The organism is Flavobacterium lacus (assembly GCF_003268815.1).
GTDB lineage: Bacteria > Bacteroidota > Bacteroidia > Flavobacteriales > Flavobacteriaceae > Flavobacterium > Flavobacterium lacus.
Genome location: NZ_QLSV01000014.1, coordinates 57672 through 114673 on the forward strand (window position 1 = coordinate 57672; position 57002 = coordinate 114673).

Annotated in this window: 60 protein-coding genes, 1 tRNA gene and 1 pseudogene; 21 read left to right on the forward strand and 41 right to left on the reverse strand. The window is 35.4% G+C overall.

Going from position 1 to position 57002, the window contains the following annotated elements; translation table 11 throughout:
* Positions 1 to 19: 19 nt before the first annotated feature.
* The 7 genes from lipA to recF form a co-directional block, all read right to left on the reverse strand.
* Positions 20 to 892, reverse strand: a complete 873-nt coding sequence (gene lipA / locus B0I10_RS12980) for a lipoyl synthase (protein WP_112086941.1) — start codon at positions 890 to 892, stop codon at positions 20 to 22.
* Between the two features lie 117 nt (positions 893 to 1009).
* Entirely contained in the window at positions 1010 to 1558 is a 549-nt protein-coding gene (locus B0I10_RS12985; RefSeq protein ID WP_112086942.1) for an RNA polymerase sigma factor, read from the reverse strand.
* On the reverse strand, positions 1549 to 2655 hold the full coding sequence (locus tag B0I10_RS12990; RefSeq protein ID WP_112086943.1) for a glycosyltransferase: 1107 nt from the start codon (positions 2653 to 2655) through the stop codon (positions 1549 to 1551). The genes B0I10_RS12985 and B0I10_RS12990 overlap by 10 nt, the downstream gene beginning before the upstream one ends.
* A gap of 15 nt (positions 2656 to 2670) precedes the next feature.
* Positions 2671 to 2874: a membrane or secreted protein gene (locus tag B0I10_RS12995; RefSeq protein WP_112086944.1), complete on the reverse strand. Its 204-nt coding sequence runs from the start codon at positions 2872 to 2874 to the stop codon at positions 2671 to 2673.
* Positions 2875 to 2947: 73 nt separating this feature from the next.
* Positions 2948 to 3961, reverse strand: coding sequence for a UDP-N-acetylmuramate dehydrogenase (murB, locus tag B0I10_RS13000; RefSeq protein ID WP_112086945.1), 1014 nt, complete (start codon positions 3959 to 3961; stop codon positions 2948 to 2950).
* A 9-nt stretch (positions 3962 to 3970) separates the two neighbouring features.
* Positions 3971 to 4645, reverse strand: a complete 675-nt coding sequence (locus B0I10_RS13005) for a DUF2461 domain-containing protein (protein WP_112086946.1) — start codon at positions 4643 to 4645, stop codon at positions 3971 to 3973.
* 56 nt (positions 4646 to 4701) lie between these two features.
* A complete protein-coding gene (gene recF / locus B0I10_RS13010; RefSeq protein WP_112086947.1) occupies positions 4702 to 5781 on the reverse strand; it encodes a DNA replication/repair protein RecF in 1080 nt (359 codons plus the stop codon).
* A 178-nt stretch (positions 5782 to 5959) separates the two neighbouring features.
* On the opposite strand from recF, the gene B0I10_RS13015 reads away from it, so the two are divergent.
* From B0I10_RS13015 to B0I10_RS13045, 7 genes are all read left to right on the forward strand, one after another.
* The gene (locus tag B0I10_RS13015) at positions 5960 to 6736 is read left to right on the forward strand and encodes a tetratricopeptide repeat protein (RefSeq protein WP_112086948.1); all 777 of its coding nucleotides are present in this window, start codon (positions 5960 to 5962) and stop codon (positions 6734 to 6736) included.
* 3 nt (positions 6737 to 6739) lie between these two features.
* The gene (gene ribH / locus B0I10_RS13020) at positions 6740 to 7219 is read left to right on the forward strand and encodes a 6,7-dimethyl-8-ribityllumazine synthase (protein WP_112086949.1); all 480 of its coding nucleotides are present in this window, start codon (positions 6740 to 6742) and stop codon (positions 7217 to 7219) included.
* 214 nt (positions 7220 to 7433) lie between these two features.
* Positions 7434 to 7727, forward strand: a complete 294-nt coding sequence (locus B0I10_RS13025; protein WP_112086950.1) for a hypothetical protein — start codon at positions 7434 to 7436, stop codon at positions 7725 to 7727.
* Entirely contained in the window at positions 7727 to 9577 is a 1851-nt protein-coding gene (gene mutL / locus B0I10_RS13030; RefSeq protein WP_112086951.1) for a DNA mismatch repair endonuclease MutL, read from the forward strand. Before B0I10_RS13025 ends, mutL begins: the two co-directional genes overlap by 1 nt.
* Entirely contained in the window at positions 9574 to 10395 is an 822-nt protein-coding gene (locus B0I10_RS13035) for a rhomboid family intramembrane serine protease (RefSeq protein ID WP_112086952.1), read from the forward strand. The genes mutL and B0I10_RS13035 overlap by 4 nt, the downstream gene beginning before the upstream one ends.
* A gap of 41 nt (positions 10396 to 10436) precedes the next feature.
* Positions 10437 to 11309, forward strand: coding sequence for a rhomboid family protein (locus B0I10_RS13040; protein WP_112086953.1), 873 nt, complete (start codon positions 10437 to 10439; stop codon positions 11307 to 11309).
* A gap of 237 nt (positions 11310 to 11546) precedes the next feature.
* Entirely contained in the window at positions 11547 to 12599 is a 1053-nt protein-coding gene (locus B0I10_RS13045) for an endonuclease/exonuclease/phosphatase family protein (protein ID WP_112086954.1), read from the forward strand.
* Between the two features lies 1 nt (position 12600).
* On the opposite strand, the gene B0I10_RS13050 is transcribed toward B0I10_RS13045, so the two are convergent.
* From B0I10_RS13050 to B0I10_RS13130, 18 genes are all read right to left on the reverse strand, one after another.
* Positions 12601 to 13212 carry a WbqC family protein gene (locus B0I10_RS13050; protein ID WP_112086955.1) on the reverse strand — a complete coding sequence of 204 codons (612 nt, stop codon included), beginning with the start codon at positions 13210 to 13212 and terminating at the stop codon, positions 12601 to 12603.
* Positions 13213 to 13215: 3 nt separating this feature from the next.
* Complete coding sequence (gene lepB, locus B0I10_RS13055) at positions 13216 to 14769, reverse strand: signal peptidase I (protein ID WP_112086956.1); 1554 nt, start codon at positions 14767 to 14769, stop codon at positions 13216 to 13218.
* 116 nt (positions 14770 to 14885) lie between these two features.
* Complete coding sequence (gene dapB, locus B0I10_RS13060) at positions 14886 to 15587, reverse strand: 4-hydroxy-tetrahydrodipicolinate reductase (protein WP_112086957.1); 702 nt, start codon at positions 15585 to 15587, stop codon at positions 14886 to 14888.
* Entirely contained in the window at positions 15587 to 16150 is a 564-nt protein-coding gene (locus B0I10_RS13065; protein ID WP_112086958.1) for a DUF5683 domain-containing protein, read from the reverse strand. The genes dapB and B0I10_RS13065 overlap by 1 nt, the downstream gene beginning before the upstream one ends.
* Positions 16150 to 17052, reverse strand: coding sequence for a ParB/RepB/Spo0J family partition protein (locus B0I10_RS13070; RefSeq protein ID WP_112086959.1), 903 nt, complete (start codon positions 17050 to 17052; stop codon positions 16150 to 16152). Before B0I10_RS13070 ends, B0I10_RS13065 begins: the two co-directional genes overlap by 1 nt.
* 5 nt (positions 17053 to 17057) lie before the next feature.
* Positions 17058 to 17822 carry a ParA family protein gene (locus tag B0I10_RS13075; RefSeq protein WP_112086960.1) on the reverse strand — a complete coding sequence of 255 codons (765 nt, stop codon included), beginning with the start codon at positions 17820 to 17822 and terminating at the stop codon, positions 17058 to 17060.
* 114 nt (positions 17823 to 17936) lie between these two features.
* Positions 17937 to 18818: an SDR family oxidoreductase gene (locus tag B0I10_RS13080; protein WP_112086961.1), complete on the reverse strand. Its 882-nt coding sequence runs from the start codon at positions 18816 to 18818 to the stop codon at positions 17937 to 17939.
* 102 nt (positions 18819 to 18920) lie between these two features.
* Positions 18921 to 20051: a methionine aminotransferase gene (locus B0I10_RS13085; protein ID WP_112086999.1), complete on the reverse strand. Its 1131-nt coding sequence runs from the start codon at positions 20049 to 20051 to the stop codon at positions 18921 to 18923.
* An 83-nt stretch (positions 20052 to 20134) separates the two neighbouring features.
* Entirely contained in the window at positions 20135 to 21334 is a 1200-nt protein-coding gene (locus tag B0I10_RS13090) for a hypothetical protein (protein WP_112086962.1), read from the reverse strand.
* An 83-nt stretch (positions 21335 to 21417) separates the two neighbouring features.
* A complete protein-coding gene (locus B0I10_RS13095) occupies positions 21418 to 21984 on the reverse strand; it encodes a GNAT family N-acetyltransferase (RefSeq protein ID WP_112086963.1) in 567 nt (188 codons plus the stop codon).
* 73 nt (positions 21985 to 22057) lie between these two features.
* Positions 22058 to 24214, reverse strand: coding sequence for a methylmalonyl-CoA mutase (gene scpA, locus B0I10_RS13100; protein WP_112086964.1), 2157 nt, complete (start codon positions 24212 to 24214; stop codon positions 22058 to 22060).
* Entirely contained in the window at positions 24211 to 25275 is a 1065-nt protein-coding gene (locus tag B0I10_RS13105) for a PDDEXK nuclease domain-containing protein (RefSeq protein ID WP_112086965.1), read from the reverse strand. Before B0I10_RS13105 ends, scpA begins: the two co-directional genes overlap by 4 nt.
* A gap of 51 nt (positions 25276 to 25326) precedes the next feature.
* Positions 25327 to 25971: a hypothetical protein gene (locus tag B0I10_RS13110; RefSeq protein WP_112086966.1), complete on the reverse strand. Its 645-nt coding sequence runs from the start codon at positions 25969 to 25971 to the stop codon at positions 25327 to 25329.
* Entirely contained in the window at positions 25964 to 27325 is a 1362-nt protein-coding gene (locus tag B0I10_RS13115; RefSeq protein WP_181456953.1) for a methylmalonyl-CoA mutase subunit beta, read from the reverse strand. Before B0I10_RS13115 ends, B0I10_RS13110 begins: the two co-directional genes overlap by 8 nt.
* A 3-nt stretch (positions 27326 to 27328) precedes the next feature.
* Entirely contained in the window at positions 27329 to 27676 is a 348-nt protein-coding gene (locus tag B0I10_RS15700; RefSeq protein WP_181456954.1) for an FtsB family cell division protein, read from the reverse strand.
* 2 nt (positions 27677 to 27678) lie between these two features.
* Entirely contained in the window at positions 27679 to 28287 is a 609-nt protein-coding gene (gene udk, locus B0I10_RS13120; RefSeq protein WP_112086967.1) for a uridine kinase, read from the reverse strand.
* A gap of 78 nt (positions 28288 to 28365) precedes the next feature.
* The gene (locus tag B0I10_RS13125) at positions 28366 to 28563 is read right to left on the reverse strand and encodes a hypothetical protein (RefSeq protein ID WP_112086968.1); all 198 of its coding nucleotides are present in this window, start codon (positions 28561 to 28563) and stop codon (positions 28366 to 28368) included.
* 672 nt (positions 28564 to 29235) lie between these two features.
* Positions 29236 to 29313 (reverse strand) — tRNA-Pro (locus B0I10_RS13130).
* 174 nt (positions 29314 to 29487) lie between these two features.
* On the opposite strand from B0I10_RS13130, the gene trxB reads away from it, so the two are divergent.
* Positions 29488 to 30435, forward strand: coding sequence for a thioredoxin-disulfide reductase (trxB, locus tag B0I10_RS13135; protein WP_112086969.1), 948 nt, complete (start codon positions 29488 to 29490; stop codon positions 30433 to 30435).
* A 119-nt stretch (positions 30436 to 30554) separates the two neighbouring features.
* Here trxB and B0I10_RS13140 read toward each other — a convergent pair whose 3' ends face one another.
* The 5 genes from B0I10_RS13140 to B0I10_RS13160 form a co-directional block, all read right to left on the reverse strand.
* The gene (locus B0I10_RS13140) at positions 30555 to 31391 is read right to left on the reverse strand and encodes a GIN domain-containing protein (RefSeq protein WP_181456955.1); all 837 of its coding nucleotides are present in this window, start codon (positions 31389 to 31391) and stop codon (positions 30555 to 30557) included.
* A 202-nt stretch (positions 31392 to 31593) separates the two neighbouring features.
* Entirely contained in the window at positions 31594 to 32334 is a 741-nt protein-coding gene (locus tag B0I10_RS13145) for a head GIN domain-containing protein (protein ID WP_112086971.1), read from the reverse strand.
* A gap of 2 nt (positions 32335 to 32336) precedes the next feature.
* Positions 32337 to 34070, reverse strand: coding sequence for a PspC domain-containing protein (locus tag B0I10_RS13150; RefSeq protein WP_112086972.1), 1734 nt, complete (start codon positions 34068 to 34070; stop codon positions 32337 to 32339).
* A 5-nt stretch (positions 34071 to 34075) separates the two neighbouring features.
* Positions 34076 to 34405, reverse strand: coding sequence for a PadR family transcriptional regulator (locus B0I10_RS13155; protein ID WP_112086973.1), 330 nt, complete (start codon positions 34403 to 34405; stop codon positions 34076 to 34078).
* Between the two features lie 91 nt (positions 34406 to 34496).
* Positions 34497 to 34922, reverse strand: a complete 426-nt coding sequence (locus tag B0I10_RS13160) for a DUF4870 domain-containing protein (RefSeq protein WP_112086974.1) — start codon at positions 34920 to 34922, stop codon at positions 34497 to 34499.
* A 142-nt stretch (positions 34923 to 35064) separates the two neighbouring features.
* On the opposite strand from B0I10_RS13160, the gene B0I10_RS13165 reads away from it, so the two are divergent.
* A complete protein-coding gene (locus B0I10_RS13165; protein WP_112086975.1) occupies positions 35065 to 35520 on the forward strand; it encodes a DUF4442 domain-containing protein in 456 nt (151 codons plus the stop codon).
* 94 nt (positions 35521 to 35614) lie between these two features.
* Positions 35615 to 36520 carry a TIGR01777 family oxidoreductase gene (locus B0I10_RS13170; RefSeq protein ID WP_112086976.1) on the forward strand — a complete coding sequence of 302 codons (906 nt, stop codon included), beginning with the start codon at positions 35615 to 35617 and terminating at the stop codon, positions 36518 to 36520.
* Between the two features lie 53 nt (positions 36521 to 36573).
* Here B0I10_RS13170 and B0I10_RS13175 read toward each other — a convergent pair whose 3' ends face one another.
* Entirely contained in the window at positions 36574 to 37233 is a 660-nt protein-coding gene (locus tag B0I10_RS13175; protein ID WP_112086977.1) for a YceI family protein, read from the reverse strand.
* A gap of 179 nt (positions 37234 to 37412) precedes the next feature.
* Here B0I10_RS13175 and B0I10_RS13180 point away from each other — a divergent pair, with 179 nt between their 5' ends.
* Positions 37413 to 37988 (forward strand): nucleotide exchange factor GrpE, encoded by a 576-nt coding sequence (locus B0I10_RS13180; RefSeq protein ID WP_112086978.1) that lies wholly within the window; start codon positions 37413 to 37415, stop codon positions 37986 to 37988.
* 55 nt (positions 37989 to 38043) lie between these two features.
* Positions 38044 to 39156, forward strand: coding sequence for a molecular chaperone DnaJ (dnaJ, locus tag B0I10_RS13185; protein WP_112086979.1), 1113 nt, complete (start codon positions 38044 to 38046; stop codon positions 39154 to 39156).
* 169 nt (positions 39157 to 39325) lie between these two features.
* On the opposite strand, the gene B0I10_RS15870 is transcribed toward dnaJ, so the two are convergent.
* The 6 genes and pseudogenes from B0I10_RS15870 to B0I10_RS15825 all read right to left on the reverse strand — a co-directional run bounded on the left by B0I10_RS15870 (position 39326) and on the right by B0I10_RS15825 (position 42621).
* Positions 39326 to 40597, reverse strand: a complete 1272-nt coding sequence (locus B0I10_RS15870; protein WP_112086980.1) for a PKD domain-containing protein — start codon at positions 40595 to 40597, stop codon at positions 39326 to 39328.
* A gap of 121 nt (positions 40598 to 40718) precedes the next feature.
* Positions 40719 to 41204 (reverse strand): hypothetical protein, encoded by a 486-nt coding sequence (locus B0I10_RS13195; RefSeq protein WP_112086981.1) that lies wholly within the window; start codon positions 41202 to 41204, stop codon positions 40719 to 40721.
* An 88-nt stretch (positions 41205 to 41292) separates the two neighbouring features.
* Positions 41293 to 41733, reverse strand: a complete 441-nt coding sequence (locus B0I10_RS13200) for a hypothetical protein (RefSeq protein ID WP_112086982.1) — start codon at positions 41731 to 41733, stop codon at positions 41293 to 41295.
* Positions 41734 to 41779: 46 nt separating this feature from the next.
* Entirely contained in the window at positions 41780 to 42238 is a 459-nt protein-coding gene (locus B0I10_RS13205) for a toxin-antitoxin system YwqK family antitoxin (RefSeq protein ID WP_112086983.1), read from the reverse strand.
* A 54-nt stretch (positions 42239 to 42292) separates the two neighbouring features.
* Positions 42293 to 42403, reverse strand: a pseudogene (locus B0I10_RS15915) (hypothetical protein); the annotation flags it as partial.
* Positions 42367 to 42621 carry a hypothetical protein gene (locus B0I10_RS15825; RefSeq protein ID WP_245942999.1) on the reverse strand — a complete coding sequence of 85 codons (255 nt, stop codon included), beginning with the start codon at positions 42619 to 42621 and terminating at the stop codon, positions 42367 to 42369. The gene B0I10_RS15825 and the pseudogene B0I10_RS15915, both read right to left, overlap by 37 nt.
* A 327-nt stretch (positions 42622 to 42948) precedes the next feature.
* Here B0I10_RS15825 and B0I10_RS13220 point away from each other — a divergent pair, with 327 nt between their 5' ends.
* The 8 genes from B0I10_RS13220 (at position 42949) to B0I10_RS13255 (ending at position 48744) form a co-directional block, all read left to right on the forward strand.
* Positions 42949 to 43872, forward strand: coding sequence for an ABC transporter ATP-binding protein (locus B0I10_RS13220; protein ID WP_112086985.1), 924 nt, complete (start codon positions 42949 to 42951; stop codon positions 43870 to 43872).
* The gene (locus B0I10_RS13225; RefSeq protein WP_112086986.1) at positions 43872 to 45179 is read left to right on the forward strand and encodes an ABC transporter permease; all 1308 of its coding nucleotides are present in this window, start codon (positions 43872 to 43874) and stop codon (positions 45177 to 45179) included. The genes B0I10_RS13220 and B0I10_RS13225 overlap by 1 nt, the downstream gene beginning before the upstream one ends.
* 1 nt (position 45180) lies before the next feature.
* Complete coding sequence (locus B0I10_RS13230) at positions 45181 to 46026, forward strand: mechanosensitive ion channel family protein (RefSeq protein ID WP_112086987.1); 846 nt, start codon at positions 45181 to 45183, stop codon at positions 46024 to 46026.
* An 8-nt stretch (positions 46027 to 46034) separates the two neighbouring features.
* Complete coding sequence (locus B0I10_RS13235; protein ID WP_112086988.1) at positions 46035 to 47198, forward strand: sigma-54-dependent transcriptional regulator; 1164 nt, start codon at positions 46035 to 46037, stop codon at positions 47196 to 47198.
* Between the two features lie 86 nt (positions 47199 to 47284).
* Entirely contained in the window at positions 47285 to 47896 is a 612-nt protein-coding gene (locus B0I10_RS13240) for a DEAD/DEAH box helicase (protein ID WP_112086989.1), read from the forward strand.
* A gap of 40 nt (positions 47897 to 47936) precedes the next feature.
* Entirely contained in the window at positions 47937 to 48155 is a 219-nt protein-coding gene (locus B0I10_RS13245) for a putative signal transducing protein (protein WP_112086990.1), read from the forward strand.
* 30 nt (positions 48156 to 48185) lie between these two features.
* Entirely contained in the window at positions 48186 to 48431 is a 246-nt protein-coding gene (locus B0I10_RS13250; protein WP_112086991.1) for a hypothetical protein, read from the forward strand.
* Between the two features lie 7 nt (positions 48432 to 48438).
* The gene (locus tag B0I10_RS13255; protein ID WP_112086992.1) at positions 48439 to 48744 is read left to right on the forward strand and encodes a type II toxin-antitoxin system RelE/ParE family toxin; all 306 of its coding nucleotides are present in this window, start codon (positions 48439 to 48441) and stop codon (positions 48742 to 48744) included.
* On the opposite strand, the gene B0I10_RS13260 is transcribed toward B0I10_RS13255, so the two are convergent.
* Positions 48745 to 49968, reverse strand: coding sequence for an MFS transporter (locus B0I10_RS13260; RefSeq protein ID WP_112086993.1), 1224 nt, complete (start codon positions 49966 to 49968; stop codon positions 48745 to 48747).
* 252 nt (positions 49969 to 50220) lie between these two features.
* On the opposite strand from B0I10_RS13260, the gene B0I10_RS13265 reads away from it, so the two are divergent.
* Positions 50221 to 51855 (forward strand): ABC-F family ATP-binding cassette domain-containing protein, encoded by a 1635-nt coding sequence (locus B0I10_RS13265; RefSeq protein ID WP_112086994.1) that lies wholly within the window; start codon positions 50221 to 50223, stop codon positions 51853 to 51855.
* A gap of 383 nt (positions 51856 to 52238) precedes the next feature.
* Here B0I10_RS13265 and B0I10_RS13270 read toward each other — a convergent pair whose 3' ends face one another.
* The 3 genes from B0I10_RS13270 to B0I10_RS13280 form a co-directional block, all read right to left on the reverse strand.
* Entirely contained in the window at positions 52239 to 54179 is a 1941-nt protein-coding gene (locus B0I10_RS13270; protein ID WP_112087000.1) for an OmpA family protein, read from the reverse strand.
* A 13-nt stretch (positions 54180 to 54192) separates the two neighbouring features.
* Complete coding sequence (locus tag B0I10_RS13275) at positions 54193 to 55107, reverse strand: PorP/SprF family type IX secretion system membrane protein (RefSeq protein ID WP_112086995.1); 915 nt, start codon at positions 55105 to 55107, stop codon at positions 54193 to 54195.
* Positions 55108 to 55160: 53 nt separating this feature from the next.
* Positions 55161 to 57002, reverse strand: a 1842-nt coding sequence (locus tag B0I10_RS13280) for a gliding motility-associated C-terminal domain-containing protein (RefSeq protein WP_146740360.1), incomplete at its 5' end; no start/stop codon positions are given.

The window sequence follows — 57002 nt, forward strand, 5'->3', positions numbered from 1 at the left end:
CTGAAACTTGAAACAATTTTTAAAGAATATGTTTTTGAGCATGATAAGAAGATCTTACCAACGCACCACTTTCAACATGACGGAAACCCAGTTCTTTTCCGATGTCTTCGTATTTTTTAAACTGATCCGGTGTGATGAATTCTTTTACGGGTAAGTGTTTTTTGCTCGGTTGCAAGTATTGTCCAATTGTAACGATATCCACATTTACTGAGCGAAGGTCTTTCATGGTTTGAATTACTTCTTCTTCCGTTTCACCCAATCCTAACATAATTCCCGATTTTGTTCTGCGGATACCTTTTTCTTTTAGGTAACGTAAAACTTCCAAACTTCGGTCATATTTCGCCTGAATTCGCACTTCTCGTGTTAATCTGCGAACTGTTTCCATATTATGTGAAACAACTTCGGGATTGGCTGCAATAATTCGGTCGATGTTTCTTTCTACACCTTGAAAATCAGGAATCAGTGTTTCTAAAGTAGTTTCGGGATTCATTCTTCGGATAGCCAGAATCGTCTCATACCAAATTATTGAACCCATATCTTTAATATCATCACGATCTACACTGGTAATGACCGCGTGTTTAATGTTCATAATTTTGATAGAACGAGCTACTTTTTCCGGTTCATCCCAATCCACGGTTTCGGGTCTTCCAGTTTTTACACCGCAAAATCCGCACGAACGTGTGCATATATTTCCGAGAATCATAAAAGTAGCAGTACCCTCGCCCCAACACTCACCCATGTTCGGGCAACTACCTGAAGTACAAATAGTGTTTAGTTTATATTTGTCAACTAACCCGCGAAGTTCGGAATATTTTTGTCCCGTTGGTAGCTTAACCCTTAACCATTTGGGCTTTCCTATTGGTGGTTGTACACTATCTAGAACACTCTCCATGTTGCATTTTTTTAATTAACAAAGATAGAAAAGATTAAGGAATTTGGTAATGATTTAACTAAAATTGAACAATTGTATAATACGAAATCTTTCAATCAAAGAACTGAATTAAATCGGTTACCTTCCTTGAATGATTTCTGCTAGCAATTTTTTTGCTCTCAGAAGTTTGACTTTTACGTTGCTCAACGGTTCGTTTAGTTGTTCTGCAATTTCCTGATAACTTAATTCTTGAAAATAGCGAAGCTGTATAACTTCTTGATAATGAGGCTTTAATTGTTTGATGTATTCTAATAAACGTGATAAATTTTGTTCAGTTATCAATTTGTCTTCTGCCGATGGCGTAGTGTCTGCCACATTATACGCTTGATGGTCTTCTTCATCTGTCATATCTACAAAAAGCGAAATTTTCTTTTTGCGAAGCATATCTATATGTACATTTTTGGCAATCGCAATTAACCAGGTATTAAATTGAAATTCAGGATTATAATTAGCTATTTTATCGAAAGCTTTTGAAAAGGTTTCGATGGTAATGTCTTCGGCATCCGTTTCATTTTCTGTTCTTTTGAGCATAAAACCATAGACTTCATTCCAATACATATCCAAAAGGGAAGTAAAGGCAACTTGATCGCCATTCGTGGCTTTTTCTATGATTTTTTTTATTTCCAATGGACAGTTTTTGAAAAAATATTCGCAAAAAACACATTCAAATGCGTAAAAATCAACGCAATTTCCATAATTGGAAACCAATAGATAACGTCTTTTTCATTCAATTTACCGGCTGCGTAACCCAATGATGTCCATGTAAATATATAGCGAAATAAAACAATTGGCAATACAATCATCCATTGGTGTTGAAAAGCCAACAAAATGACAGCAAGAATTAAAAATGAGAATTGTGAAAAGAAAAATAATGCCAATTGAAAACGGTCAAATGATTTGTAGTACGTTGCCGTAGAAACATGCCTGCGTTTTTGATCAAACCATTCTTTGAAGCTGGTTTTTGGTTTGGAATACGTAAAACTTTCCTTAGAAAAACAAACCGTTGTATTTTCTGCATTTGATGCTTGATTCACAAACAAATCATCGTCACCGGAACGGAGTTTCATGTGGTCAATAAATCCGTTTACTCGGAAGAATTCGTCTCTCTTGTAGGCTAAATTACGCCCAACTCCCATATATGGTTTCCCGATTTTTGCCCAACCAAAAAACTGTGTAGCTGTTAGTATTGTTTCAAAACGGATGAGTTTGTTTAGGAATGAATTCGGAATTTTTTCATATGCTCCATAACCCAAAACAATTGTTTTTTTGAGTGTAAAATTGGAACTCATTTCTTTAATCCATTCTTTGGAAGTTGGATAACAATCGGCATCAGTAAATAGTAAATATTCGTTTTTAGCAGCTTTTATTCCCAACGTAAGTGCAAATTTTTTGTTACCCCAAAAGGCTTCGTTGTTTTGCACTTTTACCAATTTTACATTGGAATATTGCTTTTCAAATTCTTCAAAAAGATCCAAGGTATCATCGGAAGAAGAGTCATCAATCAATACAATTTCAAAATCAGGATAGTTTTGTTCTGCTAACAACGGAATGAATTTTATAACATTTTCACCTTCGTTTTTAGCACAAACGATAACTGATAGCGGTATGCGTTTTGGATTTCCTTTTTGAGCTTTAGCAAACGAGAATCTTCCAAAAATCACTATGTAATATAGTAATTGTATGACCGTTATACCAATCAAACTATACAACAATATGTCAAGCATAATGTGTTTTTGAATTTAGGAATGAGAGGGTTCTGAACAGTCTTTCATTTGTTCGGGTGTTTTGCCGCAAAAGCCACAATTTTCACCGTCTTTGTTTAAAAACGGACTTTGGCTTGCACAAGTTCCAGCGAATTTACCATCTTTTTTTGCCCAAATTTTAATGGCTATTCCAGCAAAAGCTATAGCTAGTAATCCGATAGTGATTAATATCAATTTCATTGTTCAATTGAATTTTTTTGAACCACAAAGGTACAAAAAAGAGTTTATTTAACAGATTGATATGTTTATAATTTTAAATAATATTAACCTCTGCTTCAATTGAAATTCCGTAGGATTCAAAAATCGTTTTTTGAATGTTTTTAGAAACTTCTAAAATCTCTTGTCCGGTTGCATTGCCGTAGTTCACTAATACCAACGCTTGATTTTTATGAATTCCGGCATCACCAAAACGTTTTCCTTTAAATCCGGCTTGCTCGATTAGCCATCCGGCGGGAACTTTTACTTCGGTTTCAGAAACGACATAATGTGGCATATCGGGAAATTTCTGCTGAATTTTTTCAAAATCACTTTTCAAAATCACAGGATTTTTAAAGAAACTACCACTATTTCCTAGTTCTTTTGGATTGGGTAATTTACTTTCTCTGATGGCAATCACCGCATTGCTCACGTCTTTCAAACTTGGATTTTTGATATGTTGTTTTTCCAATTCAGCTTCAATTGCTCCGTAAGAAGTGTTGAGTTTGTGGTTGCGTTTGGTTAGTTTAAAAACAACAGATGTGATAATAAATTCATCTTTTATTTCATTTTTAAAAATGCTTTCGCGATAACCAAATTTGCATTTTTCAATGGTAAACACCAATAATTCTTGTGTTTCAATATGAATGGCTTCGCATAAAACGAATGTATCTTTAATTTCTACTCCATATGCTCCAATATTCTGAATAGGCGTTGTGCCAACATTTCCGGGAATGAGCGAAAGATTTTCTAAACCACCAAAATTTTGATCAATGGTCCACAACACAAATTCATGCCAATTTTCGCCGGCTTGACTTTCAACCCACACAAAATCTTCATCTTCATCGATTACTTTTTTACCTTTCAAGTCTAAATGAATCACCAAAGCGTCAATGTCTTGCGTAAGCAGCATGTTGCTTCCGCCACCTAAAATAAATTTTTTGGAAGTAGGATATTGTTGTAGAATTTCAATCAATTCATCAGTAGAATGAACGGAAACAAATTCTTTTGCTTTGGCTTCGATACCAAAAGTATTATAATTTTTTAGGGAAAAGTTGGTGTGGATTTGCATAATGGAAAGTTATTCAACAGTTTCTATAGCCCTGTTTAAAAATTCATTTAAAGGTTTTAAGGCAATGAGTTTTTGCGTGATTTTTTTAGCAAAATCGATATCGGTAAACAAATCATCGCTTATTTTTTGAGTGGCGGTAAAACTTTTTAATTTCAAGAATTCGATGGCGGGATGATTTGGATCGTAATCTTTAGGAGCTTTTTTTAATACATTGGCTTCATCTCGATCTAAAGCTCCAAATTCTTTTTTAAAGGTTGAATTCGACGAAATTTTTTCCAAATCTTCATAAAAAAAAGCAATTTCTTTTCGTACTTTTTTCAACTCTTCCGCTTCCGGACAATACAATCCGCCGGCAATAAAACTGCTTCCTTTTTCGTAATGAATATAGTATCCGGGAGAATTTTTGTGATTTTTATTTGTCGAAAGCCAAATGCCCATGTTGCTTTTATAAGGCGATTTATCTTTGGAAAAACGAATGTCACGATTGATTCTAAAAGTACAATTTTTTACTTCTAAATTGGCAAGCGAAGCATCCAAAGGTTTCATTTCTTGAAGAATTTCGGCGATTAAATTTTGGTATTCTTTTTTAAAAAGTTCGTATCGCTTTTTATTTTCGTGAAACCATTCTTTGTTGTTATTGTTTTTTAAATCTTCTATAAAAAGGAGTGCATCTTTTGTTGCCATCTAATTTCTAATTAAATTGGTAAATTTTAAATTATTGGGTTTGTAAAGATATTAATTTACAAGTGAAAAAGTTTATAACTTTGAAGAGTAGATTTCACGATTTTTTCAGTTCGTTCAGGATGTGTGTCTGAAATAAACAATTGTCCGAACTCATCATCATTAACCATTTCTACAATTTTACCCACTCTGGTTTCATCTAATTTGTCGAAAATATCATCTAATAATAAAATTGGTTTCTGGCCGCTTTGTTTTTTTAAGAATTCAAATTGAGCTAATTTCAAAGCAATTAAAAATGATTTTTGCTGACCTTGTGAACCAAATTTTTTGATAGGATGACCAGAAATTTCAAAGGACAAATCATCTTTGTGAATACCAACACTAGTGTATTGTAACGCTCTGTCTTTTGCTAAATTTTCATCTAAAAGTGTTTGAAGATTCTTTTCAAAAAGATGACTTTCATAAACCAATTGAACTTCTTCTACCGAATTGGTAATGGTTTGATGATGTTTGTTGAAAATTGGCAAAAACTCTTCGATAAATTCTTTTCTTTTTTCAAAAATGGATTGACCTAAATCATTCAATTGCTCGTTGTAAATCTGTAAAGTATCTTTTTCAAAAACATGATTCAATGCAAAATATTTCAACAAAGCATTGCGTTGCAAAATAATTTTTTGATAGTGAATTAGCTGATTCAAATAAACTGAATTTAATTGCGAAATCACGCTATCCATGAATTTTCGTCTGGTTTCGCTTCCCTCAATAATCAAATCCGTGTCTGCCGGAGAAATAATGACTAACGGAATAAAACCAAGATGTTCTGAAAATTTATCATAGATCTTGCCGTTTCTTTTCAAAACTTTCTTCAATCCTTTTTTTACACTGCAAACAATTTGTTCGGTTCGTTCGTTTTTGTCAAATTCACCATCAATCACAAAAAACTCTTCTCCATGCTTAATGTTTTGAATCGACGTGGGATTAAAATAGCTTTTTCCGTAGGCTAAATGATAAATTGCATCTAAAACATTGGTTTTTCCTACACCGTTTTTTCCCACAAAACAATTAATTTTGCTGTCGAACTCAAATTGAGCCTCAGAAAAATTTTTATAATTAAAAAGCGAAATTTGTTTTAAAAACAAGGTGAATGGGTTTAAAAGTTTAGAAAAATATCAATTTTGAACTGCAAAAATAAACTGTTTTAAAGGAATTAATGCTGTTTAAATACCAAGTCGTGAAAATTATTCAAAAATATCCAAAAAAATGACTTTTATATATCAATAAAAATTTTATTTTTGCGGCTCATTAAATTAAATATAAATGGCAACTTACAATAAGAGAGGTTTTAAATCACCTAAAGCAAAAGAAGTAGACGATAGTGAAGAGAATGTTGACATTGATGCAAAAGACAGTACCACTGCGGAGGTTTTCAATACATTAGACGTTGGAGCTTCCAAAGCAGAAGAATGGGTTGTTAAAAATCAAAAATATATTTTTGGTGTAGTAGGTACAATCGCTTTTGTTACAGTTGCATTTCTTTTATACCAGAAATTTATCGTAGAGCCAAAACAATTGGAAGCAGCAGACGAAATGTTCGTAGCACAACAAAATTTTCAAAAGGCTGTTGACGCAACTACCGGTCAAGATAGTTTGTTTAATTTGGCTTTAAATGGTGCGGAAGGAAAATTTGGTTTCATCAAAATTGCCGAAGAATATTCTGGAACTGATGCCGGAAACTTAGCCAATTACTATGCCGGAATTGCTTATTTGAATACAGGAAAAAATACAGAAGCGATTGCGTATTTGGACAAATTTTCTTCTGACGACATGATTTTAAGTACTTTAGCTCAAGGAGCTATTGGCGATGCTTTTGCTCAAAAAAATCAGTTAAAAGAAGCATTGGATTATTATAAGAAGGCTGCTGAAATGAATGTAAACGATTTAACAACGCCACGATTTTTGTTAAAAGCTGGTCAAACAGCTTATACTTTAGGACAAAAAGCAGATGCGTTGAAATATTTTACAGAGATTAAAGAAAAATATGAATCGGCTCCAGAGGCGAGAAACATCGATGGTTTAATCGGAATGGCTCAGTAAATTATGGCAACCGAAAATAAAAATTTATCACAATACGATAAAAACACACTCCCAAACGTTAGTCAACTTTCGTTTGGGATTGTTGTTTCAGAGTGGAATGAAAAAATAACCGAAGGACTTTTTCAAGGAGCTTTGGATACCTTGTTAGATTGCAATGTAAACCCTGAAAACATCATTCGGTGGAATGTTCCCGGAAGTTTTGAACTAATCTACGGCTGTAAAAAAATGATGGATAAACATCCAGATTTAGCCGGAATTATTGCTATTGGAAGTGTAATTCAAGGCGAAACCAAGCATTTTGATTTTGTGTGCGAAGGCGTAACACAAGGCATAAAAGACTTGAATATTTTAGGAAAAATGCCGGTTATTTTTTGTGTTCTCACCGATAATACTATGCAACAATCGCTTGACAGAAGTGGTGGAAAGCATGGAAATAAAGGTGTTGAAGCTGCTGTAGCGGCGATTAAAATGACTGCTTTATAGAAAAATATAATTTATTTATAAATTAAAGCCAAAGTCGTTTGATTTTGGCTTTTTTAGGTATAAATCGCATCAATTAATGCTTTTATACCTGACAGGTTTTAAAAACCTGTCAGGTATAAGAACAACATTCATATAAAAACTAACAAAACTTTCACACGGTTAAATTTTCTAGTCATTTCAGAATTCATTAACTTTGAATGATAATATTTAAAACATGCTGAAAAGATCATTATTCAAATTGCCCAAAAACAAAAGTTTTAATTACACTCCCCGTTATTACGAAGGAAAGGAGCAGGGTAATATTTATGATTTTGAATCTAAATTCTACAAAAACCGTGAAACCGTAAATTACAATGATTATCGTTCGCACTGGAATGATGCTCGTAATGAAAGTCGCCACCGCGGAAACAGAGAAATTAATTATCGTCTTATTGCTATTGTTTTGGTATTAGTGTTATTATTTTTATTCGTAATCGATTTCGATTTATCCATATTTAGACAAAGATAATGTCGAGTATCATTCAATTACTTCCCGATCACGTAGCTAATCAAATTGCCGCCGGTGAGGTCGTTCAGCGACCCGCTTCTGTGGTAAAAGAATTATTGGAAAATGCCGTGGATGCCAAAGCAACCGACATCAAGTTGATTGTAAAAGATGCCGGAAGATCTTTAGTTCAGGTTATCGATAACGGACTCGGAATGAGTTTAACCGATGCCAGAATGTGTTTTGAACGACATGCTACTTCCAAAATTCGTCATGCGGAAGATTTATTTTCGCTTTATACGAAAGGATTTAGGGGAGAAGCATTGGCTTCTATTGCTGCGATTGCTCATGTGGAACTCAAAACCAAACAAGAGCAAGACGAGTTAGGAACACATATTATCATTGAAGGAAGTAAATTTATCTCGCAAGATCCATCCGTCTTACCAAAGGGAACTTCGTTTGCGGTGAAGAATTTATTTTTCAATATTCCGGCCCGACGAAATTTTCTTAAATCGGACACGGTGGAACATCGTCATATTGTAGATGAATTTCAGCGGGTTGCATTAGCTCATCCTAACATACATTTTACGTTTATTCATAATGGTGGCGAATTGTTCAATTTGCCTTCTTCCAATTTAAGGCAACGGATTGTGGCCATGTTTTCCGGCAAAACCAATGAAAAATTAGTGCCGATTTCGGAAGAAACAGAGATTGTAAAAGCACAAGGATTTGTTTCTAAACCCGAGTTTTCTAAAAAAAATCGAAGCGAACAATTCTTTTTTGTCAATAATCGTTTCATTAAAAGTGGTTATTTGCATCATGCCGTCATGGTAGCTTATGAAGGTTTGCTGAAAGACGGAATGCAACCCGGCTATTTTATTTATTTGGATGTGCCGCCAAATACCATCGATATCAATATTCATCCAACCAAAACGGAGATCAAATTTGATGACGAACATGCGTTGTATGCCATTTTACGTTCTACTGTTAAACATAGTTTAGGTCAGTTTAATGTGGCTCCGGTGTTGGATTTTGAACGCGATCCTAATTTGGACACACCGTATCATTATCAAGAAAAAGGTGCTTCAATGCCATTGATTCAGGTGAATGCCAATTTTAATCCGTTTGCAGAAGATAAACCCACTAAAGCTTTTTCAGGATCAGGTTACCGAGAGAGAAAAACGGAAACAGCCAATTGGGAAAGTTTATATGTTGGTTTAAAAAACGACACACAAGAAATCGAGAATATCACGTTTGAACAAGATGCGGTGACGAGTTCGTTATTTAATGATAATGAGATTGAAGAAAACAAAAACCGAACGTATCAAATTCATAAAAAATACATTGTAAGTTCTATCAAGTCCGGAATGATGGTCATCGATCAGCAACGGGCACACCAGCGGATTTTGTATGAACAATATTTAAAAAATATAACGGTGCAACAAGCTTCGAGTCAGCATTTGCTGTTTCCAATTGAGTTGTATTTTTCGGTGAATGAAATTGAATTAATTAACGATTTAAAAATGTCTCTGGAGAACACCGGATTTGTTTTTGATTCGATTGAAAGCGATAAATTAACCATTTCAGGAATTCCTATTTTGGTTACCGAGAGTGAAGTAGCTATTGTTTTGGAAGAACTGATGAACGATTTACAAAACGGCATTCCGGATAGCAGTTTTAGTTTAAACGACAGTATTGCTAAATCAATGGCCAGAAGTTTGGCCGTGCGAACCGGAACGTATTTAACCGAAAGAGAACAAGAAAACATCGTAAACGGACTTTTTGCATGCAAAGAACCGGATGTTTCGCCTTTTAATAAACCCACTTTCATCACCATTAGTGTAGATGATTTAGATAAAAAATTTGCGATATGATGCGAATGACCGAAACAGTAAAGCAGTTAGTGATTATCAATGTACTTTTTTACATTGGTGCAAATACGATTGCTCCTGCAGCAAATGATTTGTTGGCAATTCATTTTCCACTAAGTAACGAATTTGGTTGGTGGCAACCTATCACACACATGTTTATGCACGCAGAAATGCCTAATCTAATGCATATTTTCTTTAATATGTTTGGGTTGGTGATGTTCGGTTCAGCCTTAGAACATTTTTGGGGATGGAAAAAATTTCTATTTTTTTATATTTCCTGTGGATTAGGTGCCGCTTTGATTCATTTGGGAATGGAGTATTATCAATTTCAAAAAGTTTTGGAATCGGCAGCTGATTTACAGTTGTCTTCCGAAACTATTCATCAGATAATTAATGTTCCGTTTAGAGAGGGAAATGTTTATAAAGGCGAATTATTAGCCGAAAATATTAAACCAATTTTAGAACCGCTTGGCAAATATCAATTGTTGAATGAAGAAAACTTTAAAGCACTATTTGATGCTTCTATGATTGCCGATGGAAGAGCAGTAGGAGCTTCCGGTGCACTTTACGGAATTTTAGTTGCGTTTGCATTTATGTTTCCAAATGCAGAATTAATGATGATTTTTATACCAATTCCAATCAAAGCAAAGTATTTTGTGCCGGTATTGGTTTTAGGTGATTTGTTTATGGGAATTAGCGGAAACTCTATTTTTGGCGGTGGCGGAATTGCCCATTTTGCTCACGTAGGCGGTGCTTTAACTGGATTTTTGATGATGTGGTTGTGGAAGAAAAATCAGTTTAATGATAAGCGGTGGGATTAGATAGGAAAAAGGTGAAAGGTAATGGATAAAAGGTAATTGAAATGAGTATTTTAAAAGATTTAAAGCAGCAGTATTTGATGGGTGGCGTAACTGAAAAGTTAATCTACTGGAATATTGGTTTATTTGCAGTTCCAATGATTTTTAGTGGAATTTTATCATTGTTTGGGATAACTTTTAATTATGTTCATTATGTAAGTCTATCATCAAATCCATCGGATTTATTATGGAAACCTTGGTCAATTATTTCATATGCTTTTTTTCATGCCGGCATTTTTCATATTTTATTTAATTTGATAATTCTGAACTTTGTTGGACGATTATTTATGACTTTTTTCACTCAAAAGCAACTGTTGAGTTTGTATTTGATGGGAGCCATTTTCGCCGGATTGATTTACATCGTTAGCTATTTGATTTTTCCGGCTTTAATTAACCAAAACGCACAAATGGTTGGTGCTTCGGGAGCAATTATGGCGGTTTTATTTGCCACGGCCACTTATGCTCCATATATGCAAGTGCGACTTTTGTTGATTGGAAATGTTAAAATGTGGCATATCGCTTTTTTTTATTTAGTAGTAGATTTAATCAGTCTTCCTTTTTCGAATGTAGGCGGTCATATTGCTCATTTAGGAGGTGCTTTGTTCGGGTATTTATATAGCTCACAGCTTAAAAATGGGACAGATATCACAAAACCGTTTACTTCTTTTGTAGATGGTTTGGTGAATTTAGTTAGAGGAAGAAAATCGGCTCCGTTTAAAAAAGTGCATAAAAATGAAACGTATGCTAAGCCTAAGCGTGCAGCGAAAGATAAAACTCAGCAACAAATTGACGAGATTTTGGATAAAATCAGTAAATCGGGTTATGATAGTTTGACGAAAGAAGAGAAAGAGTTTTTGTTTAAGGCGGGGAAGAGTTAGGAAGGTTGCGGGTTGCGGGTTGAAAGTTGTTGGGACTTGCGAAGTAGCACGGATTTTGCCCCCGATTGAAGCGGAAAGCATTTTGCAGGATTGGCGGACATTTTTCTTGCCAAAAAATTGCGACCTTAGGAGCACATTTTTGGGCTTATAAAATGCCGACAAGACAAAAAATCTTGTAGTGAAAAGCGGGATTAGGCACATAATTATTTTTGATTATTGAATGTTTAATATAACGGAATGAAAAACCTAGGATGGTTTAATAAAGTGATTTTGTTTTTTAATATAGTGCTTACTATATTAACCTTTGTTGCTTATATTTTACCTTTTTTGGCACCTAGACTTTTTCCGATTCTTTCGGTTTTGACGCTTTTTTTACCGTTGATGTTGATTCTCAATTTATTGTTTTTTGGCTATTGGCTCATTCAGTTTAAACGGCAAATGCTGTTGTCGGGGATTGTTTTGTTGTTGGGAATTACGTTTATAAACAAATTTTATAAATTTTCTGAGACGAATTTACCCATTGAGGAAGAGGATTTTATTGTGATGAGTTACAACGTTCGCCTTTTTAATTTGTATGATTGGATTGAGCGGGATGTGAGTTTGTCAATTTCAGATTTTGTAAAAGAACAAACTCCCGATATTTTGTGTATTCAAGAATTTTCGAAACGGAATGAGGTTGATTTTCGGGTGTACAAGCATAAATATGTTTTTATTGAAGGAAAGAATACGAAACTCGGCCAAGCTATTTTTTCTAAATATCCGATTGTGAATGAGGGTGTTATTCCGTTTCCGAATTCAACGAACAATGCAATTTATGCCGATATTAAACGAGGAAAAGATACGATTCGTGTGTATAGTATGCATTTACAGTCGATCAAAATCACGCCCGACGTGCATGAAATTGATGAAAATATTCAAGGGGTTTCGCAAGATCAGTCAAAACGGATGCTTCGCCGAATGAGTACATCATTTAAATCGCAGCAAAATCAGGCAGAGATTATTAAGAAACACAAAGCAGATTGTAACTATCCGATTGTTATTTGTGGCGATATGAACAATAGTCCTTTTTCGTTTGTTTACCGCAGTATCAAAGGTGATTTGAACGATGCGTTTGAAGAAGCCGGTTCCGGTTTTGGCACAACGTATAGTTTTAAGTACTATCCCGCTCGAATTGATTATATTTTTACGGATAAAAAATTTGTAGTGAAACAGTTTAGTTCTTTTCCTAATTTTAGGAATTCAGATCACTTTCCGATTGTTACACGATTGTCTTTTGAAACAGAAAAGTAAGTTATAATTGCTGTTTTTTTAAGTAATCTAAAGCGTATCGCCCTTCGTTAAAAAGTAAGTCTAAAACGCTTAAATTATTAAGAAATCCGTGTTTTTCGCCGAAAACTTGCGTGTAAGGTTCGCATTGAGTTTGGTCTTTTTTTCCGTTGGCTAAAAAACGAAAATCTTTTACCTCATTCACTTCGTGAAAATATTCAATTGTTTTTTCGGGTGAAATGGAAATGCCAAGACATTGATTAAGTAGTTCAAAAACTTTCAAATTCAAATCCATTAAAAAAGTATGTTTTTTTTGAAAAATAGGAGCGATGTCATCTTCAAAATATTCGAAAAAAGGAGATGTTCTGTACGCAGCTTCTAATGATTTGAAATGCTGTTTTTGCCAATTGAAATCCGGTTCAATTTTTATATTTTTGCACTTTTGATGTGCTGTTTTACTGTGCTTTATTGGAATATTGAGTAGCTGAATTCCATTCGGACTATAAATGTACATTCTGTTTCGGTTGGTTTGTTTCTGGAAATTGTCTTCCATTTCAAACACAACTTTCTCAGCCTGGACTATAGCCGCATAATGACTAATTGATGGAAAATAAGTGGGATGAATAAGCGTTTTCATTCGTTATGATTCAGCATTCTTTTTCTTTCTTTTTCTGTAATAGTCAAAGCCAAACCAGCCAGCTAAGAGAATAACAAAGTAGATGAAATAAGATACCGGTTCACCACTTCCGCCAACGGTTGTGAACAATCTGTTCCAACGAATTTTATCGAATGCTTTGCTCCAAGGAATATTCTGGTCTAGACTCATCCAGATTAATACCGGCTTCCCTACAATGTGATCAGCGGGAACATAACCCCAATAACGACTATCTTCCGAGTTGTGACGGTTGTCGCCCATCATCCAGTAATAATCCATTTTAAAGGTATAGTCTTTAACAACTTTTCCGTTAATACGAATCTCATCCCCATTTACTTGTAAATCATTCTTCTCATAATCGGTAATGATCATTTTGTAAAATGGTATAGTTTCCTTGTTTAACGCTACTGTTTTTCCGGCTTGTGGAATATAGATTGGGCCGTAATTATCAGTATTCCAATTTTTTGTATGCGGAAAAACACTGGTTGTTCCATCGGTATCGATTCGTTTTGTGACTGATTTTACGATTGGATTATTTCTTAATCGCACAGCATTTTCATCGGTAACTGCAAAAAAGGTATAGGAATTTTGAGAATTAACCCGTACGCCATCCGTTATTTGTAAATCATTGTAAACATATTCCGGATTAAATTGCGTTCCATCCGTTACAACGTCATAGGAAAATTGCACTTTTTGACGGTCGTGCATCGGGAGCATTTTCCCATTTACATACACATCTCCATTTTTAATTTGAAGACTATCTCCCGGAATTCCCAAGCAACGTTTTACGTAATTTGATTTTTTATCAAGTGGTTTATCCACTCTTCTGCCTGATTGATCTCTGAATTTATAAACCGTATCAATTGGCCAATTAAATACCACAATGTCATTTGTTTCAATGCTTTCAATTCCGGGAAAACGAAAAGAAGGTAATTGAGGCCAACTTAAATAAGATTTTGTTCTCACAATGGGAATCGAATCGTGCACCATTGGAAGACCAACTGCTGTGGTTGGAGTTCTGGCACCATAATGAAATTTGCTTACAAACAGAAAATCACCTACGAGCAATGATTTTTCTAAGGAAGAAGTCGGAATGACAAACGGTTGCATTACATACGTATGAACAGTAGTTGCCACCACAATTGCAAATAATATAGAGCTTACAAAATCAGCCGCAGCATTTTTTGGATGAAGCGAACGCTCTTTAATGTGCGTTACATCTTGCGTATAATTGACATAATAAATGTACAAACCTAACGTAGCAACACCGAGAATCGTATCTAATTGCGAATTTTTTCCGAAACTTCTCAAGGTTTCCACCCAAACAACAGGAAACATGATTAGGTTTACAATTGGAATGAAAAGTAAAAATGTGTACCACCATGGTCTGTTAATAATTCTCATTAAAACAATGGCATTGTAAATAGGAACTGCTGCTTCCCACGACTTTCTGCCCGCTTTTTGATATAATTTCCAAGTTCCCAAATAGTGTACAATTTGTATCACTAAAAAGAATATAAACCATTGATATAATGTCATTTTTATTATTTTTTATTTTCGTTTTTACTTGTAAACGAAAGTATAGTTCTTAATTAGTTCCCAAATATAGAAAACGTTACCAATTTAACGTTTATTTATCGTGTTTTTGCTATGATTTATTTTAAATCTAATACATCTTTCATGGTAAAAACACCTTTTTTACCTACAATCCATTCGGCGGCAATTATGGCACCAAATGCAAAACCATCACGGCTGTGTGCGGTATGTTTGATTTCGATGGTGTCAACTTCCGATTGATAAAAAATGCTGTGTGTTCCGGGAACATTGTCTTCTCTTTTTACATCAATAAACAAATCATCTGATTTTGGATTTTCGATGTTCCAGTTATTTTTGCTTGTATGATTGATGATAGAATTGGCTAATGAAATTGCTGTTCCGCTGGGTTTGTCTACTTTTTGGGTGTGATGAATTTCTTCCATCGAAACATTATATTGATTGAATTTTGACATCATTTTAGCCAAATAATCGTTCAATTCAAAAAATAAATTTACGCCTAAACTAAAATTAGAACCATAAATAAAAGCGGCATTTTTTTCTTTGCAAAGGTTCACCATTTTATGATAATCTGCTAACCAACCGGTTGTTCCGGAAACTACAGGAATTCCATTTTCAAGGCAAGTGGAGATATTGTTTACGGCAGAATCAGGTACGCTGAAATCAATTGCTACGTCTGTGTTTTCTAATCCTTCAAAGGAATCAGAACTTCCTTTTCGCAACACAATTTCATGACCGCGTTCCAAGGCAATTCGTTCAATTACCTTTCCCATTTTTCCGTATCCTAAAAGTGCAATTTTCATTAAAATCTGTAATTCAAAGTTAATCCAACGTTGTATTTGTAGTCAATTTCATTTTGTCGAACATCCGGCGTCAGCGATAAATTATCGTTTACATTAAATTGCATGAGATGAGCACCAACATTGGCATCAATTATATTTAAGACATAAAAACCAATCATCACGGCGGTTGAAATGTCTCTGTTTCGTTCAAAAGTTCGTTGAGCATTAATTAAAACAGCATCAGTGTAAATTCCTTGATACTTGTCGTTGGTATAACCTTCTAACCGTCGTTTATAAATGTCTCGAAATTCGTTATACTTTTTATTGTTATCGTTATAAAAATAATATCCGATTGCTAAACCACCATAAACAATGGGAACTTTCCAATATTGTTTGTTATAAACTTGTCCTAGTCCCGGAATAACGGTCGAATAAAAAGCAGCTTTTGCAGGTGTCAATGGATCAATAGGTTTGTAGGAGGTAGAGTCTTTTGTAATTTTGACTTCTTCAAACTGAACTTGTGCAATAGCCGAATTGATTCCAAAAAGGAAAAAAGAAAAAAGTATGATTCGAAAAACAACCACTATCCTTTAATTAAAGCAATAATTCGTTGAAAATCGGCTTCCGATTTAAACGGAATAGTTATTTTACCTTTTCCGTTGGTATCAATTTTTACGTCTACTTTTGTACCTAAAACCGTTGCAATTTCTTTTTTATCAGCTTCTGCAACTACAAATGCAGAGGTAGATTTTGTTGGTTTTCCGGATTTTGGTTTTAAACCTTCTTGGTGATTTTTTACTAAAGTTTCGGTATCACGCACAGAAAGATTCTGACTGATGATTTTATGATAAATGTCGGATTGAGCATCTTCATCTTCAATGTTAATCAACGCACGGCCATGTCCCATCGAAATAAAACCATCACGAATTCCGGTTTGAATAATTGGGTCTAATTTTAATAAACGAAGATAATTGGCAATCGTAGAACGTTTTTTACCTACTTTATCGCTCATTTGTTCTTGCGTTAACTGAATTTCATCAATCAAACGTTGGTAAGAAAGTGCAATTTCAATCGGATCTAAATCGTGGCGTTGGATGTTTTCTACCAAAGCCATTACTAGCGATTCATTGTCATTTGCAATTCGAATATAAGAGGGAATAACAGTCAATCCGGCTATTTTTGAAGCACGAAGTCTTCGTTCACCCGAAATTAACTGGTATTTATTAAAGTCTAATTTTCTAACAGTAATCGGCTGAATTACACCCAATTCTTTGATGGATGTTGCTAATTCCTGAAGCGTTTCTTCGTTAAAATTGCTTCTGGGCTGAAACGGATTTATTTCAATTGCCTCAATTTCAAGCTCAATAATATTCCCAACCACTTTATCGGCATTTTTATCATTTACCGATTTGATGTCGTTTTCCGGGTCTTTCAATAAAGCCGATAATCCTCTTCCTAAGGCTTGTTTTTTAGTGGCTTGTGTCATAAAACCTAGCTATTTTTTTTAATAATTTCTTCTGCTAAACTCAAATAATTGTTAGCTCCTTTACTGGTTGCATCAAAATTAATAATGCTTTCGCCAAAACTAGGAGCTTCACTTAATTTCACATTTCGTTGAATGATGGTTTTAAAAACCATATCGTTAAAATGTTTTTGTACTTCTTCCACCACTTGGTTGGATAAACGCAAACGGGAATCATACATGGTTAACAATAATCCTTCGATATCCAAATCCGGATTATGTAATTTTTGAACACTTTTAATGGTGTTCAATAATTTTCCTAAACCTTCTAATGCAAAATATTCGCATTGAATTGGAATTACCACACTGTCGGCGGCGGTTAAGGCATTTAACGTTAACAATCCCAATGAAGGAGCACAGTCGATTAAAATATAATCATAATCATCTTTAATTGAAGCTAATGCTTCTTTGAGCATGTATTCTCGATTTTCTTTGTCAACCAATTCAATTTCAATAGCAACCAAATCAATATGTGCCGGAATGATATCAACATTGGGAGCAGAACATTTCATTACCGCTTGCTGCGGGGTATTGCTGTGTTCTAAAACCTGATACGATCCTATCGCAACACTATCTACATCAATGCCTAAGCCTGAACTGGCATTGGCCTGTGGATCAGCATCAATTAGTAATACTTTTTTTTCTAAAACACCTAGTGAGGCCGCTAAATTTACGGTTGTTGTAGTTTTGCCAACGCCTCCTTTTTGATTCGCAATTGCAATAATTTTGCCCATTGATTCGATTAAATTTGAGTCGTAAAATTACGATTATTTATGGGTTTTTCAAGTTCAAGTTGTTAACAAATGTTAACTGTTTTATGCACAATTAATTAGCTTTAAACAAATGATTTACTTGCTTTTTTTCGCTTTAATCATGGCTTCCAGCATATCCCACATTTGCTCGGGAATTTCTTCTAACAAATTGAATTGTCCTGCTCCTTTTAACCATTCTCCGCCATCAATCGTAATCACATCTCCATTAATGTAGGCTGAAAAATCAGAAACCAAATAAGCAGCCAAATTGGCTAACTCTTGATGGTCGCCAACGCGTTTTAAAGGAACTTTTTTAGCCATATCAAATTTTTCTGCCAAATCACCTGGTAACAGTCTATCCCAAGCACCTTTGGTTGGAAAAGGTCCGGGAGCAATGGCATTGCTTCTAATACCATATTTTGCCCATTCTACCGCTAAACTTCTGGTCATCGCCAAAACACCTGCTTTTGCTGTGGCACTTGGTACCACATAGGCAGAACCGGTCCAAGCATAGGTTGTGACAATATTTAAAATTACTGAACTTTCTTGCTTGGAATCAATCCAATGTTTTCCGAAAGCTAAGGTGCAGTTTTTGGTTCCCTTAAGAACAATATCGATAATGGTATCAAACGCATTGGCGGATAATCGTTCAGTAGGAGAAATGAAATTTCCGGCAGCATTATTCAATAAAACATCCACTTTTCCGAAGTTTTTTAAAACTTCTTGAAGCATAGCTTCCACTTGCTCATAAAAACGAACATCGCATTGCAAAGGCAAACATGTTCCTCCGGTTTCTTTTTCTAATTCGGCTGCGGTGGTTTTTAATTTATCTAAATCTCTGGAAGTAATGGCAACTTTGGCACCCAATTCTAAAAAGTATTTGGTCATTGCTTTTCCGAGTCCGCTACCACCTCCGGTTACTACTATTACTTTGCCTTCTAAGGCGTTATCACGGAGCATTTTTGCTGAAAAATTCATAGTAAAATTGTTTTTTGTAAAGATACTATTTCGGAATTATTATTCTAAAGTTTTAGCAATAAACTAACAAAATTGTAACTAACAAGTCTGTTACATTATTTACTACTTGATTTTTAACAAACGCTCTGCTGCTTGTAGCAATAGTTCATCATTTTTTGCAAAACAGAAACGGATGCGATTTAAATCAGTTTGATCACCATAAAATACCGAAAGCGGAATGGTTGAAACACCAAATTCGGTTACTAATCGTTTGGTAAAATCAACATCCTTTTCATCCGAAATGCTCTGATAAGATGCGGTTTGAAAATAGGTTCCTTCGCAAGGCAACAAATCAAAAGCAGTTTCTTTCAAAAGATGTTTAAAGAAATTTCTTTTTTCAGAGTAGAGTTGAGCAACTTCATTCACATCGAAAACAGTTAAGTATTCATTGATGGAAGCCTGAGCCAAACTATTCACGCTAAAAACCAAGTATTGATGTACTTTTTTGACTTCTTCTAATAAATTTTCAGGAGCGATTAAATAGCCGATTTTCCAACCGGTTAAGTGAAGTGTTTTTCCGAAAGAGGAAACAATCAAACTTCGGTCTTTTAATTTTTCTCTGGTGTTGATGGAAATGTGTTTGTTTTCAAACGTAATAAATTCATACACTTCATCCGATAAAATCAATAAATCAGGATAATTTTCAATAATTTTTTCGAGCTGAATGAAATCATTTTCTGTCCAAATTTTTCCGGAAGGATTGTGCGGATTATTCAAAATCAGCATTCTAGTTTTCGTCGATAAATGCTGACTAATAGCTTCAAAATTGGGTGAATAATCTTCTTTTAACGCAATCCGAATGGGTTTTGCATTACTCAAAATGATTGGCATTTCATAACAATCATAACTCGGATCCAGAATGATGACTTCGTCTTGCGGTTGCACAAAAGCTTGAATAGAGGCAAAAATCGCTTCGGTTGCTCCGGCGGTGATTAAAATTTCGGTTGACGGATTCACTTTTCGTTGATAATGATCCAAAGTCAATTGAGCAATTTTTTCCAATAGCGGAGGATAACCAGCCATCGGTGCATATTGATGAATGTCGGTTTTGGCCAATCGAGCTAAAATTTCCGTCATTCGCACATCAATCGGGAAATTAGGAAAACCTTGCGAGAGATTGATGGCTTGATAATCGGTTGCCATTTTAGACATTACTGTAAAAATACTAGTGCCGATATGCGGAAGTTTAGACATAGCTTTGATTTTTGTAAAGATAAAAAAAGCACTTAAATCATTAGTTGGTGATTTGTAATAAGAAATTGAAATTTCAAAAATTATTACTGCCAAATACAGTTTTGATTCATAATGATAATACTACGAACATAATTATCGTCTTTGACAATTATTTCCACTTTTATCTCATTAGCATACATTGAAATAGTTAATTCTTTTATGTTGTTGACTTTAAAATTATTTAATGCTCTTTGGTTGTTTTCGAGAAACGGATGTTTATTAAGAATGATCTCGTTTAATGCTGTAAATGAATTGGGATTGTTTGGTGGAGCAAGCGTTAAGGTGAATCGAACGCATTTTTCATTTGTGGTATTGATCGTTTGCATGGCTATTCGGGTTGGCCTTACTTCAATATTGTTTTCTGTTTTTGTTTCAATTTTGGAAGAGTCATCAACCGTTACTTCTTCAAGAATTTCCTTGGGAATTAGTAGACTGATTTCCGATCTCGGGATAGCGAGTGTAGCTTCATAACTGACAACTTCATCAATATAATCTGAGGCGTTATAACTTGTATGGCTTCTGAAAAAACTCAAAAAATTGTGGTATTCTTTTTTGGAATCTTTGGTTTTGATGTAAATGTCATACAATACACTCGAACAATATTTGTTGGTTTGTTGGTAAACTTGCTTAACGATATCGGTAAGTAAACCTCTGTCTTTATTCTCGTCAACGGTTATTTTGACTTTGGCTTCTTTACGCAAATCGTTTACCAGTTGTTGAATGGCGGTTGTTTTTTTGTTGCTTTTGTCTGAGATGTAACGATTAATGAAATCGGCTAAAACCTGTTCTTCTGATAGATTAAAAATCATTAAACCCAATTCATATTTCTGTTTGAAGTCATTTGGATTATATTTATTTGTGTCGAAACTACGAAAGTAAGCCAATATTCGAAATTTTTGTTCCATTTGGATATTGAACGGCGTAGTAAAATCAGGTTTATCTTTATTTACCACAATTTCTAATCCTGAATTGCCTATTTTGAACTGGTTTAATCTTTTAAAAATCAAACCCATACTCATAAAGGAAGCATCGCCTCTCGGATTGGCACTTTGTTGTAGGTCTTTATAGAACACCGCTTGTGTTAGGTTTTTTATCCAAGTATCGTAGTAATTAAAATCGTTAGGCATTTGTTTGTCAAAACTTTCGGAATATAGATTTTTAAGCGATGGATAATACCTTGGCGTATTTTGAGCCAAAAGCGAGTAGGATAGGAGTAATAGTGTAATGTATATGATTTTTTTCATTTATTTTTCAGATTTGAATGATCCAAACTCCAAATCAGAGAGGAGAATTGATTTTTTAAAATTAGAATTAAAAAACTACAGGATTAAAATTTTTTAACAAAATTTCGTTTTAAAAGCGAATACACCACTGAATCCCAAAACTTGCCATCCCAATATTCATTTTCCAGAAAATGAGCTTCTTTCACAAAGCCATTTTTTTCTAACACTTTGGCAGAAACATAATTTTCCGGATCAACCACCGCTTCCACAGAATGGAAATTCAGCACATTGAATCCATAATCTAAGACGGTATTAATGGCTTCACTCACGATACCTTGACTTTGATATTGCGGCAACAACATATACCCAATTTCCGAACGGTAATTTTCAGGTTGAATGCGATAATGACCAATAACGCCCAACAATTTCGGATTTCCTTTTAACGTAATTGCCCAATTGATTCCGGTGTTGTTTTCAATTTTTTCGATAATCATAGCAATGTGTTCCAATGCCATTTCGGGTGAAGTTACTAATGGTCTTGGAATGAATTTCATCGTTTCCGGATTGCCGCGAAGTTCCATTACTTCGTTTACATCATCAACAGTAACCGCTCGTAAGAACAAACGCTGGGATTCTAGGATTGGGAAAGGGGCGAAGGAGAGGGTGAGCATTTTGTTTTGTTTTTGTAAATATAAAAAAAACACCAACCTCTCAGTCAGTGTTTTTCACTATATTTTTTAGATATTAATCTTCAAGTAAAACCTCCAAAATACTAATCGCCGCCTCACTAATTTTCGTCCCAGGACCAAAAACGGCAACTGCTCCGGCATCAAACAAAAATTGGTAGTCTTGGTGCGGAATTACGCCACCTACAATGACCATAATATCTTCGCGACCGTATTTTTTGAGTTCTTCAATCACTTGTGGCACCAAGGTTTTGTGTCCGGCAGCCAAGGAAGAAACGCCTAAAATATGCACGTCATTTTCCACGGCTTGTTTGGCAGCTTCGGCAGGAGTTTGAAAAAGAGGACCAATGTCCACATCAAAACCAACATCGGCATAACCGGTGGCGACTACTTTTGCTCCGCGATCATGACCGTCTTGCCCCATTTTCGCAATCATAATCCGCGGGCGACGACCTTCTTTCTTGGCAAAGGCATCGGCTAATAGTTTCGCTTTTTCAAAGCTTTCGTCGTTTTTAATTTCTTTACTATACACGCCGCTAAAAGTTCTAATTTGTGCTTTATAACGTCCGAAAACGGCTTCTAAGGCATCACTGATTTCGCCTAGAGTTGCTCGGTTTCGGGCTGCTTCTACGGCTAAAGATAATAAATTTTTATTCTGATGACTATCAGAATCTTTTGAATTTTCCATTCCAGCTTTTGCCGCTTCCGTCAATTTGGCTAAACTGGCTTTTACTTTTTCCGTATCACGAGACGCTTTTATTTCTGCCAATCGTTCCAATTGTTGTTTGCGAACCATTTGGTTATCTACATCCAAAATCATCAACGGATCTTCTTTCTCCAGACGGTATTTGTTTACGCCAACAATAATGTCTTGACTACTGTCAATTCGGGCTTGTTTTCTGGCGGCTGCTTCTTCAATTCTTAGTTTCGGAATTCCGGCTTCAATGGCTTTCGTCATACCGCCTAATTCTTCCACTTCTTCCATTAAAGCCCAAGCTTTTTGAGCAATTTCATTTGTCAAACTTTCCACATAATAACTTCCCGCCCAAGGATCAACCGTTTTACAGATTTTCGTTTCTTCTTGTAAAAAGATTTGTGTATTTCGAGCAATTCGAGCAGAGAAATCGGTCGGCAAAGCAATCGCTTCATCCAATGCATTGGTGTGCAACGATTGTGTTCCGCCAAAGGCAGCTGCAGCTGCTTCAATACACGTTCGAGCCACATTGTTAAACGGATCTTGTTCGGTTAAACTCCAACCCGAAGTCTGACAATGCGTTCGCAAAGCCAATGATTTTTCATCTTTCGGATTGAATTGTTTGAGCAATTTTGCCCATAACATTCGACCCGCACGCATTTTGGCAATTTCCATAAAATGATTCATGCCAATCGCCCAGAAAAAAGATAGGCGAGGAGCGAAGGTATCAATATCCATTCCGGCAGCTAATCCGGTTCGGATGTATTCTAAACCATCGGCTAACGTGTAAGCTAATTCAATATCAGCAGTAGCTCCGGCTTCTTGCATGTGGTAACCCGAAATCGAAATAGAATTGAATTTCGGCATATTTTTACTTGAATATTCAAAAATATCGGCAATGATTTTCATCGAAGGAGTAGGTGGGTAGATGTACGTATTTCGCACCATAAATTCTTTCAAAATATCATTCTGAATCGTTCCCGAAAGTAAATTCGGAGGCACACCTTGTTCTTCAGCTGCGACAATATAAAACGCCATAATCGGCAAAACCGCTCCGTTCATAGTCATCGAAACCGACATTTCGCCTAGCGGAATTTGGTCAAATAACACTTTCATGTCTTCCACCGAATCGATGGCGACACCGGCTTTTCCCACATCACCCACTACACGTTCGTGATCGGAATCATATCCTCGGTGTGTGGCTAAATCAAACGCCACTGAAAGTCCTTTTTGACCGGCAGCTAAATTTCTACGGTAAAACGCATTACTTTCTTCGGCCGTTGAAAATCCGGCATATTGACGAACAGTCCACGGTCGGCGAACATACATTGTGGCATAGGGACCACGAAGATTGGGAGCAAATCCGGCACCAAAATCAAGATGTTCCAAATCTTTCATATCTTCTTTTGAATAGAGTGATTTGAGTTCGATGTTTTCGGCTGTTAGAAAATTATCAATTTCAGAATTTTCTATTTTCTGACTTTCATTTTCTAATTTTATATGTTGGATGTTTTTTCTCATGAATTTTCTTTTAAAATTTTTTCAAATTCATTCACAGTAGGTATGTTTTTTTCGTAAATTTTAGGTAATTTTTCAGTGAAGATATATTCACTTACACCTATTGGTTTGTTTATGTCTTTCAAAGCATATTCTACTTCAATTCCATCTTTACCATTGCATAATAAAATGCCGATCGAAGGGTTTTCGTCTTCGGTTTTCAGTTTATCGTCAACAGCAGATAAGTAAAAATTTAACTTCCCAGCAAATTCTGGTTCAAATTCTACTGTTTTTAATTCAATAACGATATAGCATTTTAAAGTAATATGATAGAAGAGTAAATCCAAAGAGTATGATTTTTTGCCTATTTCTATAGGATATTGTCTTCCCACAAAAGCAAAACCTTTTCCAAGTTCTAATAAAAACTTAGTGATATTTTCGGTTAGCTGTTTTTCTATTTCTAATTCGTGAACTTGTGCTTCTAAAGTTAAAAAATCAAAATTATAAGGATCTTTTAATAATTGATTGGCTAGTGCTGCTTGATTAGTTTTTAGTGTTTTATCGAAATTATTTATAGATTTTCCTTGTCTTTCAAAGAGGTTTTGTTTCAGTTGTAAAGCTAAAATTGCTCTACTCCAATTGTTTTTTATTGTTTCATTTATATAAAAACAAGCCTCATCTTTTGTTTTCGTTTTTTCTAATATCAATACATGATGTCCCCACGGAATCAAAATCAATTCTTCCAGTCCAATAAGTTGTTGGATTGAATCAAGTAATTCTAGTCCAACAACTTGTTGGACTGAATTTTCAGAATAAAATATGTAAAATTTTCTTATATTGAATAGATTTGTTCTTGAAAAGCCTGAAATTCCAGGAAATTCAGACTTAATGTCTTTAGCGAGTTGGTCAATATAGTTATTTCTGCCTTCAAGTAATGACTGGTTTTCAAAAATCATTTTACCAATATTCCAATACAGTAAAATCAACTCTTTATTGATAGATAGAGCTGCTTTTTGCTGAGAACTTAAAATTTGATTTTTAATTTCAACAATTAAATCTTGGTATTTTGAAAACTGTAGATTCATTATTCTAATTTCTACCCTTTATTTTATATGTTGGATGTTTTTTCTTTTTCATCATAAAATGCGTATTTTTTCCAAATAAGGATCAAAATCTACCACAAATGGAGTTTCTAATGTTAATGCAAAACTTTTTTTATTGAAGCTCACAAAATAAACTTGTTTATGAAACTCAAATTCATTTTTTGGCACAATCACTTTATAAATTGCCTTGAATATCTGAGCTTCTTTTGTTTCAAAAAATCGAGCCTCTTGTTTATTAAATAGCATTCCTGTTTGAGCATTTACTTGATCGTGACTATACCGAATTTGATTCAATAACATTTGAGCATCTGCTTTATTAAACTTAAAATATTCAGTAGGAACAAGGCTCAAAATTGAACCTGATGTGGTGTGTTGAAACAAAAATATATCGTGACCGGATTGGTATAGTTTTGCCAGTCTTTCCTTCTCTATATCAACATTTAAACTATCTTCAGTTTCATCAACGAGTTCAAGGTATTCTGCTTTGGTAAGTTTTTTAAATTCTTTTGGTAAAAATAATCTGATGCCCTGACTTTCAATAGGGAAAAATTTTCCTTCTAAAGCCGGTTTCTGACTTTCTAAAATTACTTTTTGAGATTCCTTTACAGCTTCCAAACAAGAAAAAAGTGTAGAAGTGGAAATTAAAAGCACAATTAAGAAATATATTTTTTTATACATTTTCCTCAAGTTTTAACCGTTCCTGCTCCAATTTTTCCGCCAATCTCCTTTCAATAATTGGTGTTATCAATGTCTTTCTCGGATTGTTTTTTACAAACGGAAATAGTTCCAAGTCATTGGCCATTTTGTCGTTTTTGTTAGGATATTTATTAGTTCCCAATAAAATTTCTTTTCCGCTATCAAATAAATCTTGCTCTTTTTGAGCACTTTCATCAATTTTTCGCTGAATTGTTCCTTCAATCAATTGCGTAATCAATCCACCGTTTGCTTCAATGTCTTTGAATAATCCTAGTGCTTTTTCAGCTAATTGTTCCGTTAAACTTTCAATATAATAAGCTCCATCTGCCGGATTATGCACTTGATTAAAATAGCTTTCGTGTTTTAAAACCAATAATTGATTCCGTGCAATTCGGTCTCCAAATTCATTGTCTTTGTGATAAATGGCATCATATGCCAAATTTGAAATACCGTCCGCTCCACCCAAAATCGCACTCATGCATTCGGTGGTGGTGCGAAGCATATTCACATTATAATCGTATAAGGTTTTGTTGCGTTTGGTTGGAGTGACAACCATATGGCAATCTACAGAGTGATTGTATTCCTTTGCCAATGTGTTAAAAAGTAATCGCAACGCCCTCAATTTTGCAATTTCAAAAAAGTAATTGGTGCCCACTGAAACTTCAAATGTAATGGGCGTCGAAATGTTTTCAATTCGATTAAAATATTCATTCACGTGAGCCAGTGAATAAGCCAATTGCTGCACAATATTCGCTCCCGCATTTTGATATAAGTCGGTTTTACAACTTAAAAAAGGAATTTTTAAATCTGAAATTAATTTCAGTTCGCTAAAATCTTTTTCTAACGAAGCAAACCAATTTCCGTCTCTGGCCAATTGACCAACCGCATCTTGTAAAATGATGATTTTAAATTGATTTTGAGCTGAAAAAGCAACCACTTTTTTGACAAATTCAGCAGAAAGAAATAACAGATTAAAGTAATAAGTCACATTCTCTTTCGGAAGATTCCTCATTAATTCATCCAAAGAAATCGCTTCAATTTCAACCGTAAACCGAACAGATTCTGCACCTCTTTTCATGGAATCGATCGCTCTTTCATTCGATTTTTTCACATCATGAACATAAATGTTTTGGATGATTTTAAATCCATTTGAACCCGATGATTCGTAATTAAAATCACGTTCATCACTGTGATAAAAAGGTTTTACTTTAATTCCTTCCGGACTTTCCCAAACTAATGTTTCGTTGTAGTCTGCTCCTTTGAGTTCGAACTGAATTTGCTGTTTCCATTGTTTCGATGAAATTGGTTCAAACTCGTTGAATAAATTATCTGCCATAGTTTATAGCGATTTATTGTTTACTTCTTCCAACATTTCCTCTTCAAATTCAATAATATAAATGTCTTCGCTGTCGCGTTTCATATAATATTTTTCGCGAGCATATTTTTCAATTTGATCCGGATTGTTGAGTCGTTTAATGTCAAGACAGTCTTTTTTAATTTCGTCTTGATAATAGTTCTTGTTTGTTTCTAGTTCATCCAGTTCTTTGTTCAAAACCCGATGTTCCAAATAAGAATAATTGTCTAAAAAAAGCATCCACACCGCAAAGAAGATAAGCACTAAAACATATCGATTTCCGACATATTTAAACCAAGAATATTTTTCTTCTAAGCGTTGAAAAAACTTCATAATTAAAGAATTCGTTGATTAATTACGGCACGAACCACATCAATGGCAACCGTATTATATTTATCATTCGGAATAATAATATCTGCAAAAGCTTTTGTTGGTTCAATAAATTGTTCGTGCATAGGCTTCAAGGTGTTTTGATATCGATTAATTACTTCATCCATATCTCGATCTCTTTCAGCGATGTCACGTTTTAAACGTCTAATTAAACGTTCATCCGAATCGGCATGAACATAAATTTTAATATCAAACATGTCGCGAAGTTCAGGATTCGCTAAAATCAAAATTCCTTCCACCAACATCACTTTTCTAGGATGTGTTACAATCGTATCATCTGTTCGATTGTGTGTTACAAACGAATAAACGGGTTGCTGAATTACATTATTGACTTTTAATTCCTTCAAGTGAGCGACAAGTAATTCAAAATCTATTGCACGCGGATGATCAAAATTAATTTTTGTTCGTTCGTCATAACTCAAATTATTCGTCTCTTTGTAGTACGAATCTTGAGAAATAATTCCAACTTCGGTTTCCGGAAGTTCATTCATAATCTGATGTACAACCGTCGTTTTTCCACTTCCGGTACCACCTGCAATGCCAATAATCAACATGTTTTTTTTTGTTTATTTAAGTATAACAAAAGTAGAAATTATAATCGCAGAAAAATACTTTTTTGAACTAAAATTTTATTATTCAGAACCATTCTTTTTTTGTTTCTTCCAAATAAAGTAGAGGATAACCACCACCGCCGGAATCACGATATAAAGCACAACATCACTCGTTTCAGATAAATCAACTTTACCCGTGTCGCTTGGAATCCCACTTGGTTTTTGAGCAAAAATCAAACCCGAAACAAATACTAAAAATAGGCCTATTATTTTTTTCATCTTTTTTTGTTTACAATTTACAAAATAATAAGCACAAAACCAACAAGTTGTTAAACTAAGAATAGGTTTTTGGGCGTGTCCTTCCGCAAGGTACAGGTCGGGCTTTTCGCTACAATCCCGCACGCGGTTCAGTGGCAACACAGTTTTTCAAGTCGATTTATTTCTGCTTCAAGTTTGAGGTTTCAAGTTTTCCCTCAATCTCGGCATTTCAAAAGAATATAATGTTTTGAACTTTTAAAAAAGCTATTTCTCTTGTTAAAGAAAATCTTCGCCTAAGGAATCCGTGAAAATCCATTATAGCGAAGCTATTAAAATCCGTGAAAACCCGCGTTTAGCGCAGCTAATCCGTCAAATCTGTGTTCCATTTTTAAGTTTCGACTCGCAGTCTCCGTTTTCACCCTATTTTGTCATTCCGAAGGAATCTATTACAATCTTCCGAATCTTTGTGTCTTTTTTTCTTCGTAGCAAAAAAAATCCCCTTCATAAAATGGAAAGAATGAATTAAAGTAGTCGGGTTGGCGGGATTATTCCATGAACCTGAAGATAGGAATTGTTGCTCACCAAAATCCTTTTGAGCTTTGCGCTGAGTTATTTTTTGTTTTCAAACCTTACAAGCAAGTTGGACGGTTCAGAAAACAAAAAATCCCTCCCACGAAGTGGAAAGGATTTTGGTGGTCGGGGTGGCAGGATTCGAACCTGCGGCCTCCTGCTCCCAAAGCAGGCGCGATAACCGGGCTACGCTACACCCCGCAAAAGAAAATAAATTTCTCTTTTGGAGGGTGCAAATATACTATTAAAATTAGTTTTACCAAACCTAATTTTAAATAAAATTATACTATTCATAAATTATTAAAACTAATCAACAATTAAGGAATAATTTTTATTTAAGACTTACATTTGCATCGAAAATTAGAAAATAAAATTATGTCTGATACAATAGAAAAAATTAAGTGCTTAATTATAGGTTCCGGTCCTGCAGGTTATACTGCTGCGATTTATGCTGCCAGAGCCAATATGTTTCCGGTTTTGTACCAAGGAACACAACCAGGTGGTCAATTAACAACAACCAACGAAGTTGAAAATTTTCCTGGTTATCCTGATGGAGTAACCGGACCCGAAATGATGATTCAGTTGCAGGAACAAGCCAAACGTTTTGGAACGGATATTCGTGACGGATGGGCAACCAAAGTTGATTTTTCAGGACCAATTCATAAAGTTTGGGTAAATGATACGAAAGAAATTCACTGTGAAACAGTAATTATTTCAACCGGAGCTTCGGCAAAATATTTAGGATTACCATCGGAACAACATTATTTGCAAATGGGTGGCGGTGTTTCTGCTTGTGCGGTTTGCGACGGATTTTTCTACAGAGGACAAGAAGTTGTAATTGTTGGAGCTGGTGATTCAGCGTGTGAAGAAGCACATTATTTATCAAAATTGTGTAAAAAAGTAACGATGTTAGTGCGTAGCGAAAAATTCCGTGCCTCAAAAATCATGGAAGCAAGAGTTCGCAAAACCGAAAATATTGAGATTTTATTAAACACTGAAACGGTTGAAGTAAAAGGTGACGGCCAAGTGGTAAGTTCTGTTTTAGTAAAAGAAAGAACAACTGGTGTGGAAACAGAAATTCCAGCCACAGGGTTTTTCGTAGCAATTGGTCATAAACCAAATACGGATATTTTTGTTGATTATTTACACTTAGACGAAACCGGATATATCATCAACGTTCCCGGAAGAGCATTAACCAATGTTGAAGGTGTTTTTGTTGCCGGCGATGCTGCCGATCATGTGTACAGACAAGCGATTACTGCTGCCGGAACAGGCTGTATGGCTGCGTTGGATGCTGAGCGTTATTTAGCTAGTAAAGAATAATTAGAATTTAAAGAGATATAAAACAACCATGAATTCCACTAATTTACACGATTTAATTTGTGTACATTAGTGGAATTCGTAATTTATAATATAGATATTTATATTTAGAGGAAAAGATGTTATTTAAGCGGTTTTTTGTTTAACGAAGATTCATCTGCAAAGCGTTTGATTTCTATGGTTGCGTTGCCGTAGAGATTTGTTTCTGATTTGCCGGAAGATTCTAAAACGAGTTTGCTAGCGACTTGAACACTGCTTTTTGAACTTCCTTCTGTAATAACTGAAGCCGTTTGAGCTATCAAGTTTTTTCCGGTAAAATTGGAGGTGTTATCCATTCTTAGTTTTAAATCATTAACGTCGCCCTCGATGTTAGCTGATGCTTTTTGGTACATGTCGCATTTGAAATTGGAGGAACGAACCAAAGCTTTGACGTTGGTGTTTTTACTTAATTCAAAAACAACATCATCCGATTTAAGATTGAGCTCAATTTTACTTTTATCATTGGCAATTAATGTGAAATTGGCACAATCTGCATTTAAAAACAATCGTGAATCATCATAACATTTGAATGTAACTTGGCTAAGTTTTACATCGGCTAGTGCGGTTACGTTAGCATCGCCTTTGGCAACAAGCATTTTGAAATCATCGGTGTACGTTATGCGAATGCTGGTTTTTTTGGCACCTGAAATAGAGTGTATTAATCCAATCCGTAGCGTTGTTCCGTTTAGTTTTATGTCAAATGATTCGTGTGTGTTATCGTCTGCTTCAATTTCTAGGGAAGATTGATCGCCTTTAACGATAAAGACATCAATAGCATCTTCTAGTTCGAGGCTATCGAAATTACCTATTTCTTTTTGCGTGATGGTTACAATTTTCGAGGCTTTGAGTTTTTCTTTTTTTTGACTCCATGTTACGGTGGAAAAAAGAATGGCTACGAATAGGATTAGAAATTTTTTCATTTTGATGTGGTTTATAAAGCAAATATAAAAAAACATCCCGATTATTGGTCGGGATGTTTGTTAAGATATGCTATTTTGCACACTTTTAGATGCCTAAAGTTCACTTTCTAGCCCTGAATGACTGACTATCCCACGCTTTCGCGGGGATAATAGGTAGGGCAGGAACATGGATGGCATAGAAGTCCGAGCCACTCGCTCCTAATTAATTTGAACGAACCGAACCGCCTGATGAGGTTATTTTGGTCACCGTTTTAGGAGTGTTGTGGTATTTGATATCGCCTCCGCTGGATGCTTTTGCGTCTAAACTCAGGATTGGATGCACATCGATGGAGCTTCCGCTGGATGATTTGGCTGTCACGTCGTTGGTGAGCAATTGATCGGCTTCGATGTCACTTCCACTGGACGATTCTGCTTCGAGTTTTAGGGCTTTTCCTTTTACTTCAATTTCGCTTCCGCTACTGGAATCGCAGGTTATTTTTTCGGCTTCAACGCTTAGTTTTATCTCGCTTCCGCTGGATGCTTTTGTTTCGAGTGAGCTTACAACGAGCGTATTGCTGCTTTTTAGCGACGCACCGCTGGAAGTTCTGAGCGATTCGATGTTTGGCAACGACACAAAAACGGTTTTGGATTTGGTATTTTTGACACTTTTTTCCAATGCTATTTTTAATGTTCCGTCTGTAATATCGGTTGTAATTAAGTCGATGATGTTGTCGTCTGCTTTTACTTCGATGGATTTTGAGTCGCTTTGAGTGACTTCTACATCAATTCCGTGTGATACATCGATGTTGGTAAATTCACCGGATACGGGTCGGCTTACGGTTGTAACATTTCCGCTTCCTTTAACAGCATCGCCCAAATCAATGGAATATTGACAAGAACTGAACAGTAAAGCGGTTATTAACGTTACGATGGTTTTGGTAAGGTAAACGATAAACTTGATCATGGTTAGTTTGTTTTTATGATTACACCTTCTTTATTGATTTCTAAACCTTTGAACTTTCTTTTTTCTTCTGCTTTATTGGTTTCTTTAATATGTATGCCATCGGTGCTGATTGTTACAGTGGACGTTACAGAATCTTCTGTTGCATCTGTTTCAACATCGTTGTATTCGTTTTCTGCAATCGGACAGTTCAGACATTTAATTTGCTCTTTGGTCACTTTATAGATGTAATCCTCTGAGCTGTAATGCAAATTAAAAAAGCCATTGTTAGATGAATCAAAACTTTGCACGTTGCTATCCGGTCTTAGAATTGTTCCTTGAGGCAGGTATAAATACAATTCAACTTCTTGATTTCTATACTTGTTTTTTAAATCGGTAATGAAATAATTGTCTAAAATTAATTTATTTCCTTCAAATTTGAAAGCATAATTTATTTTTTCAGCTCTTTTTTTGGCTTCTGTAATTGATTTTCCTTCTGCTCTTTTTTCAATCTGTAAATAAGGCTGAGCTTCATCGGTATAAATCAATTCAATACTTATTTGATTAGAATAGATGATGTCGTTACCATTTTCGTCTTGTGTTACTTCAAAATCATTGTAATGAAAATCTTTAGCATAATAATCGTTGAATTTAAATTGAATGTCCAACGTGTCATTTGGCATTAGGTTCAGTGTTTCTTTTTGGACAGTTTTTCCATTGTAAGCAATTTCAGTAGCTTGTTTTATTCCGAAGGAAATTAAAATTCCAACTGCAATTAACCACAAAGCCAGTAATGTATATTTCGCAACGTTTCCGATTGATTTCATGTTGGTTATCAGCAGTTTTAATCCTAAAATAAGTAGGAAGAAAAACGGAATTCCGATAGCAAGAACACTCAAAATAACCACTAACCAAATTGGAAATTCGCTCACAATTACCGCATCATAATAACTTTGCCATGGCATATCCACAAATGTAGTTGAACCGAAGGTAAATCCCCCAATTAAAACAGCTCCTAGCATGAATATTGAAAGCATTAAGATAATTGCTCCAATAAATTTAGCAAAAATGGTGAAAATGGTCATAAATACCTCGCCAATGGCGGAAGCTACTTTTTCAGCTCCCGATTTTGTTTCGTTTCCCATTTTTTCATAATTTGCATTTTCTACCCTTTCTGAAAAAGAGGCAAATTCTTCACGAACTTTTTTTTCGATATTACTCAAGTTTACCGGTTCTCCGGTCATTTGAAGTTTTTCTGTTGTAGTTTGTGCTTTTGGGATTAAAATCCATAACAAAATGTAAAGCAAGATTGGAAATCCAACACCGGCAATTACGATTAACACTAGTGCTAAACGAATCCACAACGCATCAATACCAAAATAATGACCCAAGCCTGCAGAAACTCCACCTAAGATATTTTTATCGATATCACGGTATAGTTTTTTTGAAGTTTTGGTTGAGCTATTGTAGTTTGTTTGAGTAGCTTCGCCTTCTTCTTCAATTCTGTAATCTTCCGGTTGACCCATTACGGCGATCATAGCATCAACATCTTTCAGATTGATAACTTGTTTGTCTGCTTCTTTGTTTTCGGTAAAAATTTCCGAAATTCTCATTTCGATGTCTTTCATAATTTCATCTTGACCGGATGAGTTAGAAAGCGAACGTTTTATAGCATCGAAATAACGATTTAATTTTTGAAAGGCATCTTCATCAATATGAAAAAATAAACCTCCTAAATTTATATTTACTGTTTTGTTCATGACGATTATTTTTGATTGGTTATGGTGTTCACAGCGTTTGATAGTTCTCCCCAAGTGCTGTTTAGTTCGGTTAAAAATTGTTTTCCTATTTCGGTTAGAGCATAATATTTTCTTGGTGGTCCCGAAGTAGATTCCTCCCAACGGTAGTTGAGTAATCCGTCATTTTTTAGTCTGGTTAGGAGCGGATAAACCGTACCCTCCACAACCAACAATTTAGCGTTTTTCAAGGTGTCTAAAATTTCAGAGGTATAGGCTTCCTTTTCCTTTAAAACTGAAAGTATACAGAACTCTAAAACACCTTTCCGCATCTGGGCTTTTGTGTTTTCAATATTCATAATTCATGATTTGATTTTTAGTTTAACTAATTCGTTTTTTTGATTTGATTGCTTTGCCTTTCGGCGTTGATTGATTGGATGATTGAAACTCTTATTTGATAAAATTAATGGTAAACGGATATTTGTAAACCGATCCTTCGTTAGCTCTCACGGTTCCTAAAATAACCAAAATGAATTCTGCAATGGTCCAAATTCCTAAAACGGATAATGAAATAATTCCGACTGTGATTAAATCAATTGGAATTACATCGCCGCCTGCATTTTCGATTTCGATGTAGTTGACAATCGAGCCAATAAAAAATATTCCTCCTACAATGGCAATAACAATACTGTAGGCCAAAACACTTAAATGAAAATTGACAACCGATTTTCCGTTTTCATCAATATATTCAGATTGATGTTTTTTTGTTTGCCAAATAATCAAGGGAACTACTATTCCTGCAAAAGGAATAAGGTACTTTGCAAATGCACTTAAATGCAATAATGCTGCTGTTGTTTTTTCGTTTTGTGTTGTCATAATTAAAAGTGTATAATAATATCCTATGCAAATATATGTCTAAAAGAAGGTATTATGTTACGCATAGTACTAATATTTAACATAAAATTAACAATTTAAAATTATAACAATAAAGCTTATATTTACCAAAAAATAAGTGTTTATGCAGTTTACAGCCGGAGATATTAACAAATTTTTGTTTTTTAAATTACCATCCGCATTTTGGTGTGGTGTTCGAACAAAATCGTTGGATAACGACCAATGTATTGTGACAGTCAAGCACCGATGGTTCAATCAAAATCCGTTTAATTCGATGTATTTTGCAGTTCAGGCAATGGCTGCTGAGCTTTCAACCGGAGCTTTGGTGATGTATCAAATAAAAAAAAGCGGTAAAAAAATTTCTATGTTGGTTGCTAATAACAAAGGTAATTTTACCAAAAAAGCTACCGGAAGAATCACATTTGTTTGCCAAGACGGACATTTAATCGAAGCAGCAATACACAAAACCATTGCCACCGGAGAAGGGCAAACTTTTTGGATGAAATCGATCGGAACAGATCAAAAAGGTGACAAAGTTTCGGAAATGGAATTCGAGTGGAGTGTACGAATAAAACAATAGTTTTACACTTTTCAATTAGCTAACAACCCTTAAACTAATCCTAATTAACTTTACTTTTAGACCGTTTGACTGTAACTTTGCATAAAAATTAGCTATGAAAATATTAATCACAGGTGCTACTGGATTGGTGGGACAGGAATTGATTGCCCTGTTATTAGAAAATGGAAATGAAATTCATTACCTCACGACCTCTAAATCAAAAATAGAAAGTAAGCCAAATTATCAAGGTTTTTACTGGAATCTTGACCAGAGTATAATCGATGAAAATTGTTTAATGGGCGTAGATGCCATTATTCATTTGGCTGGTGCAACCGTTTCAAAACGATGGACAACAAACTATAAACAGGAAATTATCGAAAGCAGAACACTTTCATCCAATTTATTATACAATTGTTTAAAAAATCATCCCAACCAAGTAAAACAAATTGTTTCGGCTTCTGCGATTGGAATTTATCCTGACAGTTTGACCCAAATTTATTCAGAAGAGACCAAACTTGTTGATGATAGTTTTTTAGGTCAAGTTGTTGTAAAATGGGAGGAAAGCGTAGATGTTTTCAGTCGATTAAATTTAAAAGTTTGTAAACTTAGAATTGGATTAGTGTTGTCCAACAAAGGTGGAGCATTATCAGAAATGGTAAAACCGATCAAGTTGGGTTTGGGTTCGCCATTTGGTTCAGGAAAGCAAATTCAGTCATGGATTCATATTCACGATTTGGCCTCAATGTTTCAACACGCCGTTCAAAACCAATGGGAAGGTGTTTTTAATGCCGTAGCACCCAATCCGGTAACTAATACTGAGTTGACCAAAACCATTGCTAAGTCGCTTGGCAAACCTGTTTTCATGCCTAATATTCCTAAGTTTGCTATGAAATTGGTGTTGGGAGAAATGCATCAACTTTTATTTTCAAGCCAACATGTGAGTTCGGAAAAAGCAGAAAAAAATGGATTTAAGTTTCGATTCCGAGATTTAGCTAAAACGTTAGATAATTTGTTAACATAAAAAAAGCTCCTCAATTTGAGGAGCTTTTGGTATAAAGTAAGCTGAATTAATAATTATTTTGATGCTGTAAGGCTAACTTTTAATTCGATTTCGTCATCTACAAATTTATCTTTCAAATTATCAAAAATAGATTTAGAAGCATAATTTACTCCCCATTCAGTTCGATTAATTTTGAATGATTCACTGTTTAAAGTTAATGTATTTTCATCCACAGCAATGGTAGCAGGGAAAGATACAGGTTTAGTAATTCCTTTCAACGTTAGGTTACCGGAAACTGTAGTTACCGCATCAACCGTTTCAACTGAGGTAATTTCAAAAGTTCCTTCTGGAAATTTTTTAGTATTAAAAAAATGATCGGCATCTTCTTCTTTACCTAAACCTTTCAAGTGACCTTCTAAATCTTCTTTTCCGTCACCGGCAGCTAAATCTAAAACAGTAATACTGTTCATATCGATAGTAAAATTACCACTTTCAACTTTCCCGTTGCTTAACGCTAATTCTCCTTTAGAAAGAGCAATGGTTCCGTTGTGTTTTCCAGCTGGTTTAGAACCAACCCACTCAATGGTAGATTTTGTAGCATCAACTTGATAAGTCGTGGCTGCATCTGTTGCTACAGCTGCGTCAATAGGTTCTGTGGTTTCAACTTTGTCGTTTTTACAAGAAGTTAAAGAAAGCGTAGTTAAGACTACTAAGCTTAAAATGATTTTTTTCATAGTTTTAAGTTTTAAATTTTAACAAAAGTAGAAAACCAACAAGCATATCCTTCTTAAAGAAATATTAAATTTTTTTATTTCAAATTTAGAAACATACATCTAAAACGAATATTTTACGCTGACAATTTGACATTTTTGAACAATTGGCAGTACTTTTGCAATCCAAAATCCAACAACAAATGTTCAAAAAATTTTTTAAGAATATGAATCAGGAGAATACAGATAATATCGAAAAGGAAATTAATGAGAATGAAGTTTCAACAGAGCAAACGCTAGAGAATTCAATACCTCCGGCCGAAGAATTGACAAATGAAGAAAGATTGGAAGAAGAATTAGCCAAAGAAAAAGACAAGTTTTTACGCCTTTTTGCTGAGTTTGAAAATTTCAAAAGAAGAACAGCCAAAGAACGAATGGATTTGTTTAAAACTGCCAATCAGGAAGTTTTGCAAGCCATGTTGCCGGTTATGGACGATTTTGACAGAGCAATGATTCAAATTTCTAAAACAGAGGATGAAACGTTGTTAAAAGGTGTTGAATTAATTCACGAAAAATTAAAATCAACGCTTGTTTCCAAAGGATTAGAGCAAGTTGAAATTAAAGCCGGAGATGTTTTTAATGCCGATTTTGCTGAAGCAATTACGCAAATTCCTGCTCCATCGGATGATTTGAAAGGTAAAATTGTGGATGTAATTGAAAAAGGATACAAATTAGGCGACAAAATAATCCGTTTTCCTAAAGTGATTATTGGCCAGTAGGGACAAGTCGCGACTTGTTTGTACAGAATAAAATAAAAATTTCGAATTATAGAAAATGAAAAAAGATTATTACGAAATACTAGGCATCTCGAAAAGTGCTACAGCAGACGAAATTAAGAAAGCCTACCGCAAGAAAGCCATAGAATTTCACCCTGATAAAAATCCCGGAAACAAAGAAGCTGAAGAAAATTTCAAGAAAGCTGCCGAAGCATACGAAGTGTTGAGCGATCCAAACAAAAAAGCTAAATATGATCAATATGGTCACGCTGCTTTTGATGGAAATGGCGGATTTGGCGGCGGTGGCGGAATGAATATGGATGACATTTTCAGTCAGTTTGGCGATATTTTTGGTGGTGGTTTTGGCGGTTTCAGCGGATTTGGTGGTGGCGGAGGTCAGCGACGAATGAAAGGCAGCAATTTGCGAATTAAAGTAAAACTAACTTTAGAAGAAATTGCGAATGGCGTTGAAAAGAAAGTCAAAGTAAAGCGTAAAATTCAAGCTCCGGGTGTCTCTTATAAAACGTGTGGAACGTGTAATGGTTCCGGTCAGGTGTTGCGAGTAACCAATACGATTTTGGGTAGAATGCAAACGGCAACTACTTGTCCAACATGTGGTGGAGCAGGACAATCGATTAGTTCGAAACCTGCGGATGCTGACTCACAAGGAATGATTTTGGAAGATGAAACGGTATCAATCAAAATTCCGGCGGGAGTTGTGAATGATATGCAATTGAAAGTTTCCGGAAAAGGAAATGATGCTCCGGGTAACGGAATTCCGGGTGATTTGATTGTCGCGATTGAAGAAGTAGAACACGAATTTTTGAAACGTGAAGGCGAAAATCTTCATTATGATTTATATATCAGTGTGGCGGAAGCAGCTTTGGGTGTTTCCAAAGAGATTGAAGCTGTGGGCGGAAAAGTCCGAATTAAACTGGAAGAAGGAATTCAGTCCGGGAAGATTTTACGATTAAAAGGAAAAGGTATTCCGAGTATAAATTCGTATGGAAATGGCGATTTGTTGGTGCATATAAATGTTTGGACACCAAAGACGTTGAACAAAGAGCAACGCCAGTTTTTTGAGAAAATGCTCACGGATGAGAATTTCATTCCGCACCCTGAAAAAACAGACAAATCTTTTTTTGAAAAAGTTAAGGATATGTTTTCATAATTTGAAAAAAATATTTACATTTGAACTTTACTAGGAAACTAGTAGATTCTTTTTCATAGCAATTTTTCCCATCCTTGTGCAAATAAGGGTGGGTTTTTTTTTGGTTTTGGATTACCATGAAGATTGAAATCCACGAAGTTAGTTTAAGACATTGTAAAGCAGTATGCATTTATTTTTTCACAATTTTAACCGAAGAATTAGAGCTGTCATTAACCTTTAAAAAGTAAACGCCATCCGTTAAATTGGAAAGATCATGAAATGTCTTTAGTGAGTTGATGTTCGCTTTCATAACCATTTTTCCCGTGATATCAATTAAATAGAAGGATTTTCCAATGTACTCTTCTGAAGATTCAATCGTTATAAAATTATGTGTCGGATTCGGGTAAATTTGTACTTCTTTTTTTGGATTATCTACTTCTCCCAAAGATAAAGTAGTCACTATAACTGTTTGAGCATAAGTAGCCGTTTTTCCACATGATTCTACCGTTAATTCGATAGTAAATTCTCCGGTTGAAGTATAAGTATGCGAAGGATTTGTCTCTGTTGAGGTCGTTCCATCTCCAAAATTCCAGAGATAGGAAGTAGCATTTTCGGAGGTGTTCGTAAGCGAAAATTGTCCGTCACCCAATTCTTCAACCATAAAATTTGCCATCGGGTCATATTCGCCAATATGCCATTCTAAAAGTTGGTCAAAAACAATCACTTTAGCAGCCGTTCGAATAGCCGTGGCTACTTCATTGGTAAGTCCGGCAGTAAAGGTAATTTGCTCAGGATTTTTTCGGAATAAAGTGGCATAAAAACTACACGCAGCGGCATAAGTTCCGGCCACAGAAGGGTGACTTCCATCGGAAGAGTATAATTCGATGGTTGGATAATTAGCTCTGATGTTTCGCCAAACGGCACCCACCGGAGAAAGAATCGCATTATTTTCTTCCGCCATAAAACGGTAGCGTTCATTTAATAAATCATCCATGCCGGTGTAGGTGCAAACCGGTGGCCAATTGACACAATTGGAAGCATCGCCGTTTTTTCTTCCCCAAGTCATGTAAAAAACGGTTTCCGTACAGGGGTTTTGTTGGTTGATAAGATTATTTAACTGTTGAGCATACGGATACACTTGGTTTTCAACTTGCGAATCAGGAAAAGAGGGCAGTTGACTTTGTTCTTGCAAGACTACAAAATCCCAATTTCCTTGAGCAATTTTGTTGAGCGAAGTAGCATTGGTGCTGTGCCCCATAAACGTGTAACCGCCGGGTGTGTAGCTGTCATATATCAAATCATCGCCGGTGGAGTTAGCGACATTGTCAATCATTTGTGGCAAATTATTGGAAGCAGTATAACTGTTTCCCAAAAAAAGGGCGCGTTTTGTACTGTTTTGTCCGCACAGCATGGAAAAACAACCCAAAAAACTCAACCCAACTAAGTGTAATTTTATCTTCATGTTCAATGGATAATCATTTACAAGGCGGAAGGTACAAAAAATTAGGATGAAATAATTTGTTGAGTGAGCGGTTTTTGAGTTTGCTTCGATGTTGGGAGAGTTCGAAGAGCTGGGTAAAATATTAATTTTCCATCTTTTTCAACCTAGTAATTTGCATTATAATAGATAGTCTTTTCAGTCCTTCACTTGATATGAATCTGAATGCTAATTCAGTAAAAATAAACCTAAAAACAATAATTGCCATTAAAGTTGGTATTATTAATGATACTATTACTTCTTTTTCCTTTGTAAATAATGCAATTAAAAATCCAATAATTGGAAATAGATAAATAATAGATAGCAATATTTGAAAAGATTTATGAATACTTACTTCTACACTGCCACTATTTAATTCTAATTTTCCATTAAAGACACAAAATGCACCTCGTCTTGGTTTGGCGGAAATTAGCCTAAATCCATTTTCACTTACTTGACCAATGAACATTTTTTTTGTCCATTCTGAAACGAGCGTGTTGGTGAGATAAGTGTTTTGTTCTAATTCTGCTAAGGTTTTTGAATAATCATTTGCTATTTCAAATTCATAAGTTTTAGTGGGAAATAGTTTCATTCGCTTTTTTTAAATGTGTTGTGTGTAGTAAAAATAGTTTAAAAGAAATTATTGCTCCGAATTCGCGAGACTGTGGAGAGCGAGGTTTTTAAGCCTCACCATTTTCCCTATAAAAATAGCAATCTTTTCGCGTAAGATTTACTTTGACTTGAAAAAAGCAATTTCCTCCATCGGCAGCTGATAAAATGTTTGTTACATAATATGGTCCATAATTGCTTTCACAGAAAAAATTAATCCAAACTAATTTTTCTCCTTTTGAGTTTTCTGCGGCAACATATTGTCTGTAATATTTATGTTGCTCAAGATTCTTTAAGATTTTAGGTTGTATGATATCTTCCAACTCTAAAATTTCCTGAAATGTTAAGGTTGTTGGTTTTGCATTTTCAAATAATGGATATTTTGCATTTGGGTCATAAGTAATGATAGTATAATGATTTAGTGTATCAACTTCAATTTGCTTTTGAGAAGTTTTGCAACTAACAAGGGAAATTAGAACGATAGTGAGTATGAAAACAACGGTTTTTTTCATAATGATAGTTTTGTTATGAAGTTGGGACTCCTAAAAGCAAGAGGTCTTAATTACTTACTTTTTTTAGTTCTGTATTTATTTTTATTCCATCTTTCCAAGTTTCAATTTTCGTTACTTTTCCTTCATAATTGTAGTAATAATGTTTGTCAATTGGTTCGCCATTTTTAAAAACTCCTTCATATTTAGTGTTTCCATTTTCGTAAAATTCTCTATGAATTCCATCTTTATCAAGATTATTTATTTCCGTTTCCGTTTTTAAAAATCCATTCGAATAATATTCTTTAAAATTCTCTTTCTCTACTTCATCTTTTAATTCTTGAATCTTACGTTGAATTTTTAAAGAACCATCTTCGTAATATTCAGTTTCAACTGTAGTTTTTAAATCATGACCGTCGTGCTCACTATATTCGTATGAATAACTGCTAGTAAGAGATAAAAGTCCATTTTCATAGAATTCCTGAGTTCCCATTTCTTTATCAGCTGTGTAAAAATCTATCCAATACAATGTACCATTTTCACGATAGTGAAAAAAGTTTCCTTGTCTTAAACCGCAGAAATAGTTGTATTTAGATTTAAGAATTCCATTCTCGTAATACTCTTTCCATTGTCCATGTTTTTTCCCTTGGCTGATGTTTAAGTTATTTCCAACGCTGCATTCAGCGACATAAATTTTTGTGTGATTGGTTTCGTATTTACAATTTTTAAATTCACCTGAGTTTTTAAAGTTCTTGTTTCGTAGTATTCCAAGTAGTTCCCTATCAAAACACTATCAATTACAAAACCTTTCAATTTGATTTCACCGTTTTCATACTTTTCTACATATTCAGTTTGCGAGTATATTGAACTCGTAGTTAGGATAGAAAGAAGTAATATTATTTTATTTTTCAAAATTGCTTTTTAACTTGAGGTTAATTATTCAGCTATATTTCAGCTAATATAATAATTATTGAATAAATAAATTTTCCAAATAAAACTCAAATCTCTTTCTTGCACTGAATTGAGTGAGGGATTGCAGCGTAAAGCCCACAGAGAGGAGGCACGACGAACGAGGACTTGCAGCGGAAAGCCCGACCCCGTTGCTGATGAGTACTTTACTTATGAACTTGAATTTCCTGCAACGGGGGCACGCCCACCTAAAAAAATGTACTTTATTTATAGGGTTCTATTTCTGCTTTGGCTGTTATTTCTTATATTTACCAAAACTCGAAAATTAGTATGAGCAACATCTTAGAAGTTAGGAATGTAGTGAAAAAATATGGCGATTATACTGCGTTGAACAGTGTTTCGCTGGCGGTTCCGAAGGGGAGCATTTATGGACTTTTGGGTCCGAATGGTGCCGGGAAAACATCGTTGATTAGAATCATTAATCAGATTACAATGCCGGATAGTGGCGAGATTTTGTTGGATGGCGAAAGACTTGAGTCCAAGCATATTCAGCATATTGGTTATTTGCCCGAAGAACGCGGTTTGTATAAATCGATGAAGGTGGGCGAGCAGTGTTTGTATTTGGCTCAGTTAAAAGGTTTATCGAAACAAGAGGCCAAAAAACAGCTGGATTATTGGTTTGAAAAGTTTGGTATTGAGGGCTGGTGGAACAAGAAGATTGAGGAACTTTCGAAAGGGATGGCTCAAAAGGTGCAGTTTGTGGTGACGGTTTTACATAAGCCTAAATTGCTGATTTTTGATGAGCCTTTTTCAGGGTTTGATCCGGTGAATGCGAACATCATTAAAGACGAAATTCTGGAATTGAAAAAGCAGGGTGCGACGATTATTTTTTCGACGCATCGAATGGAAAGTGTGGAGGAATTGTGTGATGATATTGCGTTGATTCACAAATCGAATAAGCTGATTGAAGGCAAATTGACGGATGTGAAACGCGAGTTTAGAACAAATCATTTTGAGGTGGGCATTGTGACCGCGAATGTGGAAGGGTTGATGTATGATTTGACGCAGCAATTCACGGTGGATCAGGCGAGTTTTAAATCGTTGAACGATGATTTGAAGTTAGAAATCGGACTGGGAACGGCCACGCCAAACGAGTTGCTTCAATTGCTGACACAACGCGGACAAGTGACACATTTTGTGGAGAAAATTCCAACTGCGAATGATATTTTTATTAAAACTGTAAGTCAAAACTAATGAGTATTCTGAGCTTAATTATCAAAAGAGAATTTATTGCCAAGGTTCGCAACAAATCGTTTATTGTGATGACTTTTTTGAGTCCGCTATTGTTTGTTGGAATTGCTGTTTTTGTTGGTTTTTTGGCTTCGATGAAGGCTGATTTGAAACGCATTGCGATTCACGACGAAGGCGGCAATTTTGTGAACGAATTTGTGAATGACGAAGAGTATTCGTACCACGATTTGTCGAAAATTGATTTGCAATTTGTGAAAGACAGTGTGCTGAAAGAGAGCTATGAAGGGTTGATTTATATTCCGAAAACGGATATTTTATCGACGGTGCAAAATCAGGTGCAGTTTATTTCGAATGATAGTCCATCGATGGATTATATTTTGGATGTGGAAGAGGTTATTGAGAAGAAAATTACGCAATATAATTATGAGAAATTAGCCATAGATACCGCTCGTATCAATTTAGCAAAAGCGGATGTTGATATTGTGTTGAAAAAAGCTTCCGGAGAAAATACTGTGAAAGGATTGAACGAAATCAAATTGTTTTTAGGAGGAGCTTTCGGTTATCTAATCATGATGTTTATTGTGATTTATGGCAATTTCGTCATGCGAAGTGTGATTGAAGAAAAGACAAACCGAATCATTGAAATTATCATTTCTTCCGTAAAACCGTTTCAGTTGATGATGGGTAAAATCATTGGAAACTCGTTAGCAGGAATTCTTCAATTTTTAATTTGGACGATATTAGGATTGATACTGTTTTTTGTCTTTTCGACCATTTTCGGAATGCAAATGGGTGCAACAACGGCCGTTTCAGGCGAGGCGGTTGCTGCTGCGAATCCAAGTGGTTTTGCTGAAAAACTGCCATTATATATCAATGAGTTTAAACAATTGCCGTTGTTTACTTTATTGTTTTCGTTTGTGATTTATTTTATTGGAGGATTCTTTTTATACAGCTCCTTTTATGCCGCCATTGGTGCTGCGGTGGATAATGAAACCGATTCGCAACAGTTTTTGTTACCGATTATTTTGCCGCTGATTTTAGGTGTTTATGTTGGGTTTTTTACGGTATTGAACGATCCGCACGGAACGGTAGCCACGGTATTTTCGATTATTCCATTAACGTCGCCGATTGTCATGTTGATGCGAATTCCGTTTGGCGTGCCTTGGTGGCAATTGGTCTTGTCCATGATTTTGTTGTATGTTACATTCTTTTTAGTGGTTTGGTTTGCTGCCAAAATTTACCGGGTTGGAATTTTAATGTATGGCAAGAAACCGTCGTGGAAAGAATTGTATAAATGGATGAAGTATTAAAATGGAAATCATAAACAAAATAATAGATATTTTCGGATTAAGTTTAATCAAAACGAAAGATATAAACATAACTTTTGGTGCGGTTATCGCTTTAATTTTAGCATTTATTGTTACGAGTTTTGTTCTTAAACTTTTTAGAAGATTTGCTACACGAAATTTACCTCCAGCAGACAAAAATAAATTTGTTAGTATATTTCAGTTTGTAAAATACTTGGTTTATTTGTTTGTGATTATGTTTACGCTGAATGCTTCAGGTATAGATATTACTGTTTGGCTTACGGCTTCTGCAGCTATTTTTATAGGTTTAGGTTTTGCATTGCAACAATTGTTTCAGGATTTAATTGCGGGAATTCTGATGATTCTCGACCAATCGTTGAAAGTTGGTGATATTATTGAAATTGAAGAAAGAGTTTGCCAAGTTGAAAAAATAAGTCTTCGTTCAACCAAAGCAGTGACCAGAAATGAGCGGGTTTTGGTTATTCCAAATCATAAATTTATGAGCGATATTTTGTTCAATTGGACGCAAAACAGCGACATCATTCGCGAAAGCGTAACGGTTGGTGTGGCTTATGGTTCTGACACTGAATTGGTCAAGAAAATTTTATTGGAATGTGCCAAAAATAATAAAAGTACACTCGATACGCATGAACCTATTGTGATGTTTGAAGATTTTGGTGATTCTTCACTGGATTTCGGACTTTATTTTTTTGTGGATGACGGTCTTTCGATTCCGAGAGTGCGAAGCGAACTCCGTTTTGAAATTGACAAACAGTTTAGAGCGAACAATATTTCGATACCATTCCCGCAAAGAGATTTGCATTTAATTAGTAAAAAGAACATTGAATAAAAAAGAACATGCCAAAAATATTAATTATTGAAGACGAAGCAGCCATTCGAAGAGTGTTAACCAAAATTCTTTCGGAAGAAAACGATACGTATCAAGTAGAAGAAGCTGAAGACGGACTTTCCGGAGTTGAAAAAATTAAAAACGAAGACTACGATTTAGTGCTTTGCGACATCAAAATGCCCAAAATGGATGGGGTAGAAGTACTCGAAGCCGTTAAAAAAATAAAACCAGAAATTCCAATGGTGATGATTTCCGGTCATGGCGATTTGGAAACAGCTGTCAATACGATGCGATTGGGAGCGTTTGATTATATCTCAAAACCACCGGATTTGAATCGGTTGTTGAACACGGTTCGCAATGCTTTGGATAGAAAAAAACTAGTTGTTGAAAATAAAATACTAAAGAAAAAAGTCAGCAAAAATTATGAGATGATTGGTCAATCGGAACCCATTAATCATATTAAAGACATGATTGATAAAGTGGCTCCAACGGAAGCCCGAGTTTTAATAACCGGTCCAAACGGAACCGGAAAAGAGTTAGTTGCTCATCAATTGCATGAAAAAAGCGAACGTGCTGCCTATCCGATTATTGAAGTAAACTGTGCCGCTATTCCGTCAGAATTAATTGAAAGTGAATTATTTGGCCACGTGAAAGGAGCCTTTACTTCTGCCGTGAAAGACCGTGCCGGAAAATTTGAAGCGGCCGATGGCGGAACGATTTTTTTAGATGAAATTGGCGATATGAGTTTAGCCGCTCAAGCCAAAGTTTTGCGAGCTTTACAGGAAAATTTGGTGCAACGCGTTGGTGCTGATAAAGACATCAAAGTGAATGTTCGCGTGATTGCTGCCACAAACAAAGATTTACAAAAAGAAATAGCCGCAGGACGTTTTCGGGAGGATTTGTATCATCGTTTGGCGGTGATTTTAATTAAAGTTCCGGCCTTAAACGAACGAAGAGATGATATTCCGCTTTTAATTGAACATTTTGCAACCAAAATTTCAGAAGAACAAGGAAATACGGCTAAGCAATTTTCAGCCAATGCAATTAAATTATTGCAAGAATACGATTGGACGGGAAATATTCGCGAACTTCGCAACGTGGTAGAACGCTTAATTATTCTTGGTGGAAGTGAAATTTCGGAGAATGATGTGAAGATGTTTGCGAGTAAATAAAAATGGTAAAAGGTAATTGGTAATAGGTGAAAGGAAATCCCATCACCCATCACCATTTACCCATCACCCATCACCTTTTAAAAAATATGCAACTAAAAAAAATAAACCCAAAACTTCAACAAGCCCTGATCGAATGTGGTTTGACTGAAGCGAATGAAATTCAACAAGAAACGTTTTCTACTTTAAAAAGTGGGGCAGATGCAGTTATTCAATCGCCTGGCGGAAGTGGAAAAACGACAACATTGGTGCTCAATGTTCTTCAGCGATTGGAAAAAGCAGTCGGTGAAAGTACCAGAGCATTAATCGTCGTAGAAAACAGAGACAAAGTAACCGAAATGGTTGATTTATTTGAAAAATTTGGCGATTTTCTCGATTTAAGAGTTATTGGTGTTCATGAAAGAGGTGATATTGATTTTGATAAAAATCAAATTTCGCTTGGAATGGATGTGTTAATCGGAACACCAACGAAGATCAATGATATGTTTTCTTCCGCCGGATTCAATATGAATACCATCAAAATGTTTGTGGTGGATGATGCCGAAGTAATGTTCAGAAACCGAATGGACGCCATCATTCTAAGACTTTCGTTAAGTGTAGAAAAAACACAACGGGTTTTCTTCTGTTCAACCATCACCGAACGAGTTGAAGTTTTAGCCGATAAAATCATGATAGAACCTATTTTCTTTGAAGCAGAATAAACCCTTAACCAATTACCTTTAACCCTAAACCTTTTTTATTATGGGCATGATGAAAATATTTTCCGGAAGTCAAATTTTAGCTTCCGCATTAAAAGAAAAAATAGAAGAAATAGGGGTCGAAGTACTCCAAAAAGATAATATTCAATCCGCTCGTTTGGGTGGTTTTGGCAACTTGGATTTAGCCGTAGAACTATTTATTGACGAAAAATATTATGGTAAAGTCACGGAAGTTGTTGAGAAATTTAGAATGAGTATTTAAATTTGTATATTTGTTATTAAATTGATTAGTATGGATTTAGCTGCAAAAAAATCGGAACTTTTAGATTGGTTGCTTCATCTTAAAGATGAAAGTAAGCTAAAAAAATTAATTGCTTTTAAGTCAATAATAGATAATGAAGTTGTTGCCCATACCGTTAGTGGTTATCCAATTGATAAGCAAGAATATGTTAATATGGTAAAAGAAGCTGATGAAAGAATATCCTCCGGAAAATATACCACAATGGAAGATTTAGAAAAAGAAATTGAGAATTGGTAGAGGAAGGATGGAACATCAAATTAGAATTATTTGGGATAATAATGCAAAGTCTGACCTTAAATTAATTTATGATTTTATAAAATTAAAATCTCCTCAAGGAGCGAAAAATGTAATTAACGACATTGTTACAAATGCGAAGAACATAAAGTTTACGCAACAATATCAAGTTGACGAAATTCTTGGTGAACCTTACAGAAGAATTGTCGTAAGAAATTATAAGATAATCTATAAAATTCAATCAGAATCTGAAATTAGAATTCTTCAAATTTTTGATACTCGTCAAAACCCTATCAAACTTAAAGGGAAAGAATAATCACCTAAAAATCTTCAAATAATAAGCCAAAACCGAAATAAACACGCCGAAAATTCCAATAAAACCGAACGAATACCGCAGACTAGTTAATTCTGCAATGTGACCAATAATTGGTGGTCCCATTAAAAAACCTAAGAAACTAATTCCGGTTACAATCGTCAATGCTTCGCCGGTTGGCAATGTTGAAGTTCGTCCTGTTGTGCTGTAAACAATCGGAATAACATTCGAAACGCCAAACCCAACCATCATAAATGCAATGGTGCACGGAATTAAAAAAGGGAAAGCAACGGCAGTATATAATCCTAATGAAATAGTAACTCCGCTCACAAGAAGTATCTTTTTTGCTCCGTATTTCCGAACTAAAATATCACTCAAAAATCGTCCAGAGGCCATCGTAATCATGAACGAAGTGTAACCCAAAATAACTAGTGCTCCCGGTGCTTTTACAATATCTTTAAAATAAACACCACTCCAATCAAACATAATTCCTTCGCTTGCCATACAACAAAAACCAATTACGCCAAGCCAAATCAATGACTTATCAGGCATTTTGAATTGAGGTTTAGCAATGTTAATTTCTTGTTTGACCGCTTTTACTTTTATCAAAAAACGATAATTGATAAAAATGATTATTCCTACAATAGCAAAAACAATAACAAAATGTTGGTAAGGGGAAAGCTTAAATGCCAACATTAGCAAGCCCACTAACGCTCCACAAAATCCGGCTAAACTCCAAGATCCGTGAAACGAACCCATAATTGGTTTCCCGAAGATTTGTTCCGTATAAACGCCTTGTGTATTAATGGAAATGTTACTGAAATTACCACAAACACCAAACAAATACAAACCCAACGCCAATTGCCACGTTTCTTCGGCCAATCCGATATTGGTTAAACAAAAAGCATATAATGGCAAGGCAAATAAGAGTACTTTTCTACTTCCCAAACGAGTAACTAATTTACCTGAAAATGGCATTGCCGTTAATTGGCCAATCGGTAGAGCAAATAAAATGGTCCCCAATTCACCTTCACTTAAGTCCAAAAATGATTTGATATCCGGAATTCTGCTCGCCCAAGAAGCAAAACAAAATCCCATCCCAAAATAAAAAAAAGAAGTTGCTAAGCGAATTCGATTCAAATACGTCTGCTTCGCTTTCCGATAGCTTTTTTTGTGCTTTTGTTGCGGAATAATCTTTCCTAAAAAACTGTAGTCTAATAAAGGCATTTATTATGGGCTGAATGAGACCTCAAAATTAATTAAAAAATAGAGTTTACGCTTGATTTTGATTTCATTGGCTTATTTATTGTCTATTTTTCAAGAATTGATGAAGCATTTTAACAATTCCAAAAATAATTGTCTTACTAATTAGCATTTTCAAACTTCAAGATTCCACAAATCGATTATCTTTGCACCTTAAAAAATCAGAAATGCGAGCTGACTTCCAGCTTCCATCCTCTAACTTCCAACTTAAAAAAAATGATTACAGTAAACGATATCTCCGTTCACTTTGGCGGAACCACTTTGTTCAGCGACGTTTCTTTTGCCATCAACGAAAATGACAAAATTGCCTTGATGGGAAAAAACGGTGCCGGAAAATCTACACTTTTAAAGATAATTGCAGGCGAAAGTAAACCGTCAACCGGAAATGTTTCTGCACCAAAAGATGCCGTAGTGGCCTATTTGCCACAGCATTTGTTAACGCAAGATGGTTCAACGGTGATGGAAGAAGCGTCAAAAGCATTTGGAGAAATCTTCAAAATGAAGTCCGAAATCGACGAAATCAATGAGCAATTAACGATTCGAACTGATTATGAAAGTGATGAGTATATGAAATTAATCGAAAAAGTTTCCGACTTAAGCGAGAAATTTTATGCTATTGAAGAAATCAATTACGAAGCCGAAGTAGAAAAAATATTAACCGGTTTAGGATTTGAAAGAACCGATTTTACAAGACAAACTTCCGAATTTTCCGGAGGTTGGCGAATGCGAATTGAGTTAGCCAAAATCCTTCTTCGCAAACCCGATTTGATTCTTCTTGACGAACCAACCAACCACATGGACATCGAAAGTATTCAATGGTTAGAAGATTTTTTAATCAATTCCGCCAAGGCAGTGGTGGTCATTTCGCACGATAGAGCGTTTGTGGATAACATCACCAATCGAACCATCGAAGTGACGATGGGACGCATTTATGACTACAAAGCAAAATATACTCACTATTTAGAACTCAGAAAAGACCGAAGAATTCACCAACAAAAAGCGTATGATGAACAGCAAAAAATGATTGCCGATAACCAAACGTTTATCGATCGTTTTAAAGGAACTTTTTCTAAAACCGACGCCGTTCAATCACGTGTAAAAATGCTTGAAAAACTCGTTCTAGTTCAGGTGGATGAGGTCGATACCTCGGCTTTAAAATTAAAATTCCCACCTGCTATTCGTTCCGGTCAATATCCGGTGATTGTCAAAGATTTAGAAAAATCGTATGGAGATCATTTGATTTTTAAAGATGCTAATATCGTTATCGAAAGAGGAGATAAAGTCGCTTTTGTAGGCAAAAATGGCGAAGGAAAATCAACTATGATCAAAGCCATTATGAAAGAAATCGAAATCAACGGTGGAAGCGTAGAAATCGGTCACAACGCACAAATTGGCTATTTTGCACAAAATCAAGCGTCACTTTTAGACGAAAATGCAACCATTTTTGAAACCATCGACGACATTGCGGTGGGCGATGTTCGAACGCAAATTAAAAATATTCTCGGAGCTTTTATGTTCCACGGCGACGACATCACCAAAAAAGTAAAAGTACTTTCCGGTGGCGAAAAAACGCGTTTAGCAATGATTAAATTGTTGCTCGAACCGGTGAATTTGCTCATTCTCGATGAGCCTTCCAACCACCTGGATATGAAAACCAAAGACATCATCAAAGATGCCTTGCGGGATTTCGACGGCACGTTAATTCTCGTTTCCCACGACCGTGATTTCCTCGACGGTTTGGCAACTAAAGTTTTTGAATTTGGCAACAAACGCGTTAAAGAACATTTCGAAGACATCAAAGGATTCCTAGCGATGAAAAAAATGGAAAACCTTCGTGAAATCGAAAAATAAGCTATAAAAATAATTTGGGCGTGCCCCTCCGTAAACTACGGGTCGGGCTTTTCGTTCCAAGTCCTCACAAAAAACACCATTTTCTTCAACCCAAAAAGAGCTTCTGCTGGTCGCTTTTTTGGCTTGAGAAAATTGGTGTTTTTTTGTTCCGGGCTTTCCACTTCAATCCGTCACGCGAGTCAGTACTAACAAAGTAGTTTAAAGGAAAATGCTGATTTGGTTTTCAGTCATAATCGCAGTTTTCAGTCCCAGTTTTCACACAATCTTGTCATTCTGACGAAGGAAGAATCTCATCGTGATATTTCAATTTTAGAATAATTCATAAAAAAACATCCCGCTAACTAACGGGATGTTTTCGTAATGTAATTTAAATTAACAAGTATTTATAAAGCAGTAATAATAAATTGGCTTCTTCTGTTCAATTGGTGTTCGGCTTCGGTACATTCTACGCCGTCAGCACATTTGTTAACCAATTGTGTTTCTCCGTAACCTTTTGCTGTTAAACGTTCCGGAGCAATTCCGTTTTTGATTAACCAATCACGAGTAGATTTTGCTCTTCTTTCAGACAACACTTCGTTGTAACGGTGTGTCTGACGGCTATCGGTGTGCGAACGAATATCGATTTTCATATTTGGATATTCATTCAATACATCTAAGATTTTAGCAATATCAATCGCAGCATCCGGTCTAATGTTCCATTTATCTAAATCAAAATAGATGAGGTTGATTCCAAAAACATCGGCTAAATCGCCACCAATCGGAATACTTTTCACCGCTTTTTCCAATTCAATCGGAAGTTCAGTTGTGCCACTTTCTTTTCCAATAATAACAGGAACTTCTTTGGTAGTATATTCCGGTTGTTCAGCTCTAACATAGTATTTCTTTTCACATTCCACTTCACCAAAGTCATATCGACCATCCGGACCTGAAATAGTTTCTTTTAATTTATTGAAATTCTCATCAAACAAAGTCAGTTTTGTGTTTGGTAAGATCGCTCCGGTTTCTTCGTCTGTTACAATTCCAGCCAACAATTGTTCACAATCAAATTGCAATTCTCTTGTTTCAAGGAATTTATAGATATCATCGTTTCCAACACCATTTGGACGGTTAGAAGATAAAAATCCTCTTTTGTTAGCTTTGTTGATAATCAATGCAAAATCATCATGCGGACTATTTGCAGGTTCTCCAATATTGTGAACTTGTTTAAAAGTACCATCGCTTTCTAACTTTGAGACAAAAATATCTAAACCACCCAAACCAGGATGACCGTCTGAGGCGAAATACAATTCATTGTCTGAAGTAATGAATGGAAATGTTTCACGACCTTCAGTATTAATGTCAACCAAGTTAATTGGAGTTCCATACGAATCTTCTGCTAAAATATCAACTTTAAAGATGTCTGATAAACCTTTTGTTCCCGGCATATCAGAAGCAAAATACAATGTTTTTTCGTCGGCACTTAACGATGGGTGAGCCACTTGATAACTGTCGCTGTTAAACGGAAGTTCTTTAATGTTTGTCCATTTTTCATCCACCAAAGTAGCTTTGTAAATTTTTAATAAAGTCACTTTGTTGGCATCTTTACCTTTTTTACCATCCAAATAATTATTTCTGGTAAAGTAAACGGTTTTCCCATCTTTTGTAAAAGCCGGAGTTGATTCATGGAATTTAGAATTCAATTTTTTGCCATATCTATCGGTGTTGGAAAGAGCACCTTCTGCACTCAAATCAGCACCATATAAATTAGAAAAGTATTGATCAGTCCACGAGTGTTTTCTTTTTGAAAAATTTCCGGTATCACGGGTAGAGGTAAAAACCACTTTATCCATATAGAAAGCTGGTCCATAGTCTGAATATTCAGAGTTAATTCCGGCATCTTCGATGTTATAACGGCCTGAGTTCTTTTTGATTGCATCGCGGTAATCCTTTTGCTCTTTGGCTAGAAGTCCTCGTTTATCGTTTCCGCTTTTCTCATTGAATTTTACCATCATTTCATCGGCTTTGGCATAATTTCCCACTGCTTTTAATGATTGTGCATAACGGAAATAATATTCGGCTTCCACCTCTTGCGACATAGCAAAAAGTTCTCCATACCATTTTTCTGCATTCACTAGGTCGGCATTAAAATAGTAGGCATTTGCAATTTTTTGCAACATATCAGGCGTTTTATATCCTTTTTCTGCAATTCGTTCATAGGTTTTTATAGCGTCTATGTATGCGAATTTGTCATAGTTTTTAGTTGCTTTTCGTTCACCTGCTTTTTGCGAGTAAACATTTACAGCAATAAAACTAAACAAGGCGATGTATATAAATTTAATTTTCATGACTGTTGCTTTATTAGAAGAATCTAGGTGATACAATTTTATTCTGTTTTGTGAATAATTCAAAGCGTATGAAAACCTCATGTGAGCCTGAATTAAATCGTCTTAATCGTGTAGTTTCATGGTCATAACCATAACCGATAAATAGTCCGTCCGTTACTTGAAAACCAGCCATGGCACTCACAGCAGCGTCCCAACGCCAAGCAGCTCCTAACATAAATTTATCATTATATAAAAAGTTGGCTGAAACGTCTACTTGCAAAGGAGCACCTTCTACTGCTTTTGTTAATAAAGCAGGCTTGAATTTTAAGTTATAATTCACGTCAAAAACATAACCTGCAATGAGGTAGAAGTTCATTCGCTCTGCGTTTAAAGCAATGTCATTGTCGTTGTATCTTTTTGTTTCAAAAAAGTTTGGTACTGAAAGACCAACATACATCTTATCGGAATGAAAATAGACTCCTGCTCCAACATTAGGTGTAACTTGATTGTCTATATTTGTCAGTAGCAATGCATCTCCTCCATCTTGAGGAGTGAGTTTTGAAACATCTAAATTAAACAAATTTGCGGTACCTTTTACACCAAAAGAAAGTTTGAAAGTTTCTGAGGTTTGAACAGTGTAAGATACATCTGCAGATATGGCATTTTCATTTGTAGGTCCAATTTTGTCATTCACAAATGACAATCCCATTCCAATATTACTATTGTTAATAGGTGTGTTAATGGAGAAAGCATTGGTAGTAGGAGCACCGTCTAAACCAACCCATTGGGTTCTGTGCAATCCGAAAATACTCATTACTCCTCTTGATCCCGCGTAGGCCGGATTCACGTTGATTGTGTTATACATGTATTGCGTGTACTGTGCGTCTTGTTGAGCAAGTGCTGCAAAACCTGTAAACATCAAAGCGATAAATAAAAATTTTGTTCTCATTTTGTTTCTTTTTTTAGAAACCTGAGGGTGGGGTAACCCTCAGGAGTTTAATTTTATCTTGTTAGGTATAAATAACCGGATTTGTTTACAACATTTCCTTCTGGAGTAGTATAATTAATGATGTAGAAATAAGTTCCTGTTGGAAGTTCCGCATTTTTGTTTAAAGTGGCTCTACCTTCTGAAATTCCTTCAAATCTTCTATCATTGTTGTTATAGTTTTCTACCTCGTATACTAACACGCCCCAACGGTTATAGATTTCAACAGTGTTGCTAATGTAACACTCTGTGTTTTCAATGTTCTTAATAGAGAAATACTGATTTAGTGCGTCTCCATTCGGTGTGAATGCATTATTTATTTCAATGGCATCACACGGGAAAACCAGACAGTCATCGTTTACATTCATAGTAACTTCGTATACTCTTGGACAGTCACCTTCCGTAATAACATACTGCAAGATATAATTTCCAATTGATGGAACTTCACTCGGATTGAAAATATTTTCATTTAAAGCTCCACTAGTACTTTCATCCACCCAAACACCTCCGGTAGTTCCGATTGGCAGTAATTCATCTAAATTGATTGTAGTAATATCACCGATACATGATTCGGCGTCAATTCTTGTTAAACTATTCTCAATAGAAACGATAATTGTTTGAATAAATGTGGAAGGATTTCCACAACTATCTTCCACTTCCCAAGTTCTTACTATTGTATAGGATGTTGGTGTTTCATTTACTGTTTCCTCTGTGAATATAGGTTCACCAACAGTTGAACATGTATCTGTGAATGTTAATTCAGGTACTTCAGGAATTGCATCACAATTTACAGAAATGCTCTCTTCAAATTCGGAAGAAACCGGACCAGTTGTATCTTGCACTATAATAATTTGATTGTGAGAAATATTGTTTCCACAGCTGTCAGTTGCAACCCAAGTTCTAGTAATAATTGATTCTCCGGCACATTCTCCTTGTTCTTCGCTTACGGTTAATGTCACTTCAGCACTACCACAGCTATCTACCGCTGTTAATGTTGCAGCATCAGGTATTTCACCACACTCTACTGTAATGTCAGTTGGTAATTCTTCAACGAAAGAAGGAGCAATGGTATCCTGAACAGTTATAGTTTGACTATGTGAAGTTGTGTTTCCGCAGTCGTCTGTTGCAACCCAAGTTCTTAGCAAGGTATATGATCCCTCACAAATTACATTTTGAGTTTCTACAGTCAATACCACTGTTGCATCTCCACAGTTATCAGTAGCAGTTAACGTAGCGGCAGTTGGAACAGCGTTACATTCTACAGTAATATCAGCAGGAAGCTCTTCTACGAAAGCAGGAGCAATTGTATCTTGAACAGTGATGATTTGAGTATGAACTGTTTGGTTCTCACAAGCGTCAGTAGCAGTCCAAGTTCTGGTTACTACATAAGCATTAGGACAATCCCCTTGCTGAATTGCTTCAGCGAAAGTTACAGTTGCATCTCCACAGTTATCAGTAGCAGTTAACGTAGCGGCAGTTGGAACAGCGTTACATTCTACAGTAACATCAGCAGGAAGCTCTTCTACGAAAGCAGGAGCAATTGTATCTTGAACAGTGATGATTTGAGTGTGAACTGTTTGGTTCTCACAAGCGTCAGTAGCAGTCCAAGTTCTGGTTACTACATAAGCATTAGGACAATCCCCTTGCTGAATTGCTTCAGCGAAAGTTACAGTTGCATCTCCACAGTTATCAGTAGCAGTTAACGTAGCGGCAGTTGGAACAGCGTTACATTCTACAGTAACATCAGCAGGAAGCTCTTCTACAAAAGCAGGAGCAATTGTATCTTGAACAGTGATGATTTGAGTATGAACTGTTTGATTCTCACAAGCGTCAGTAGCAGTCCAAGTTCTGGTTACTAC

Excerpts from the sequence above, each read along its gene's own strand:
- lipA (WP_112086941.1), bottom strand. The coding sequence starts at position 892 with ATGGAGAGTGTTCTAGATAGTGTACAACCACCAATAGGAAAGCCCAAA.
- B0I10_RS12990 (WP_112086943.1), bottom strand. The coding sequence starts at position 2,655 with ATGCTTGACATATTGTTGTATAGTTTGATTGGTATAACGGTCATACAA.
- B0I10_RS12995 (WP_112086944.1), bottom strand. The coding sequence starts at position 2,874 with ATGAAATTGATATTAATCACTATCGGATTACTAGCTATAGCTTTTGCT.
- murB (WP_112086945.1), bottom strand. The coding sequence starts at position 3,961 with ATGCAAATCCACACCAACTTTTCCCTAAAAAATTATAATACTTTTGGT.
- B0I10_RS13005 (WP_112086946.1), bottom strand. The coding sequence starts at position 4,645 with ATGGCAACAAAAGATGCACTCCTTTTTATAGAAGATTTAAAAAACAAT.
- B0I10_RS13015 (WP_112086948.1), top strand. The coding sequence starts at position 5,960 with ATGGCAACTTACAATAAGAGAGGTTTTAAATCACCTAAAGCAAAAGAA.
- ribH (WP_112086949.1), top strand. The coding sequence starts at position 6,740 with ATGGCAACCGAAAATAAAAATTTATCACAATACGATAAAAACACACTC.
- B0I10_RS13025 (WP_112086950.1), top strand. The coding sequence starts at position 7,434 with ATGCTGAAAAGATCATTATTCAAATTGCCCAAAAACAAAAGTTTTAAT.
- mutL (WP_112086951.1), top strand. The coding sequence starts at position 7,727 with ATGTCGAGTATCATTCAATTACTTCCCGATCACGTAGCTAATCAAATT.
- B0I10_RS13035 (WP_112086952.1), top strand. The coding sequence starts at position 9,574 with ATGATGCGAATGACCGAAACAGTAAAGCAGTTAGTGATTATCAATGTA.
- B0I10_RS13040 (WP_112086953.1), top strand. The coding sequence starts at position 10,437 with ATGAGTATTTTAAAAGATTTAAAGCAGCAGTATTTGATGGGTGGCGTA.
- B0I10_RS13045 (WP_112086954.1), top strand. The coding sequence starts at position 11,547 with ATGAAAAACCTAGGATGGTTTAATAAAGTGATTTTGTTTTTTAATATA.
- B0I10_RS13050 (WP_112086955.1), bottom strand. The coding sequence starts at position 13,212 with ATGAAAACGCTTATTCATCCCACTTATTTTCCATCAATTAGTCATTAT.
- lepB (WP_112086956.1), bottom strand. The coding sequence starts at position 14,769 with ATGACATTATATCAATGGTTTATATTCTTTTTAGTGATACAAATTGTA.
- dapB (WP_112086957.1), bottom strand. The coding sequence starts at position 15,587 with ATGAAAATTGCACTTTTAGGATACGGAAAAATGGGAAAGGTAATTGAA.
- B0I10_RS13070 (WP_112086959.1), bottom strand. The coding sequence starts at position 17,052 with ATGACACAAGCCACTAAAAAACAAGCCTTAGGAAGAGGATTATCGGCT.
- B0I10_RS13075 (WP_112086960.1), bottom strand. The coding sequence starts at position 17,822 with ATGGGCAAAATTATTGCAATTGCGAATCAAAAAGGAGGCGTTGGCAAA.
- B0I10_RS13080 (WP_112086961.1), bottom strand. The coding sequence starts at position 18,818 with ATGAATTTTTCAGCAAAAATGCTCCGTGATAACGCCTTAGAAGGCAAA.
- B0I10_RS13085 (WP_112086999.1), bottom strand. The coding sequence starts at position 20,051 with ATGTCTAAACTTCCGCATATCGGCACTAGTATTTTTACAGTAATGTCT.
- B0I10_RS13090 (WP_112086962.1), bottom strand. The coding sequence starts at position 21,334 with ATGAAAAAAATCATATACATTACACTATTACTCCTATCCTACTCGCTT.
- B0I10_RS13095 (WP_112086963.1), bottom strand. The coding sequence starts at position 21,984 with ATGCTCACCCTCTCCTTCGCCCCTTTCCCAATCCTAGAATCCCAGCGT.
- scpA (WP_112086964.1), bottom strand. The coding sequence starts at position 24,214 with ATGAGAAAAAACATCCAACATATAAAATTAGAAAATGAAAGTCAGAAA.
- B0I10_RS13105 (WP_112086965.1), bottom strand. The coding sequence starts at position 25,275 with ATGAATCTACAGTTTTCAAAATACCAAGATTTAATTGTTGAAATTAAA.
- B0I10_RS13110 (WP_112086966.1), bottom strand. The coding sequence starts at position 25,971 with ATGTATAAAAAAATATATTTCTTAATTGTGCTTTTAATTTCCACTTCT.
- B0I10_RS13115 (WP_181456953.1), bottom strand. The coding sequence starts at position 27,325 with ATGGCAGATAATTTATTCAACGAGTTTGAACCAATTTCATCGAAACAA.
- B0I10_RS15700 (WP_181456954.1), bottom strand. The coding sequence starts at position 27,676 with ATGAAGTTTTTTCAACGCTTAGAAGAAAAATATTCTTGGTTTAAATAT.
- udk (WP_112086967.1), bottom strand. The coding sequence starts at position 28,287 with ATGTTGATTATTGGCATTGCAGGTGGTACCGGAAGTGGAAAAACGACG.
- B0I10_RS13125 (WP_112086968.1), bottom strand. The coding sequence starts at position 28,563 with ATGAAAAAAATAATAGGCCTATTTTTAGTATTTGTTTCGGGTTTGATT.
- trxB (WP_112086969.1), top strand. The coding sequence starts at position 29,488 with ATGTCTGATACAATAGAAAAAATTAAGTGCTTAATTATAGGTTCCGGT.
- B0I10_RS13140 (WP_181456955.1), bottom strand. The coding sequence starts at position 31,391 with ATGAAAAAATTTCTAATCCTATTCGTAGCCATTCTTTTTTCCACCGTA.
- B0I10_RS13145 (WP_112086971.1), bottom strand. The coding sequence starts at position 32,334 with ATGATCAAGTTTATCGTTTACCTTACCAAAACCATCGTAACGTTAATA.
- B0I10_RS13150 (WP_112086972.1), bottom strand. The coding sequence starts at position 34,070 with ATGAACAAAACAGTAAATATAAATTTAGGAGGTTTATTTTTTCATATT.
- B0I10_RS13155 (WP_112086973.1), bottom strand. The coding sequence starts at position 34,405 with ATGAATATTGAAAACACAAAAGCCCAGATGCGGAAAGGTGTTTTAGAG.
- B0I10_RS13160 (WP_112086974.1), bottom strand. The coding sequence starts at position 34,922 with ATGACAACACAAAACGAAAAAACAACAGCAGCATTATTGCATTTAAGT.
- B0I10_RS13165 (WP_112086975.1), top strand. The coding sequence starts at position 35,065 with ATGCAGTTTACAGCCGGAGATATTAACAAATTTTTGTTTTTTAAATTA.
- B0I10_RS13170 (WP_112086976.1), top strand. The coding sequence starts at position 35,615 with ATGAAAATATTAATCACAGGTGCTACTGGATTGGTGGGACAGGAATTG.
- B0I10_RS13175 (WP_112086977.1), bottom strand. The coding sequence starts at position 37,233 with ATGAAAAAAATCATTTTAAGCTTAGTAGTCTTAACTACGCTTTCTTTA.
- B0I10_RS13180 (WP_112086978.1), top strand. The coding sequence starts at position 37,413 with ATGTTCAAAAAATTTTTTAAGAATATGAATCAGGAGAATACAGATAAT.
- dnaJ (WP_112086979.1), top strand. The coding sequence starts at position 38,044 with ATGAAAAAAGATTATTACGAAATACTAGGCATCTCGAAAAGTGCTACA.
- B0I10_RS15870 (WP_112086980.1), bottom strand. The coding sequence starts at position 40,597 with ATGAAGATAAAATTACACTTAGTTGGGTTGAGTTTTTTGGGTTGTTTT.
- B0I10_RS13195 (WP_112086981.1), bottom strand. The coding sequence starts at position 41,204 with ATGAAACTATTTCCCACTAAAACTTATGAATTTGAAATAGCAAATGAT.
- B0I10_RS13200 (WP_112086982.1), bottom strand. The coding sequence starts at position 41,733 with ATGAAAAAAACCGTTGTTTTCATACTCACTATCGTTCTAATTTCCCTT.
- B0I10_RS13220 (WP_112086985.1), top strand. The coding sequence starts at position 42,949 with ATGAGCAACATCTTAGAAGTTAGGAATGTAGTGAAAAAATATGGCGAT.
- B0I10_RS13225 (WP_112086986.1), top strand. The coding sequence starts at position 43,872 with ATGAGTATTCTGAGCTTAATTATCAAAAGAGAATTTATTGCCAAGGTT.
- B0I10_RS13230 (WP_112086987.1), top strand. The coding sequence starts at position 45,181 with ATGGAAATCATAAACAAAATAATAGATATTTTCGGATTAAGTTTAATC.
- B0I10_RS13235 (WP_112086988.1), top strand. The coding sequence starts at position 46,035 with ATGCCAAAAATATTAATTATTGAAGACGAAGCAGCCATTCGAAGAGTG.
- B0I10_RS13240 (WP_112086989.1), top strand. The coding sequence starts at position 47,285 with ATGCAACTAAAAAAAATAAACCCAAAACTTCAACAAGCCCTGATCGAA.
- B0I10_RS13245 (WP_112086990.1), top strand. The coding sequence starts at position 47,937 with ATGGGCATGATGAAAATATTTTCCGGAAGTCAAATTTTAGCTTCCGCA.
- B0I10_RS13250 (WP_112086991.1), top strand. The coding sequence starts at position 48,186 with ATGGATTTAGCTGCAAAAAAATCGGAACTTTTAGATTGGTTGCTTCAT.
- B0I10_RS13255 (WP_112086992.1), top strand. The coding sequence starts at position 48,439 with ATGGAACATCAAATTAGAATTATTTGGGATAATAATGCAAAGTCTGAC.
- B0I10_RS13260 (WP_112086993.1), bottom strand. The coding sequence starts at position 49,968 with ATGCCTTTATTAGACTACAGTTTTTTAGGAAAGATTATTCCGCAACAA.
- B0I10_RS13265 (WP_112086994.1), top strand. The coding sequence starts at position 50,221 with ATGATTACAGTAAACGATATCTCCGTTCACTTTGGCGGAACCACTTTG.
- B0I10_RS13270 (WP_112087000.1), bottom strand. The coding sequence starts at position 54,179 with ATGAAAATTAAATTTATATACATCGCCTTGTTTAGTTTTATTGCTGTA.
- B0I10_RS13275 (WP_112086995.1), bottom strand. The coding sequence starts at position 55,107 with ATGAGAACAAAATTTTTATTTATCGCTTTGATGTTTACAGGTTTTGCA.